The sequence below is a fragment of the Bowmanella denitrificans genome, from assembly GCF_039522935.1.
Taxonomy (GTDB): domain Bacteria; phylum Pseudomonadota; class Gammaproteobacteria; order Enterobacterales; family Alteromonadaceae; genus Bowmanella; species Bowmanella denitrificans.
In genome coordinates this window covers 227,310-284,980 of the sequence record NZ_BAAAEI010000006.1, presented here as the reverse complement: position 1 = coordinate 284,980, position 57,671 = coordinate 227,310, and the positions used below count along the sequence as shown (strand labels likewise).

General features: G+C 49.5%; 48 protein-coding genes (1 of these 48 only partly in view). 27 read left to right on the top strand and 21 right to left on the bottom strand.

Annotation, left to right across the window (positions count from 1 at the left end; genetic code table 11):
- The 4 genes from ABD028_RS04240 to ABD028_RS04225 form a co-directional block, all read left to right on the top strand.
- On the top strand, positions 1 to 78 hold the end of the coding sequence (locus ABD028_RS04240; RefSeq protein WP_102796862.1) for an RNA polymerase sigma factor. Its footprint begins 474 nt before the window's first position; the window shows 78 of its 552 coding nt (coding positions 475-552); its start codon lies off the left edge, out of view; its stop codon occupies positions 76 to 78.
- Entirely contained in the window at positions 75 to 1,004 is a 930-nt protein-coding gene (locus ABD028_RS04235; protein WP_343842154.1) for a FecR family protein, read from the top strand. The genes ABD028_RS04240 and ABD028_RS04235 overlap by 4 nt, the downstream gene beginning before the upstream one ends.
- Before the next feature lie 106 nt (positions 1,005 to 1,110).
- Positions 1,111 to 4,374: a TonB-dependent receptor gene (locus ABD028_RS04230; protein WP_343842151.1), complete on the top strand. Its 3,264-nt coding sequence runs from the start codon at positions 1,111 to 1,113 to the stop codon at positions 4,372 to 4,374.
- Positions 4,375 to 4,425: 51 nt separating this feature from the next.
- On the top strand, positions 4,426 to 5,400 hold the full coding sequence (locus ABD028_RS04225) for a glycerophosphodiester phosphodiesterase family protein (RefSeq protein ID WP_343842148.1): 975 nt from the start codon (positions 4,426 to 4,428) through the stop codon (positions 5,398 to 5,400).
- 31 nt (positions 5,401 to 5,431) lie between these two features.
- Here the strand turns inward: ABD028_RS04225 and ABD028_RS04220 are convergent, their stop codons facing one another.
- Entirely contained in the window at positions 5,432 to 5,827 is a 396-nt protein-coding gene (locus tag ABD028_RS04220) for a hypothetical protein (RefSeq protein WP_343842145.1), read from the bottom strand.
- A gap of 150 nt (positions 5,828 to 5,977) precedes the next feature.
- Here ABD028_RS04220 and ABD028_RS04215 point away from each other — a divergent pair, with 150 nt between their 5' ends.
- The 3 genes from ABD028_RS04215 (at position 5,978) to ABD028_RS04205 (ending at position 7,619) form a co-directional block, all read left to right on the top strand.
- Complete coding sequence (locus ABD028_RS04215) at positions 5,978 to 6,535, top strand: DUF2058 domain-containing protein (RefSeq protein ID WP_102796857.1); 558 nt, start codon at positions 5,978 to 5,980, stop codon at positions 6,533 to 6,535.
- A gap of 150 nt (positions 6,536 to 6,685) precedes the next feature.
- Positions 6,686 to 6,982 (top strand): hypothetical protein, encoded by a 297-nt coding sequence (locus ABD028_RS04210; RefSeq protein ID WP_343842140.1) that lies wholly within the window; start codon positions 6,686 to 6,688, stop codon positions 6,980 to 6,982.
- Positions 6,963 to 7,619: a LysE family translocator gene (locus ABD028_RS04205; RefSeq protein WP_343842137.1), complete on the top strand. Its 657-nt coding sequence runs from the start codon at positions 6,963 to 6,965 to the stop codon at positions 7,617 to 7,619. Before ABD028_RS04210 ends, ABD028_RS04205 begins: the two co-directional genes overlap by 20 nt.
- A gap of 333 nt (positions 7,620 to 7,952) precedes the next feature.
- Here the strand turns inward: ABD028_RS04205 and sppA are convergent, their stop codons facing one another.
- Positions 7,953 to 9,812 carry a signal peptide peptidase SppA gene (sppA, locus tag ABD028_RS04200; protein WP_343842134.1) on the bottom strand — a complete coding sequence of 620 codons (1,860 nt, stop codon included), beginning with the start codon at positions 9,810 to 9,812 and terminating at the stop codon, positions 7,953 to 7,955.
- A gap of 198 nt (positions 9,813 to 10,010) precedes the next feature.
- Between sppA and ABD028_RS04195 the strand changes: the two genes are divergently transcribed.
- Complete coding sequence (locus ABD028_RS04195) at positions 10,011 to 12,038, top strand: oxidoreductase (protein WP_343842131.1); 2,028 nt, start codon at positions 10,011 to 10,013, stop codon at positions 12,036 to 12,038.
- 13 nt (positions 12,039 to 12,051) lie between these two features.
- Here ABD028_RS04195 and ABD028_RS04190 read toward each other — a convergent pair whose 3' ends face one another.
- The gene (locus ABD028_RS04190; RefSeq protein ID WP_343842128.1) at positions 12,052 to 12,255 is read right to left on the bottom strand and encodes a hypothetical protein; all 204 of its coding nucleotides are present in this window, start codon (positions 12,253 to 12,255) and stop codon (positions 12,052 to 12,054) included.
- A gap of 66 nt (positions 12,256 to 12,321) precedes the next feature.
- On the opposite strand from ABD028_RS04190, the gene ABD028_RS04185 reads away from it, so the two are divergent.
- The gene (locus ABD028_RS04185; protein ID WP_343842126.1) at positions 12,322 to 12,876 is read left to right on the top strand and encodes an NAD(P)H nitroreductase; all 555 of its coding nucleotides are present in this window, start codon (positions 12,322 to 12,324) and stop codon (positions 12,874 to 12,876) included.
- A gap of 52 nt (positions 12,877 to 12,928) precedes the next feature.
- Here the strand turns inward: ABD028_RS04185 and asnS are convergent, their stop codons facing one another.
- On the bottom strand, positions 12,929 to 14,326 hold the full coding sequence (gene asnS / locus ABD028_RS04180) for an asparagine--tRNA ligase (RefSeq protein ID WP_102796850.1): 1,398 nt from the start codon (positions 14,324 to 14,326) through the stop codon (positions 12,929 to 12,931).
- Positions 14,327 to 14,503: 177 nt separating this feature from the next.
- Between asnS and ABD028_RS04175 the strand changes: the two genes are divergently transcribed.
- Positions 14,504 to 14,890 (top strand): hypothetical protein, encoded by a 387-nt coding sequence (locus ABD028_RS04175; RefSeq protein ID WP_146027174.1) that lies wholly within the window; start codon positions 14,504 to 14,506, stop codon positions 14,888 to 14,890.
- On the opposite strand, the gene bioA is transcribed toward ABD028_RS04175, so the two are convergent.
- Entirely contained in the window at positions 14,887 to 16,152 is a 1,266-nt protein-coding gene (gene bioA / locus ABD028_RS04170; protein ID WP_343842121.1) for an adenosylmethionine--8-amino-7-oxononanoate transaminase, read from the bottom strand. The two genes, ABD028_RS04175 and bioA, sit on opposite strands and share 4 nt — an antisense overlap.
- A gap of 104 nt (positions 16,153 to 16,256) precedes the next feature.
- Here bioA and bioB point away from each other — a divergent pair, with 104 nt between their 5' ends.
- The 5 genes from bioB (at position 16,257) to ABD028_RS04145 (ending at position 20,444) form a co-directional block, all read left to right on the top strand.
- On the top strand, positions 16,257 to 17,306 hold the full coding sequence (gene bioB, locus ABD028_RS04165; protein ID WP_102796847.1) for a biotin synthase BioB: 1,050 nt from the start codon (positions 16,257 to 16,259) through the stop codon (positions 17,304 to 17,306).
- 7 nt (positions 17,307 to 17,313) lie between these two features.
- A complete protein-coding gene (locus ABD028_RS04160) occupies positions 17,314 to 18,471 on the top strand; it encodes an aminotransferase class I/II-fold pyridoxal phosphate-dependent enzyme (RefSeq protein WP_343842117.1) in 1,158 nt (385 codons plus the stop codon).
- Position 18,472: 1 nt separating this feature from the next.
- Positions 18,473 to 19,231, top strand: a complete 759-nt coding sequence (locus tag ABD028_RS04155) for a methyltransferase domain-containing protein (protein WP_343842115.1) — start codon at positions 18,473 to 18,475, stop codon at positions 19,229 to 19,231.
- The gene (gene bioD / locus ABD028_RS04150; protein ID WP_343842113.1) at positions 19,228 to 19,899 is read left to right on the top strand and encodes a dethiobiotin synthase; all 672 of its coding nucleotides are present in this window, start codon (positions 19,228 to 19,230) and stop codon (positions 19,897 to 19,899) included. The genes ABD028_RS04155 and bioD overlap by 4 nt, the downstream gene beginning before the upstream one ends.
- 68 nt (positions 19,900 to 19,967) lie before the next feature.
- On the top strand, positions 19,968 to 20,444 hold the full coding sequence (locus ABD028_RS04145; protein WP_343842110.1) for a DUF4442 domain-containing protein: 477 nt from the start codon (positions 19,968 to 19,970) through the stop codon (positions 20,442 to 20,444).
- Positions 20,445 to 20,467: 23 nt separating this feature from the next.
- Here ABD028_RS04145 and upp read toward each other — a convergent pair whose 3' ends face one another.
- Both upp and pepE read right to left on the bottom strand, forming a co-directional pair.
- The gene (gene upp, locus ABD028_RS04140) at positions 20,468 to 21,094 is read right to left on the bottom strand and encodes a uracil phosphoribosyltransferase (protein WP_343842107.1); all 627 of its coding nucleotides are present in this window, start codon (positions 21,092 to 21,094) and stop codon (positions 20,468 to 20,470) included.
- Complete coding sequence (gene pepE / locus ABD028_RS04135; protein WP_343842105.1) at positions 21,091 to 21,798, bottom strand: dipeptidase PepE; 708 nt, start codon at positions 21,796 to 21,798, stop codon at positions 21,091 to 21,093. Before pepE ends, upp begins: the two co-directional genes overlap by 4 nt.
- Positions 21,799 to 21,952: 154 nt before the next feature.
- On the opposite strand from pepE, the gene htpX reads away from it, so the two are divergent.
- The 5 genes from htpX to ABD028_RS04110 all read left to right on the top strand — a co-directional run bounded on the left by htpX (position 21,953) and on the right by ABD028_RS04110 (position 26,523).
- Entirely contained in the window at positions 21,953 to 22,825 is an 873-nt protein-coding gene (gene htpX, locus ABD028_RS04130) for a protease HtpX (RefSeq protein ID WP_343842102.1), read from the top strand.
- 68 nt (positions 22,826 to 22,893) lie between these two features.
- Positions 22,894 to 23,361 carry a low molecular weight protein-tyrosine-phosphatase gene (locus ABD028_RS04125; protein WP_102796839.1) on the top strand — a complete coding sequence of 156 codons (468 nt, stop codon included), beginning with the start codon at positions 22,894 to 22,896 and terminating at the stop codon, positions 23,359 to 23,361.
- Positions 23,362 to 23,384: 23 nt separating this feature from the next.
- Complete coding sequence (locus ABD028_RS04120) at positions 23,385 to 24,323, top strand: FecCD family ABC transporter permease (protein ID WP_343842100.1); 939 nt, start codon at positions 23,385 to 23,387, stop codon at positions 24,321 to 24,323.
- Position 24,324: 1 nt separating this feature from the next.
- Positions 24,325 to 25,062: an ATP-binding cassette domain-containing protein gene (locus ABD028_RS04115; RefSeq protein WP_343842096.1), complete on the top strand. Its 738-nt coding sequence runs from the start codon at positions 24,325 to 24,327 to the stop codon at positions 25,060 to 25,062.
- 114 nt (positions 25,063 to 25,176) lie between these two features.
- Complete coding sequence (locus ABD028_RS04110; protein WP_102797082.1) at positions 25,177 to 26,523, top strand: class II 3-deoxy-7-phosphoheptulonate synthase; 1,347 nt, start codon at positions 25,177 to 25,179, stop codon at positions 26,521 to 26,523.
- A 125-nt stretch (positions 26,524 to 26,648) separates the two neighbouring features.
- On the opposite strand, the gene ppsR is transcribed toward ABD028_RS04110, so the two are convergent.
- The gene (gene ppsR / locus ABD028_RS04105) at positions 26,649 to 27,461 is read right to left on the bottom strand and encodes a posphoenolpyruvate synthetase regulatory kinase/phosphorylase PpsR (RefSeq protein WP_102796836.1); all 813 of its coding nucleotides are present in this window, start codon (positions 27,459 to 27,461) and stop codon (positions 26,649 to 26,651) included.
- A gap of 160 nt (positions 27,462 to 27,621) precedes the next feature.
- On the opposite strand from ppsR, the gene ppsA reads away from it, so the two are divergent.
- From ppsA to ABD028_RS04080, 5 genes are all read left to right on the top strand, one after another.
- Entirely contained in the window at positions 27,622 to 29,997 is a 2,376-nt protein-coding gene (gene ppsA, locus ABD028_RS04100; protein ID WP_343842089.1) for a phosphoenolpyruvate synthase, read from the top strand.
- Positions 29,998 to 30,284: 287 nt separating this feature from the next.
- Complete coding sequence (locus tag ABD028_RS04095; protein ID WP_343842087.1) at positions 30,285 to 31,232, top strand: hypothetical protein; 948 nt, start codon at positions 30,285 to 30,287, stop codon at positions 31,230 to 31,232.
- 150 nt (positions 31,233 to 31,382) lie between these two features.
- Positions 31,383 to 33,146 (top strand): C4-dicarboxylic acid transporter DauA, encoded by a 1,764-nt coding sequence (dauA, locus tag ABD028_RS04090; RefSeq protein WP_343842085.1) that lies wholly within the window; start codon positions 31,383 to 31,385, stop codon positions 33,144 to 33,146.
- 182 nt (positions 33,147 to 33,328) lie between these two features.
- A complete protein-coding gene (locus ABD028_RS04085; protein ID WP_425542080.1) occupies positions 33,329 to 35,443 on the top strand; it encodes a YgiQ family radical SAM protein in 2,115 nt (704 codons plus the stop codon).
- Positions 35,444 to 35,544: 101 nt separating this feature from the next.
- Positions 35,545 to 36,420, top strand: a complete 876-nt coding sequence (locus ABD028_RS04080; protein ID WP_343842079.1) for an ion transporter — start codon at positions 35,545 to 35,547, stop codon at positions 36,418 to 36,420.
- 1 nt (position 36,421) lies between these two features.
- Here the strand turns inward: ABD028_RS04080 and ABD028_RS04075 are convergent, their stop codons facing one another.
- From ABD028_RS04075 to ABD028_RS04030, 10 genes are all read right to left on the bottom strand, one after another.
- Positions 36,422 to 37,687, bottom strand: coding sequence for an MgtC/SapB family protein (locus ABD028_RS04075; RefSeq protein ID WP_343842076.1), 1,266 nt, complete (start codon positions 37,685 to 37,687; stop codon positions 36,422 to 36,424).
- A gap of 84 nt (positions 37,688 to 37,771) precedes the next feature.
- Complete coding sequence (locus ABD028_RS04070; protein WP_343842073.1) at positions 37,772 to 38,995, bottom strand: sensor histidine kinase; 1,224 nt, start codon at positions 38,993 to 38,995, stop codon at positions 37,772 to 37,774.
- Positions 38,982 to 39,665, bottom strand: a complete 684-nt coding sequence (locus ABD028_RS04065) for a response regulator transcription factor (RefSeq protein ID WP_343842070.1) — start codon at positions 39,663 to 39,665, stop codon at positions 38,982 to 38,984. The genes ABD028_RS04070 and ABD028_RS04065 overlap by 14 nt, the downstream gene beginning before the upstream one ends.
- A gap of 22 nt (positions 39,666 to 39,687) precedes the next feature.
- A complete protein-coding gene (locus ABD028_RS04060) occupies positions 39,688 to 40,812 on the bottom strand; it encodes a type 1 glutamine amidotransferase domain-containing protein (RefSeq protein WP_343842068.1) in 1,125 nt (374 codons plus the stop codon).
- 194 nt (positions 40,813 to 41,006) lie between these two features.
- Positions 41,007 to 42,089 carry an acyltransferase family protein gene (locus tag ABD028_RS04055; protein WP_343842066.1) on the bottom strand — a complete coding sequence of 361 codons (1,083 nt, stop codon included), beginning with the start codon at positions 42,087 to 42,089 and terminating at the stop codon, positions 41,007 to 41,009.
- 71 nt (positions 42,090 to 42,160) lie between these two features.
- A complete protein-coding gene (gene nagP, locus ABD028_RS04050) occupies positions 42,161 to 43,465 on the bottom strand; it encodes an N-acetylglucosamine MFS transporter NagP (protein ID WP_343842064.1) in 1,305 nt (434 codons plus the stop codon).
- A 70-nt stretch (positions 43,466 to 43,535) separates the two neighbouring features.
- Positions 43,536 to 44,657 (bottom strand): N-acetylglucosamine-6-phosphate deacetylase, encoded by a 1,122-nt coding sequence (nagA, locus tag ABD028_RS04045; protein WP_102795465.1) that lies wholly within the window; start codon positions 44,655 to 44,657, stop codon positions 43,536 to 43,538.
- A gap of 12 nt (positions 44,658 to 44,669) precedes the next feature.
- Positions 44,670 to 45,668 (bottom strand): glucosamine-6-phosphate deaminase NagB-II, encoded by a 999-nt coding sequence (nagB-II, locus tag ABD028_RS04040; protein WP_102795464.1) that lies wholly within the window; start codon positions 45,666 to 45,668, stop codon positions 44,670 to 44,672.
- Entirely contained in the window at positions 45,668 to 46,561 is an 894-nt protein-coding gene (gene nagK, locus ABD028_RS04035; protein ID WP_102795463.1) for an N-acetylglucosamine kinase, read from the bottom strand. Before nagK ends, nagB-II begins: the two co-directional genes overlap by 1 nt.
- Positions 46,562 to 46,692: 131 nt before the next feature.
- Positions 46,693 to 49,203 carry a family 20 glycosylhydrolase gene (locus tag ABD028_RS04030; protein WP_343842056.1) on the bottom strand — a complete coding sequence of 837 codons (2,511 nt, stop codon included), beginning with the start codon at positions 49,201 to 49,203 and terminating at the stop codon, positions 46,693 to 46,695.
- 285 nt (positions 49,204 to 49,488) lie between these two features.
- Between ABD028_RS04030 and ABD028_RS04025 the strand changes: the two genes are divergently transcribed.
- On the top strand, positions 49,489 to 49,758 hold the full coding sequence (locus ABD028_RS04025) for a hypothetical protein (RefSeq protein ID WP_343842053.1): 270 nt from the start codon (positions 49,489 to 49,491) through the stop codon (positions 49,756 to 49,758).
- Positions 49,759 to 49,886: 128 nt separating this feature from the next.
- The gene (locus tag ABD028_RS04020) at positions 49,887 to 51,365 is read left to right on the top strand and encodes a tryptophan halogenase family protein (RefSeq protein ID WP_343842050.1); all 1,479 of its coding nucleotides are present in this window, start codon (positions 49,887 to 49,889) and stop codon (positions 51,363 to 51,365) included.
- A 27-nt stretch (positions 51,366 to 51,392) separates the two neighbouring features.
- Here ABD028_RS04020 and ABD028_RS04015 read toward each other — a convergent pair whose 3' ends face one another.
- From ABD028_RS04015 to ABD028_RS04005, 3 genes are all read right to left on the bottom strand, one after another.
- Complete coding sequence (locus ABD028_RS04015; protein WP_343842047.1) at positions 51,393 to 52,922, bottom strand: tryptophan halogenase family protein; 1,530 nt, start codon at positions 52,920 to 52,922, stop codon at positions 51,393 to 51,395.
- Between the two features lie 80 nt (positions 52,923 to 53,002).
- Entirely contained in the window at positions 53,003 to 55,960 is a 2,958-nt protein-coding gene (locus tag ABD028_RS04010) for a TonB-dependent receptor (RefSeq protein WP_343842044.1), read from the bottom strand.
- 231 nt (positions 55,961 to 56,191) lie between these two features.
- Positions 56,192 to 57,671, bottom strand: a 1,480-nt coding sequence (locus ABD028_RS04005; protein ID WP_343842041.1) for a tryptophan halogenase family protein, incomplete at its 5' end; no start/stop codon positions are given.

The following is a 57,671-nucleotide window of genomic DNA, read 5'->3' as shown; positions in this document are numbered from 1 at the left end:
ACCACAATACAGACCATACTGCAGGCGTGGGAAGAGGGTCGTCAGCAATATGAACTGCAGCAAAGAGAGTATTTGTGAAAACCCAGCACCCTATCAAGCAACAAGCGCGGCACTGGTTGGTATTGCTGCATTCAGGTCAGGCCAGCGAGCAGCAGTGGCAGGAATTTAAAGCCTGGCTGCAGCAGGATAGCCGCCATCAGCAGCACTACCGGGAAGCTGAATTGCTGTGGCGCCAAACTACGTACACGGAAACTGTTGCCGATGCACTTAGTGTCAGACTTCAGGCTCGTAAGCCCAGGTATGCAAGGTATGCATGGCTGGCGGCCTGCATGGCCTTATTGGCAGTTCTGCTGGTCCCGGTTTGGCAGGTTGAGTCAGACATCCTTCAACTACACACAGAAAAAGGTCAAATCCAGACATTCAGGCTGGACGACGGATCTTCGCTGACCTTAGGCGGCGACAGTCTGGCTCAGGTGAATCTGTCCGATACCGACCGCCAGGTCTGGCTGCAAAAAGGAGATGCGGAATTTGATGTCAGTCCTGATGAGACAAGACCTTTTATAGTGACAGTAAAAAATAGCCACATTCGCGTACTTGGGACTTTGTTTGATGTGCAGCAAAGGGCTGAGCAAATCACAGTAGGTGTTGCCCATGGGCGAGTGGAAGTTAGCCAGAATCATCAGGTTCAGCTACTTACCAACAACCAGGCAGTGATGTTGGATAAGCAGGGAATGTCACCCGTGCAGTTTCTGCCTGACAGCCAGTTTGCCAATTGGCGTCAGCAAAGATTCAATTTCCAAGATAGTACGCTGGAGGATGTAATCAGTGTACTAAACCGTTATAGCAATGTGACCTTGAAACTCAGTCATCCCACCTTGGCTTCACAGCGCCTGACGGCAGCTTTTCGCCTTGACCAACTGGAGCAGATGCTCGACGCCCTGCAACTAAGTCATAACATTCATTGGCACAAAGATGCCCAGGGTGTGATTTGGCTGAGTATATGAAACTTTTGTGAAACTTAAGCTGCTGCTGGAAAACCGCCGCGGGTTATTCGTCATCCCCATGAACGCCGCAAAAAACTCGGCGAAAAACTAACTTAAAGGGGAATCCATGCGCTTTCGTATTAAACCTGCTTTGTTGGCCGTCAGTCTGGCCCTGAGCACGTCCACACAGGCTCAGCAAGCGACTACGGCTATCAGTTTTGAGGCTCAAAGCTTGGAGTCGGTTATTGCCACCTTGTCCAGACAGTTTGATCTGGTGATTATTGCCCCGGCAGATCAGACAAAGCAGATTCAGGTACAAGCTGTGCGTGAACAGACTTCTGTGCTGGCCGCGCTGAAAAAGGCCTTGGCGCACACTTCTTTGCAGGCCGTGGAAGATAACAACGGCGCCATCGTAATTATGCAAAAGCCTCAGAAAACCAGCCGTAAATCAACAAATAAGCCAGTACAAGATGACAGCCTGGAAGAAGTTGTTGCCTTGGGCTCGCATATTAAAGGCGCGCGGATGGCTGACACGTTGCCTATGACGCTACTCGGTCGTGACGAATTGGACATTGCAGGGGTACAGGATGGCATGGATTTACTTCGCATGCTGCCGCAAAACGGCGATGTCAATTTTAATGAATCTGCCACTGCTGGTGGTGTCAATACCGCCAGGGGCGATGTTGCTTCGCTGAACCTGCGCTCGGTGGGCACTGGCAACACCCTGATGCTGATCAATGGCCGTCGTATGGTAATGCATCCGGGCTTTCAGACCGAGAACCTGGTGCCAGCCGTCACACCGAATATGAACGCCATACCCACTGCCGGTGTGCGAGCCGTGGAAGTAATGCGTGACGGCGCGTCGGCTTTATACGGCGCTGATGCGGTAGCCGGGGTGGTCAATACCCTGATGGTGGATGATTTTGATGGGTTAAAAGTGACCGCCCGTTACGGTGAAGCGCCCGATTTGGAACGTCGTGACAGTACGTTTCGCATCAATGCCGGTAGCGATTTTAGCCAAGGGCGCGGGCATTTTTCTGTGTTTGCCGACTATGACCATCGCAATGCCGTGCCTGCGACTAACCTGCCACAAGGCGCCTCTTCTAACCGTGAGCCGCTGTTAGCGGGAACCGACTTTGAAGGCAACACGTCCTTCGATAACCGCTCTTCTATTGGTGGCTTTGCTTACTTTGACATGTTGAAGCCGGGCAAGATCCTGCTTGATGATGGCACGGCTATCACCAACTCGTCAGGACGTTTCCATGTGCAGCCTTTTGGCAACAAGGGCTGTTTACTGGCGCTGGGGGACGGTCTGTGTGTAGACGATGGTTTTCTGTCTTCCACCGACGATCGCAACCTTTACTACGATATCGACGCCAACCGCCAGCTGTACTCGGATCGTGAGCGGGCTAATCTGTTTTCTGTGTTCAGCTATGACCTAAGCGATAAACAGGAGCTTTTTGGCGAGCTTGGGGTGTATTACGGTAAAACTGACCGCCTCAGTGAATCGTCGCGGGTACTCAGTACGGCCCGTATGGTGATCCCGGCACACAACTACTGGAACCCATTTGGTCCCAAGTACTTCGCCGATGGCAGATTAAATCCGAATCGGGTTGAGGGAGTACAGCTACCTGATGAGGGCTTGGATCTTATCCTGCGTGATTATCGCATTCTGGATGCCGGTCAGCGTCGTGGCATAGTGAAGAACCTCACATATAGAGCCTTACTCGGCACCCGGGGTAACTGGGATAACTGGGATTACGACTCGGCGATTCTATATTCACGCGCGGTTAGCGACGATCTGACTAAAAACGGCGTGTCCAGCACCAAGTTCCAGCAAGCTTTATCACTGGATACCGAAGACGCCTACAACCCTTTTAACGGTGCAGGTAATGGGGAAGGTGTATCAGTAAGCGATTTGACCCCTAACCCTGAGCATGTGATCAGAAGTATTCAGGCCGACGTGCGTAAAAAAGGCACCACCAGCCTGGCCCTTGCTGACTTTCGTTTATCCAACAACCAGCTGTATTCGTTGCCGGCCGGACCGCTGGGGTTTGCCACCGGCGTTGAATGGCGCCGCGAGGCCTTTAAAGATGACCGTGATGACAGTTTGGATGGCACATCACCTTTTATTGATGCGATCACCGGCGAGTACTCCCAAAGTGATTCACTAGGTAACAGCCCTACCAATGACACTTCGGGTGATCGCGATGTGTGGTCGGCGTTTGTGGAAATGCATTTACCGCTGGTTTCGCCCAATATGCAGTTCCCGCTGATGCAGGACATTCAACTGCAATTAGCTGCCCGCTACGAGAACCTGTCTGATGTGGGCAGTGCCCTGACACCCAGGGTCGCGGCATCCTGGGCGCTAAATGACAGCCTGATGTTGAGAGGTGCCTGGTCTGAAGGCTTTCGCGCACCAAACCTGGTACAGGTTAACGACTCCGGGGTGGCTCGCATCAACAGCACCGTTGACTACGTAAAATGTGCCGCAGAGCTGGAAAAAGGCATTATTCAAGGCGATTTTTCCAACTGCGGCGGCAGTAACGTTGAGAACGTCCGTACCGCGTCTGATCTTAAACCTGAGGACTCCACCAGCGTCAGCTATGGTCTGGTACTCACCCCATTGGATGGGCTGGTTATCACGGCAGACTACTGGAAAATCAAGCAGGAAGGTGTGGTAGGAGTGCTAAGTGGCAGTAACCAGGTAGCGCTGGATTTGTTCTATCGCCAGCAAGGTAGCAGCAATCCCAATGTGGAGCGTGAAGCACCCAGCGAAGAATTGCTGGAGTTGTATGCTGGCACTTCTATTACCCCGGCTGGGGCGATTATTCGCGTTTATGATCCTTATCAGAATTTGGATACCCGCACTATTAGCGGCATGGACTTTGCCCTGAACTACGATTGGCAGACCTCTCTGGGTTCTTTTGGCTACAGCTTGAATGCAGCCCGTCTGATCAGTTTTGAGCAACTACCGGGCAGCGAAGCCCAGCAACTCTTTACTATGGGACTACCGGTGGACAATCTGGGTGAGCTAGCAGGCATCGATGGCAAACCGCAATGGAAGGTTAACTCCACCTTGAAATGGAAGCAGGGCAACTGGCGCGCGGGGGCGACTCTGGAGTATGTCTCAGCCTTTGATGAAACCAGCGCGTCTATCACGGTGGACGATGAGATCCGCTATTGGCGAATCGAAGACTGGTATCGCGTCAACCTGTTTTCCAGTGTGCAACTGCGCGAGTTTGGTCTGGATGGCAGTAGTTTATCTGTTGGGGTGAAAAACCTGTTTGATCGTGAAGCGCCGTTGGCGGACGAGGCCTATGGTCACTTTGGGGCCGTACACAGTCCCATTGGTCGTTACTACTACCTGCAATACAGCCATAGTTTCTAACCTGAGTGGCGGCCTTGGCCGCCCAATTCGTCTTCTTAAAGGAACAGACAAATGCGTTATTTTATTACGCTGTGCTTTTTATTTTGCACTTCGGTGCAGGCCGCCGCGCCGCTGGCTATTGCCCATCGCGGCGTACCGGGCTATCTGCCGGAGCACAGCAAAGCATCACTGGCTTATGCCCATGCGCTGGGCGCCGACATGATTGAGTTTGATGTGAATATGTCGGCCGATGGGGAGCCAGTGGTCTTACACGACCTTATTCTCGATGAGGTGTCTGATGTGGCAGCGCGATTTGCCCATAAACGCGGTGCTGAAGGGAAATTCTGGGTTAAGGATTTTACCCTGGCAGAGCTACGTAGTTTGCGATTTCATGAGCGTAGAAAACCCACTGACGGGCCGCTGGTTTACCCTTCGCGTTTTAACGCCAAATTAGCCTTTGAGCTGGTCACTCTGGACGAGGCACTGGCGATGCTGGCTGAATTGAATCGGCTACAAAAACGTCGTACGGGCTGGTTAATTGAGCTGAAAAAACCAGGTTGGTATCAAAGTCAGGGGCTGGATATGGGAAAAGCGCTACTGGATGCGCTCAGACCCTATCAGCAAAGCGCAGCGCCTATGGTGTTGCAGTCTTTTGATGTTGAGTTTATGCAACAGTTGCGCGGGCAAACCCGCTTGCCGCTGAACGTGCTATTGGGGCGCAATAAGTGGGATCCCAACGGTAGTGATTTTGACAACCTCTGGACGACACCGGCCGGACTTAAAACTATCGCCGGTTTTGCCACTGGTGTGGGGGTACAGATAGGTATGCTGTTGGACGACAATGGTGCCACTAAGCTGGCCAAGGACATCCATGACGCAGGCTTAACGCTGAATGCTTACACGGTGCGGCTGGATAAACTGCCGAAAGGCATAATAAGCGCCGATGCGCTCTATGCGTTATTAATGGATAAGGTAAAAGTGCAGGGGATTATCAGCGATCAGGTTGATGATGTTCTTCGCTATCGATGCCTGCCTGCCGGGCAATGATTCAGGTGGCCGGTTATCCGGCCGCCAGTGTCTAGTGGAAGTACTGTATAAGTACAGCAGCGATCAATAGCGGATAAGGAAAAGCAACCGTGGGTCGCAGCGCAGCGCGCAGATACTCGCTAATTAAACCAAGCGCAGAGGGGCGGTTTTGCTGCCAGTCGGAATAAAGCTGAGGCGTCGCATTGGCATCAGCTTGTTCGATTTTCAATAGCTCTTTTTCCAGTCTGCCCTGAAAGGTTTTGTAAATGGCATCCAATAACCACAGCAGCGGTAAGATTGCCATCGCCACCCAGGTTTGATGGTACAGCATAGCCAGCGTACACAGAGCAAATGCTGCTAACTTAATCATCAATGCCCAGCCTTCGTAACTTTCTACTTGTTGATGCAAAGCCAGCCATAAGGCCTGTTGGGTGGATTGCGTTTGCATGGACTTCCTTGATTATTAAATAACAGCCGGGCGATTAGCCTACCGCAGTTTCTTGCAGAAGCAATAGGTCGCAGTTGCACAGAGGACAGCAGCCGGATTGCCATGTAAACTGTCGCCCTGAATTTTTCATCGCAGGCGGGAATTACTATCATGGCGCTCTCTCTTCAAGAACAACTGCTTAAAGCGGGGCTGGCAGACAAACAAAAGGCCCAGAAAGTAAATGCGGAAAAACGCAAGCAAACTAAAGCGCAGAAGAAGCACAAACTGGATATGGTCAACGAAGATAAAGTGGCCGCAGAACAGGCGCGTCAGGCCAAAATTGCCAAAGACAAAGAGCTGAATGAACAGCTTAAGCTGGAAGCAGAAAAGAAGGCCATTGCTGCGCAAATCAAGCAACTGATTGAAGTCAATCGTCAGCCTAAGAATAATGGTGATGTGGCCTGTAATTTCACCGATGGTGCCAAAATCAAAACCTTATACGTGGATAAACTGACCCACAAACGCATTACGCAAGGCAAACTGGCCATTGTTAAACTGGGCGAAAGCTACGAGATCGTCCCCACGCCGGTAGCGGATAAGATTGCCCAGCGTAATGACGAGCTGGTGTTGCACCGCGCAGATAAAACGGCTGAGCCAGCGCAAGCTGAAAAGAGCGAAGAAGACGATTGGTACGCTGAATACGAAATTCCAGACGATCTGATGTGGTAACGCCGAATGCGGGCTAAATGGAATAGCTTAAGCACGAAGCAAAAATGCGTTGTCTTGTCGCTCAGCTTGCCACTAGGTGCAGCTGGGCTTATCAGCCTGACTGATTGGTCATCACAGTGGTGGCACGCATTCTTTCTGATACAGTTGGCCATGCTGCCATGGCAATGGGCACGCCAGCAACATCATCTGCCAATGGGGCTGGTGGTGAACAATCCTTTCGACGTGCTGCGTTTTGATGCCGACAATCTGTACCTGGGGGAAGAGGTGTTTCCCCGTGCTAAGATAAAACGCCTGGTTTTGGATAATGTTGATGGCAATGGCCTGTTGCAATTGCCTTTTAATCAACGCCAGGCCAAAGTGCCGCAAGTGATGTTCGACCAAGAACATTTGCCAAAACTGCGTCAGATGCTGACCGAGCAGTTGCCTGGTGTTGAGGTCATTACGTAAGTTTTTTCAGATGGTAGGAAGTATGGACAGTTATCTGATTTTTATTCTGGTGGCGTGTGCGGCCATTGCTACACCGGGCCCGGCCGTTTTACTGACCCTGAGCAATAGTTTGAAACACGGCGGTAGAAGGGCGGTTTGGGGCATAATGGGAGTGGCCAGTGGTATTTTACTGGTATCCGCTTTATCGGCTACAAGCATTGGGGTGATACTGGCTACCTCGGCACTGGCCTTTACTATTTTGAAATATGTCGGCGCCGCTTACCTGATTTATATGGGTATTAAAATGTGGCGAAGTCCGCCTGGCTTTCACTCTTTGGAGCAACCCCTCAAACAATCCCGTCGCCATCGTTTATATTTGCAAGGATTGTCTATCAGTCTGATGAACCCAAAAGCCATTTTTTTCTTTATGACGTTGTTTCCGCAATTTGTTGATATTCATGCCCCCTATGCCGGGCAATTTGTGCTTCTGACCCTGACATTCTGTGCCTGCTTGCTGATCATTCACTGCCTGTATGCGCTAGCGGCCAGCCGTGCGCGGATAAAGCTTAGCAGCCCTGCTGTCGGGAAAAAGGTTAATCGCCTGAGTGGTAGCTTGTTTATGCTGTTTGGATTTGGTCTGGCAGCTTCGGGCAGATAGCATGGATGTTTCTATTCTGGAAGCTGGCAACAGACCCTACCTCTTCGCCACCAGGTACTGTGGCCTGACAAACCCATGATATATTGTCGGATTGACGACGATGAACAGGGTACGCACCTCGGCGCTTTTATGCAGGCACAGTTAGTCTGCCAGAGGGCTTTACGAACGTTTTGGATTAAAGCCCGTTGGGGACATCTTCTACAAGGGGCCGATACCTTATCAACGCATGTCGTTGCAGCTTCGAGCAGATTAGGCAATCATATCCACCTTGAAAAAACAAACAGCTGAAGACAAAAAAGCCGACAAATGTCGGCTTTTTTAATAACGTTCAGCTTATATCTCGCATGGCAGGCAGAGTGCGTAAGCGCCACGGGGATCATTGAGTTTGGCAAACGTGTCAAATTCGGCCACCAGTTGTTTCACCAGCCCCATTAACTGACCATCGCTCTGGCTCTTAAGGGCGCCACCAAACCAGGTGGAGGCAACACCAAAGAACTCATTCCAGAACTGCTCTTTGGGGCTTAAGTCCCGCTCAACATATTTGGTGTCGTACTGTTCCAATCCGGCCAGTTCAGCCGCCGCACTGACGGCATCATCCAGATAACCCAGTTTATCCACCAACCCTAACTCAAGGGCGGTCTGACCAATCCAGACACGGCCTTGCGCAATACTGTCGACCTTGCCTTTGTCCATGTCACGTTCATTCGCCACCAAGGTAATAAACTGATCATAACCATGTTCAATATTACGCTGAATGACCTCACCGATTCGGGGATCCAGCGCCCGAACCGCACTCATACCAGCAAATTCTGTGGTACCCACACCATCGGCATGAATTCCCAGGTAATCCAGGCTGTTTTCATAGGTCATAAACATGCCAAAGATACCGATAGAGCCAGTAATTGTACTGGGTGCTGCCCAAATCTCATCAGCACCGGCGGAGATCCAATAGCCACCAGATGCTGCATAGGTGCTCATGGACACAACCAGAGGCTTGCCTGCGGCTTTGATATTTTCCACTTCCTGACGAATCACTTCCGAGGCAAAAGCACTGCCCCCGGGAGAGTCTACGTACAGCACAACAGCTTTGACGCTATCGTCCAGACGGGCTTTGCGTAACAGTGCTGCAGTACTGTCTCCCCCTATGGTGCCAGCCTTTTGTGTGCCGTTAAGAATGGTTCCCTTGGCCACCACCACACCAACGTTATTGGTGTCTTTGGGCATGGGCAGATAAGGGCCGTTAATCACCTGCAGATATTGTTTAAAGCCGATATGCCGATATCCACGCGCTGATTTATCTTCACCCACCACAGCAACCAGCTCATTACGTATCTCTTCGCGGTTACGCAGCCCATCCACCCACTTATTTTCAAGGGCGTATTGGGCAAAATCGCCGCCAACCTGTTCGAACTTGGCCAGGAAGTCATCCAGTTTTTCGTCAAAATTGCTCACGTCCATACCGCGGGCTTGAGCGACATCAGCTTTGTATTGGCTCCACAGTGCATCCAGCCAGGCCTGGTTAGCCTGTTTGGCAGCGTCTGACATATCATCGCGGATAAAAGGTTCGATGGCGGACTTGAAGGTACCCACCCTAAATACGTGAGTAGTGGCTTTAAGCTTTTCCAGCATGGATTTAAAGTACAGGCGGTAACGGCCATAGCCATCCAGAATCATCCAGCCCATGGGGTTCATGTACAGGTGGTTGGCATGGGCGGCCAGATAATACTGTTCCTGGCTGAAGTAATCACCTATGGCATAGATGGGTTTGCCGCTCTCTTTAAAGCTATCCAGGGCATCGCCGATCTGCTGTAATTTATCCAGTCCGCCATGTTGCAAGCCGTGCAGGTCAAGTACCATGGCTTTAATGCGCTTATCGTGTTTGGCATTGTCGATGGTAAAGAGCACATCACGCAGCAGGACTTCAGGATTCTCATCTTTTTCTTCGAACGCTTCCTGCATAAACTGGGCAAATGGATCAACGGCGGTCTTTTCTATCACCAACTCGCCATTCAGGTTCAGGATCAGGGCTGAGTCTTTGGGAACCTCGATTTTTCCTTCCTCTGATGCAATACCTATAATGATTGCCACAACAATCAGAATGAAAATAAGGTTGAAGAACAACTTACGGGAGAAGTTCAACACCGACCAGATCCCGCCAAACAGGGTTCGGGCCATACTTTTTTGTGCTGCCATAATTACTGCAAGTTTACATTGATAATGTGCATATCCTATCCAAAGTCGGCGCTAACAAGAAACAGCAAATGTAATTTTTTATGACCACAGGCAAAAAAGCCTGATTGGTTGGGGTGAACAGCTGTACGCCCAATAGCAGGTGAAATCTTTGTTAATTTTAGGGTAGACTCAAAACAGATTGGACCAGTTGAGAAGAACATGACTAAGCACGCATTATATCCGCACTTGCTAAGCCCCCTGGATTTGGGCTTCACCCAGCTTAAGAATCGCGTATTGATGGGCTCTATGCATTTAGGCCTGGAAGAAGAAAAGCAGGGTATCGAAAAATTGGCGGCCTTTTATGCCGAGCGTGCGGCAGGCGGGGTAGGTTTGATTGTCACCGGGGGGATCAGTCCGAATCGACAGGGCTGGGTGTTTCCTTTTGCCTCCAGAATGACGCGTAAGTCCCACGCGAAAAAGCACCAGCTTATAACGGATGCCGTTCACCAACATGGCGGCAAAATTTGTATGCAAATTCTGCATACCGGGCGCTACGGCTATCATCCCATTAATGTGGCGCCATCCGCTGTTCAGGCCCCGATTAATCCGTTTAAGCCCAGACAACTCTCCGTCCGGGGCATTAAAAGTACCATTAAGGATTATGCCAATTGTGCCGCCATGGCCAAATTGGCCGGTTACGACGGTGTAGAAATCATGGGTTCGGAAGGTTATCTGATAAACCAATTCCTATGCCCTCGCACCAATCTACGCGAAGACGAATGGGGGGGCAGTTTTGAAAACCGCGCCAGGTTTGCCCTGGAAGTGGTCAAAGCGGTGCGGGCCAAGGTCGGTGAGGCCTTCATTATTATTTTCCGATTGTCCATGCTGGATTTGGTGGAAGGTGGCAGCGAATGGCAGGAAGTGGTCAGCCTTGGCAAGCAGTTGCAACAGGCTGGTGTGACCATTATCAACACCGGCATCGGCTGGCATGAGGCCAGGGTACCAACGATTGGTACTATGGTGCCGCGTGCGGCTTTCACCTGGATCACGCAGCGGATGAAGCAAGAATTATCTGTTCCTCTGATCACCAGCAATCGCATTAATGCACCGGATGTGGCTGAGCGGGTATTGGCCGATGGGCATGCTGATATGGTCTCGATGGCCAGACCCTTTTTGGCTGATGCTGAGTTTGTCAATAAAGCGCAGCAGCAACGTGCAGATGAAATCAACACTTGTATTGCCTGTAACCAGGCCTGCCTTGACCATGTATTTAAGAAAAAGCGTGCCACTTGTCTGGTCAATCCCCGCGCCGGTTATGAAACAGAACTGAATTTTCCGCTGACCCATCATAAGCAGAAGCTCGCTGTCGTGGGGGCAGGACCTGCTGGGCTGGCCTTTAGCTGTTATGCGGCTGAGCGAGGGCACGAAGTGCACTTATTTGACAAGGGCAGAGAGATTGGCGGGCAGTTTAACTACGCCAAGCAGATCCCCGGTAAGGAAGAGTTTCATGAGACATTACGTTATTTCGATGTACGGCTGAAAAAAGCCGGTGTCAATGTGCACCTTGAGCAGGAACAGTCGGTACAAAGTCTCAGTCAGGGAGGTTTTGACCAGGTGGTGCTGGCAACGGGCATTGTGCCGAGAAAGTTGGCTATTCCAGGTCTGGAGCACGGCAAAGTCATGAGCTACCTGGATGTGCTCAGAGATCACAAACCTGTGGGTAAGAAAGTGGCAATCATTGGTGCTGGGGGCATTGGTTTCGATGTGGCAGAATTTTTGTTGGAACAACCATCCCTGACCACCCAGCCAGAAAACTGGCTAAAGAGCTGGGGCATAGACAAACACTATGCGGGGCGCGGGGCGCTGACCCAACCAGAGCAACACGCACCACAGCGCGAAGTGTATTTACTGCAGCGCAAAACCACTAAGGTAGGCAAGGGATTAGGGCCGACTACAGGTTGGATCCATCGTGCGTCATTACAGAATAAACAGGTGCAGATGATCCCTGGCGTCAATTACAAGCTAATCGACGATAAAGGTTTGCATATTGAGGTTAACGGCCAGACGCGCTGTCTGGAAGTTGACAATGTTATTATCTGTGCTGGCCAGGAGCCACTGCGCGCGTTACAACAGGGGTTACTGGATGCCGGCATGACCGTGCATCTGATTGGCGGCGCCGATGTGGCAGCAGAACTGGATGCAAAGCGTGCCATTCGCCAGGGGGCCGAGCTGGCATCGGTTATTTGAGCCTGAATCGTCATCAATTGTGCTTGTCAGACTCATCCAGCCATTTTTGGATCAGTCTGGCAATGCGACGATAATCCTCTTCAGCAAAAGACTTTAGCAATCTGCCGGTGGCAGGTTTTGCACCAATCTTGGGCTGCTGTCGGCTGAAAAGCTTGTGCAGCGCGCCTTTTTGCTCAGCTTTTGACGGTTCAGACTGGGCAGCAGACTTTTTTACCATAGGGACTCTTGTAAATTCGCGTATCCTTTTCTAATTTAGCGGCAGAATCCACCGAGTTAAACCGTTATGCAAGCACTAGAGTTGTTATTAAATCGTAGTTCCCAGCCCAGATTACAAGAGCCGGCCCCCGCCGGTGAAGCCCTGAGTAATATTATGCGTTCAGCCCTGCGCGCCCCGGATCACGCCAATCTTAGTCCTTGGCGATTTGTTGTCTGCCAGGGACAAGGGCTGGTAAAACTGGGAAACATCTTCGAACAGGCAGCCATTGCGGCCGATATGTCGCAAAAAGACGTTGAGCGGGCACCACAGCTTCCTATGCGTGCTCCTATGGTGGTGGTGGCGATCACCCGCTATCAGGACAACCCCAAGGTGCCCTGGGTGGAACAGGTGGCGTCCACCGCGTGTGCCGTGCATGCTATGCAAATGGCAGCTTTGGCGCAGGGCTTTAACGGCATTTGGCGGACCGGCAGCTATGCACAGAATGATGAGGTGAAAGCAGCGTTTAACCTGCAGGAGCAGGATGAAATTGTGGGCTTCTTGTATTTAGGTACACCTCTTTCTGACGCCCTGCCAAGAGCCGCAAAAGATGTGTCAGATTATTTTGAATTCTGGGGTGATTAATCGAACCGCAGGATAGAGCGGACCGGTAGATGCCGGTCCGCGTTTCATATGGTTAGTAGTTGGCATTACCTGGTGTACGCGGGAAGGGGATCACGTCACGAACGTTCTGCATGCCGGTCACATAGGCAACCAGACGCTCAAAACCTAAACCGAAGCCGGAATGGGGCACTGAACCATAACGGCGCAGATCGCGATACCAGCTGTAATCTTCCTTGTTCAGGCCCATTTCTTCCAGACGCTGATCAAACACATCCAGGCGCTCCTCACGTTGTGAACCGCCGATAATCTCACCGATGCCAGGGGCTAAAACGTCCATTGCGGCAACGGTTTTACCATCGTCGTTGGCACGCATATAGAAGGCCTTAATGTCTTTCGGGTAGTTCTGCATGATGATCGGCGCACCCACATGTTCTTCAGCCAGGTAACGCTCATGCTCAGAAGACAGGTCTACTCCCCAATCCACCGGGAACTCGAAGTTTCTGCCGGAGTTTTTCAGGATCTCAATGGCGTCGGTGTAATCCATGCGTACAAAATCCTGATGAATCACTTTTTCCAGACGGCTGATGGCATCTTTATTGATGCGATCGGCAAAAAAGGCCATATCGTCGGCACGTTCTTCCAGCACTGCTTTAAACACATACTTCAGCAGGTCTTCGGCCAACTGGGCTATATCACTTAAGTCGGCAAAGGCTACTTCCGGTTCTATCATCCAGAACTCTGCCAGGTGGCGACTGGTATTGGAGTTTTCTGCCCGGAAAGTGGGGCCGAAGGTGTAAATATTGGACAAGGCGCAGGCATAGGTTTCACCGTTTAGCTGCCCGGATACGGTCAGAAACGCCTCTTTGCCAAAGAAGTCCTGACTGAAGTCCACATCGCCTTTATCATTCTTTGGAATGTTGAGCATATCCAGAGTGGAGACACGGAACATCTCGCCTGCGCCTTCAGTATCGCTGGCGGTAATGATTGGGGTGCTGACCCAAAAGTAGCCACGCTCATGGAAAAAACGATGTATCGCTTGCGACAGACAGTTACGCACCCGGGCCACGGCACCAATCACATTGGTACGTGGGCGCAAATGTGCATGCTCACGCAGAAACTCTATGCTGTGACGTTTGGCGGCCATGGGATAAGAGTCCGGGTTTTCGACCCAGCCAAGTACTTCTACCTTGGAAGCATCAATTTCCAGGGCCTGGCCCTGACCTTCAGAGGCCTTAAGGGTGCCGGTAACGGCCAATGAACAGCCAGCTGTCAGCTTTTGCACATCATTGTAATTCTCAAGGTTATTCAGAGCGATGACCTGAATAGGATCAAAGCAACTGCCATCATGCAGGGCAATGAATGACAAGCCGGCTTTTGAATCACGGCGGGTACGAACCCAACCCTTTACAACAACTTCAGCACCAACCTGATGCTGACCTTTGAGAATTTCTACCACGGGGGTATGTGCCATCTGACCTCTCCAGACGATCCATGCACGGATCTGATTTTATGCTCTACAGTAATAAACGGGGCATGCCCGCGGCACGAGGTGCCGAAAATACGTCCTGAATTCAACGAAATGTTAGTGTCCGCAGGACGGGGTGTGTAATCTTACTTGGCTGACAGCCAGACTCAAGAAAAATCCGCTATGTCACCAAAGCAGCGTCAATGGCAAGGCCAAAACCGGCGTCAGACCGCGCCACAAAATGATCGGTTATACCGGCTGCTTATCGCCCTCAGCCTGAGCGCCTGGGCATTGTTTGTAGTTGCGATGCTGCTGTTTCACTATGCCAGGCCTGAATTGCAAACCGGTTTTATGCAAGCTTTAGGCATGCAATCTGAACAGGACTGGCACAGGGGGCTGAGCGGGTGGCTGTTACTGACACTGAGCTGCTCGGTGTTTTTCAGTATTGTGGCGCTGATTATTCGTAAACGACGTGCCAGACGACGCCAGGACGGTCTGTGGCTAAATCTGATTATCCTGGCGTTGCTGTCGTTGCTCAGCCTTGGCTGGTTGCTGTTATTTGCAGATTAATCTGCCAAAGCACTGGCAATGGCTCGAATGATCTGGCTAAGGTCATCCTGATTAATGATATAGGGCGGCATAATATACACCAGCTTACCAAAGGGACGGATCCACACGCCCTGACTAACAAACTTGCGTTGTAACCGGGCGACATCCACTGCGGTTTTACATTCCACCACGCCGATGGCACCCAGTACACGGGTATCTGCAACGGCGCTTAAATTGCTCAGAGGTAACAACTCGGCACGTAGTTGCCGTTCTATCTGGCTAACCTGGGTTTGCCAGTGCCCTTGTTGCAGTATCTCCAGGCTGGCATTGGCCACTGCACAAGCTAATGGATTCCCCATGTAGGTCGGACCATGCATAAACACACCGGGTTGGCCCTGACAAACGCCTACCGCAACGTCTTCGCTGCACAAGGTTGCTGCCAGCGTCATATAACCTCCGGTCAGGGCTTTGCCCAAACACAGAATATCCGGGCTGATACCGGCGTGCTCGCAGGCAAACAGTTTACCCGTGCGGCCAAACCCGGTGGCAATTTCGTCGGCAATCAGAAGCACATTGAATTCATCACACAACTGACGGGCTCGTTTTAAGTACTCCGGGTGGTAAACACGCATGCCACCCGCGCCTTGCACTATTGGTTCGATAATGAGGGCCGCAATCTCATGATGGTGACGCTGCATCAGCTCGTTTAATGGCTGAATGTCGTCTTCATTCCACACCTGACCAAAGCGGGTTTGTGGGGCAGGGGTGAAAATCTGTTTGGATAGCACGTCGTTGAATAAACTATGCATGCCATTGACCGGGTCACAAACAGACATGGCAGCAAAGGTATCGCCATGGTAGCCATTTCGGGGGCTGATGAATTTATGCTTTCCCGGATTGCCCTGACAGGCCCAATATTGCAGGGCCATTTTCATCGCCACTTCAACAGCGACCGAACCTGAATCAGCCAGAAAGACCCGGTTCAGACCTTGTGGCACCATATCTAACAGTGTTTGACACAGACTAATGGCGGGTTCATGGGTCAGGCCACCGAACATCACATGTGCCATTTTGTCAATCTGGCGGTGTGCTGCCTGGTTCAGGTGAGGGTGGTTGTAACCATGCACTGCTGCCCACCATGAGGACATAGCATCGATCAGAACTTCACCTGTTTGCAGGTAGATCCGCACACCATCGGCTTTTTCCACCGGATAACAAGGCAAAGGAGACACAGCTGAGGTATAAGGATGCCAGATATGTTGCTGATCAAAATCCAGGTTCATGGTTATTATTTGTCCGGTTGTAAATTTTGGCTTTGTATTTAAGTTGACAAGTTAATTGCCGCGCATAGACTACTCAAGCAAAATCCCAGTGTAAAGGAATCCCCATGCAGGCCTCTGCTGCCATCCGTCACGATTGGACGGTTCAACAAGTTCGTGATTTATTCGCTTTGCCTTTTAATGACCTGTTGTTCCAGGCACAGGTTGCCCATCGACAACATTTCAATCCGAATGAAGTGCAGGTCAGTACTCTGTTGTCGATCAAAACCGGGGCCTGCCCGGAGGACTGCAAATACTGTCCACAAAGTGCCCGCTATGACACCGGCCTTGAAAAAGAGCGGCTGATGGAAGTGGAGAAGGTCTTGCAGCGTGCCCGCGAGGCGAAAGCCGTGGGTTCCACCCGTTTCTGCATGGGAGCAGCCTGGCGTAACCCTAAAGACAAAGACATGCCCTATGTGATTGAAATGGTTAAAGGGGTAAAAAAACTGGGCATGGAAACCTGTATGACGCTGGGTATGCTGAGTCGCGAGCAAGCGATGATGCTTAAAGATGCCGGCCTGGACTACTACAACCACAATCTGGATACGTCGCCTGAATTCTATGGCGAAATAATCAGCACCAGAACCTATCAGGACCGCCTTAACACCCTGGATAACGTCAGGGCCGCTGGTATGAATGTGTGTTCGGGCGGAATTGTTGGTATGGGAGAGAGCGCCAATGACAGAGCCGGGTTGCTGGTGCAGCTTGCCAATTTGCCACAGCACCCTGAGAGCGTACCGATTAATATGTTGGTAAAAGTCAAAGGTACGCCACTGGATGAAGTGGAAGACCTGGACCAGTTTGAGTTTATCCGCACTATCGCGGTAGCCAGAATCATGATGCCTAAGAGCCATGTGCGCTTGTCGGCAGGTCGAGAAGCCATGAATGAGCAGATGCAAGCCTTGTGTTTTATGGCTGGTGCCAATTCTATCTTTTACGGCTGCAAACTCCTGACTACCTCTAATCCAGAAACCCATGCCGACGTGAAGTTGTTCCGCAAGCTGGGCATTAATACTGAGCGCGGCCGTCAGTATTCTGATGAGGCGCATGAAGCAGTGTTGATGGATGCGGTAAAAGCACAGAAAAGCGAAGAGTTGTTTTACGACGCCAGTCTCTGAAGCTGCTATGGCATTTGAATTTATTGCTGCCGAGCTGGCCAGGCGGCAGGAAGATAGTCTGCTGCGGCGCCGCCAGTTAATTGAGCATGCAGATGGTCGTTGCCTGGAGGTGGCGGGGCGCCGCTATCTGAATTTTTCCAGCAATGACTATTTGGGGCTGGCTCACAGTGACGAACTTAAAGCCATTGCGACCCGCTGCGTATCAGACTGGTCGGCTGGTAGTGGTGCTTCGCCTTTAGTGACCGGGCATTCTTTGGCTCATGCCAGGCTGGAAGATTATCTGGCCGACTTAACAGGCCGCGACAAGGTACTGTTATTTAACAGTGGCTTTGCAGCTAATCAGGCCCTGATTCAAAGCTTGATGGCAAAAGGCGGTCATATACTGGCCGATAAGCTCAGCCATGCCTCTATGCTGGACGGTGCCCTGGCGACCCAAGCGCGTTTGCAGCGCTATCGCCACAATGATATGCAGCACCTTAGCGAACTTGTACTAAAAGTCGACGGTGACACCCTGATAATGACGGAAGGGGTGTTTAGCATGGACGGCGATAAAGCGCCGATAAGCCGTTTATGTGACATCGCTGCGTCATGTCAGGCCCTGTGTTATCTGGACGATGCCCATGGCTTTGGCGTGTTGGGGCCGCAAGGGATAGGCAGCGCCGAAGGTATCTCGCAACATGCCTTGCCGCTGCTGATGGCCACCTTTGGCAAGGCTATAGGTACATCTGGGGCATTTCTGGCAATTCCGGCTACTGTGCATGACTATCTGGTTAATTTTGCCCGTCACTACATATACAGCACGGCGATGTCGCCACTGCTTGCTGCGATTACCCTGGAAAGCTTAAAGCTGGTTAAAGGGCAGGCATGGCGTAGAGAAAAGCTGAGCGAAAATATTCACTGTTTTCGTCATTTATGTCAGTCCGCTGGTGTTCCTTTGATGGCATCAGATACGGCAATTCAACCGGTTTTAATGGGGGATGCAGAGCGGACATTAACCCTCTGCCAAATAATGAAAAACAACGGATTGTGGTTGACGGCCATTCGGCCGCCTACCGTACCACCGGGTAGCGCCAGGTTACGCATAACCCTGACGACCGCTCATTCCAGGGACGATATTTGCAAATTGGTCAAGGTGTTAGCACAAGGGCTGAACGGTGATAAGTAGTATGCAGACCAAAGTACGGATTGCCCGGCAGTTCAGCCAGGCAGCCCATTGCTACGATCAGTTAGCCGAAGTGCAGTGGCAAATCGGTGTTGATGCCGTTAGCCAGGTAACGCCAACAAGTGGCATGCTATTGGATATTGGTAGTGGCACCGGGCGCATCAGTGCATTGTTGGCAGACAAGTCCGGGCAGGTGATTGGACTGGATTTGGCTGAGGGTATGGCAAGGTTTGCCAGCCGCACTCAGCCTAATAAAGTTGGCTTTCTGGTAGGGGATGCAGACAATCTCCCCTTTGCCGATAATGTCTTTGACTATGTGTTTTCCTGCATGGCGTTGCAATGGTGCCAGCCCATTTCTCAGGCTTTTTCTGAAGTGGCAAGAGTCATGAAGCCTGGCGCTAAAGGGTTGTTAGCGATGATGGTGCAAGGATCGTTACAGGAGCTGCACCGCTGCTGGCAGGCGGTCGGGCAACCAGCCCATGTTAATCATTTCCTTAGTCTGGAGACGCTGGAGCAGGCTGCAAAGCAGGTGGGGCTGTCCTGGCAGGTACAAACCAGGCTTTATCAGACCTGGCATACCAGCCTAAGAGATGCCTTACATTCGATTAAGGATATTGGTGCTGGGGTGGTGCTCAATCCAACTCGCAGTCCTTTGAGCAAAGCAGTTATTCAGGCAGTTGAACGACGATACTTTGAAAATTATCAACAACAAGGGCTTGTACCTGTAAGCTACCAAGTGGCTTTTATGGAGATACAAAAATGAGACGTTTTTTTGTCACGGGTACGGATACCGAGGTAGGCAAAACCTTTGTTTCCCAGGCGATATTACATCAGCTAAAAGATCGCAGGCTGCAAACCGTGGCGTTTAAGCCGGTGGCATCAGGTTGCGAATATACTGCCGATGGCCTGAGAAACAGCGACGCTGTTGCCCTGCAACAGGCTGCGTCTATTGCCGTCCCTTATGAACTGGTAAACCCGGTTGCGTTTGCGGAACCTGTGGCCCCGCATATTGCAGCGCATCATGCCGGAACCCCAATTGACTTCGCACAGTTGGAGCAAGCCTTGGTGGGGCTGTCGTCATTCAATCCAGACATTCTGCTGGTTGAAGGAGCCGGAGGATGGCGCTTGCCGCTGGGGCAGGGGCGCTTCTTATCTGAGTTTGTGGTTGCTCAGCAAATGCAGGTGATTCTGGTGGTGGGAATGCGGCTTGGTTGTTTAAATCATGCCCTGCTGACCGCCGAAGCCATCAGACGCGACGGCTTACAACTGGTCGGCTGGGTTGCTAATCAAGTGGAAGTGGATATGCCATATCAGGCAGAAAATCTGAGCTTGCTTGAGCAGCAGTTAAACGCGCCAATGCTAGGCCATATTCCCAGACTATCCGCAGCTAAAACGGCCCATCAATATCTGGATCTCACCCCACTGATATAGTGGCTATTGGCCTGTGGTCCAACCAGTGTTAATCTGCATAAACATCAACAACATTGTGATGATCTGCAATGAAAGCACTGACTAAGGCTAATTGGGCGCTGAAGGTATTTGCCTGGCGCTATATACCACTCATCGGATTTTGTTCGCCCCGCATTGAAGTCATGGATGAACACAGACTGCAGGTCAGCATTCCCCACACCTGGCGCACCAAAAATCATCTTGGCAGTGTGTACTTTGGTGCACTGGCTATTGGCGCTGATCTGGCCGGCGCTTTTCTGGTATTTCAAAAAGCAAAACGGCGTGGGATTAATGCCAATTTTGCGTTTAAAGACGTACAAGGTGAGTTTTTAATGCGGCCAGAGGCCAGGGTGCATTTTACCAGTCAGGATGGTGCCATTATTGACGAGATGCTGGATGACTCGATAAATAGTGGCCAACGGGTAAACCGTCCGGTGTCGGTGCTGGTGACTTGCCCGGCCCTGCATGGCGATAAGCCAATGGCAATATTTAAACTGACCCTGTCGGTAAAAGCCAGGGCCCGTTAAGGCCCTGCTGACTGGCTCTAGGCTTACTTTGTACCAAACAACTTGTCACCCGCATCGCCCAAACCTGGCAATATGTAGCCTTTTTCATTCAGGCCCTGATCAATGGCGGCGGTGTATAATTCAACATCCGGGTGGGCTTTTTCCAGGGCAGCGATCCCCTCGGGCGCAGCTACCAATACCAATGCCTTGATGTGTTTACAGCCACTTTGTTTTAAAAGGTCGATGGTGGCAATCATAGAACCGCCGGTGGCCAGCATAGGATCAACAATAATGGCCAGTCGTTGGTCCAAGTCTGCGGTCAGTTTCTGAAAATAGGGCACGGGCTGTAAGGTTTCCTCATTGCGGTAGATACCCACCACACTGATTCTGGCATTTGGAATAAGCTCCAGTACGCCATCCATCATACCCAGACCTGCCCGCAGAATTGGCACTATGGTGACTTTTTTGCCCTGGATTTGGTCAATCTCGATATCGCCGCTCCAACACTGCAAGCGGGTCTTTTCGGTGGGTAAGTCGGCGGTGGCTTCATAGGTTAATAAACTGCCTATTTCCCGCGCCAGGGTGCGGAATTCCCTGGTGCTGATACCGGCATCCCGTAGCAAACCTATTTTATGTTTCACCAGAGGATGGCGTATTTCTACGACTTTCATTGGTCTGAACTCCTTAGAAAAGCGGAAAGATCATCTGCAGGCTGAATATCCTGTTGCTTACCGCCTAAGAATACTATGCCAGGATGCGGACCTTGCAAGGTCAGCTTGTCACCCAATCGCACTAATGCACTGCCTTCACGGATGGCAATAACCGGCATCTGCGGATTGAGTGCCATAAACTCAGCCAGACGCTGGCCCCGGGTTTCACCATTGTGACCAGGGTGTTGGTAGTCTGTATAGTGCGGATTAATCTGAAAGGGCACCAGCTTTAAGGCTGAAAAGGAAGGCGGCTCAATAATGGGCATATCGTTGGTGGTGCGAATGCTGTCACCACAAATATTTGAGCCTGCGCTCCAGCCAATATAAGGCATACCAGCGGCTACTTTGTCGCGAATAACATCAAGCAGTTCTAAACGGTACAGTTGATTCAGCAGATTAAAGGTATTACCGCCACCTACGGCAATTGCTTTAGCCTGTTCCACAGCCTGCTTAGCATCGGCATATTGATGAATACCTTGCACCCTGATATCGGGCAGGGCCTGCTGAACTTTTTGTACATAGTCGTCCCAGTTCAGCGTGACGCCGGCGAAGGGTACAAACAACAGCTCCTGAATGCCGTTCAGGTGCGACATGATCGTTGCCCGGGCAGTCTGCAAATAGTCATGCTGACCTTCCCTTGAGCTACTTAACATCAATAGTTTCATAGGCTTTTTTTAATTTAGTGCGGTAGGGGCGGGTAGTATAAAAGCTCAATCCAGCCAGGTCATGGGAAGTTGACATAAATATTCACACTTTGGCAGATTGAAAAAGTCCGGGATGCCCACAGAATAAGGGCGATCAAATCTTTCTGGAGACTTTATGAAACGTGTACTGTTGTTTGTCGCAACCAACCTGGCTGTTGTGCTGGTGCTGGGCATAGTGATGAACCTGGTGTTCAGTTTCCTCAATATTGACCCGCGAGGCATGGGCGGACTGCTGGTGTTTGCCAGCGTGTTTGGCTTTGGTGGTGCGTTTATCTCATTGCTAATGTCAAAATGGATTGCCAAACGCTCAGTGGGTGCACATGTTATCGACAGCCCAGCCACCCATACAGAGCAGTGGTTGGTGAATACCATTAGTCGACTGGCAAAACAGTCCGGTATTGGTATGCCTGAAGTGGCTATTTATCATTCACCGGATATGAATGCCTTTGCCACAGGGGCTAACCACAACAACGCGCTGGTCGCTGTATCAACCGGTTTGCTGGAAAACATGCAACAGGATGAAGTGGAAGCGGTGCTGGCTCATGAAGTGGCGCACATTGCCAATGGTGATATGGTTACCATGACGTTGCTGCAAGGGGTGTTGAATACCTTTGTGATATTCCTGGCCAGGGTGATTGCCAATGTGATTGATAATGCCACCCGCAGCAATAACAGTGGCGGAGGACTGGGCGGTCTGGCCTACTTTGCCGTGGTGTTTGTGCTGGAGATTGTCTTCGGAATTTTGGCCAGCATTATTGTTATGGGCTTTAGCCGTTATCGTGAATACAGGGCTGATGCCGGCTCAGCGTCCCTGGTCGGGCGTAATAAAATGATCGCCGCGCTGCAGCGCCTGAAGCTTAGTCAGGAATCGCGCCTGGATGGTAATCTGATGGCCTTTGGTATTCGTGGTAAATCGGCCATGGCAGAGCTGTTTCTGAGTCACCCACCTCTTGAGAAGCGTATTCAGGCGCTTCAACAAGGACGTTAAGTTCTGGCGGTTGACTGAAAATACAAATCTGACAGACTAATGGCCACCGCAAGTGGCCATTATTTTTTATGCACGCACCTATCAGCTCCGTTCTTTTTGTCTGTCTTGGCAATTTGTGTCGTTCGCCTACTGCGCATGCCGTGCTGACGGGCATGGCCCGGCAACAGCAATGCAATATACGGATAGACTCTGCCGGCACCTCACCTTATCACAAAGGCAGTTTACCTGATGCTCGTACGCGCGAGGCTGGACAGGCACGCGGTTACAGTTTTAAAGGGCAGCGCTCCCGGCCCGTACTGGATGAAGATTTTGCCCGTTTTGACCTGGTGCTGGCCATGGACAAGCACAACCTGCGTGACCTGCAGGAACGTTGTCCGGCGGAATATCAGCATAAGGTAAAATTGTTTCTTGAATATACCGAACAGGAAGAACTGGAAGTACCTGATCCATACTATGGTGGCCGTCAGGGCTTTGAACTGGTGCTTGACCTGATTGAGCAAGGCTGTGAAGTTTTGTTAAGCAAAGCGAAACGTTAGCCTTGTTAACACCAGATCGCAGGATGTTAGTCGCGCTACTGTTGGTCATGATAGCGCTGTCCGTCGGTATCGCTGTGAAAGGCCTGCAGCTTGATGCACAGATTGATCAGCAGATCCTCTGGCAGTTGCGGCTCCCTTTGGTTGGCAGTGCAATCTTGGTGGGAGCCAGTCTGGCCGTCAGTTCGGCGCTTTTGCAGGTAATGCTTAGAAATCCCCTGGCGGATCCTGGTCTGATTGGTATTACCAGTGGGGCCAGTCTATTCGCGGCCATTTACTTATTGCTGGGCGGAGCGTCACTGGCCGGTTTTGCCAGTTATGGGCTGCCGCTGTTCAGCTTTCTGGGCGCTTTGCTGTCGACCTTTTTAATTCATGCCATTGCCCGGCGTTTAGGGCTGGACTCCGGTGCCGGCGTTATTCTGGCCGGTATTGCGATTTCCACGCTAGGGGGGGGAGTGATTGCCTGGTTGTATTTTCTGGCGGATGCACAGTCACTTCGAAACCTGACTTTTTGGTTGCTGGGCAGTCTGCATCAGGCAGATCTGCTTTTGATCAGCTTGACCCTGCTGCCGGTATGCGGACTGATTGGCTATGCGATGATGCAAGGACAGGCACTGAACTGGCTGTATTTTGGTGGGCAGGCCGCGCAAGTGGCCGGGTTGGATGTGAAAGCCTTTTACCCCCGCATGTTACTGATTAGCGCGTTACTGGTGGGAATCGCGGTATCACTGGCCGGTTCGATAGCTTTTATCGGTTTGTTGGTACCCCATTTATTGAGAAATCTGTTTGGTCATGACAATCGCTTTATCTTGCCGGCATCGGCCATGACCGGGGCCATACTGCTGTTGATGGTGGTGTGGGTATCCGGCGCATTTGGCGGTGTGGCGGTGCCAGTATCGATGCTGACTGCCACCTTAGGTGGTCCGGTATTTCTTTATTCTGTCATCAGACTGGCGAAAAACTGACATGCTGGAAGCCACGCAACTGCAGTTGTCGAAGCGTCTTAAGGACATTGAACTGGTAATGCCAGCGGGGCGGTTTGTTCATCTGCTGGGGCCGAATGGCGCTGGGAAGTCCACGCTGCTGATGGTTCTGGCCGGTATTCTGCAACCGCAGGTTGGTCAGGTGCGGTTAAATGGTCGATACCTTGGCGACTACTCGCCGCCAGCGCTGGCCGGTGTACGTACTCTGATGGAGCAAAATCTGCAAACCGCTTTTGCGCTGTCGGTTAAAGAGTGCCTGACTTTTTATGCACCGCAGCTTGGTATTCCTGAGCTGTTGGAACAAGCGCTTGAAATCCGGCAGTTTTTATCGAGGCCACTGAATACCCTCTCTGGCGGGGAACAGCGCCGGGTGCAGATCTGTCGTACCCTAATGCAACTCTGGCCGGCCATCACATCCGGACGGGCGCTGATACTGATGGATGAACCCGTGCAGGGCCTGGATTTTGCACATCAGCACCGGCTTTGCCAACTGCTGGTGACACTGGCTGACATGGGCAATATGCTGGTTGTTAGCCATCATCAGTTAAATCTGGCGCAGATGTACGGCCATCGCATTTGGCTGATGTCTGAAGGGCGGCTGGTTGCCGATGGTAGTCAGCAAGATGTCTTGAATGAAACCACACTGACACAGATTTTTCAGTGCGGTATACGAATCTGTACAGACTCAGAACAAAATAGACTAATACAAACCTACCTGTAATCGCTTTTATAGTCTAATTGATCATTGAAATTTTCTTTCATAACTCGTAAGTTTCAGGGTTGCGAAATGGGCGCAATTCCGCGCCACATGGTGCAAAGCAAAAAAGGAAACTCAGTGACACAATGGCAACCCGATAGTTGGCGCCAGCTGCCGATTCTGCAGCAGCCCACCTATGAAAATAAACAACAGCTAGAAGATGCAGAGAAACGCCTGGCCAAATACCCGCCGCTGGTGTTTGCAGCCGAGACGCGTGAGTTGTTTAGACAGTTGGGAGAGGTTGCCCAAGGTAAAGGTTTTTTACTGCAAGGTGGCGATTGCGCGGAATCTTTTGATGAATTCAACGCACCCAAAATACGTGATACCTTCAAAGTTATCTTGCAGATGGCCATTGTCCTGACCTTTGCGGGTCGCTGCCCGGTCACCAAAGTGGCACGCATGGCGGGTCAATATGCCAAACCGCGTTCTGATAATTTTGAGACCATTGATGGCGTATCTCTGCCGAGTTACCGTGGCGACATTATCAATAGTTTTGAGTTTACCGAAGCGTCGCGCCAGCCCAATCCAGAGCGCATGATTGAAGCGTACCATCGCTCCGCTGCGACATTAAACTTGCTGCGTGCATTTGCACAGGGTGGTTTGGCTGATCTGCATCAGATTCAGCGTTGGAATATGGCGTTTCTGGAAAACAATCCGCAAAAAGAACGTTACCAGGAGATGACCCGACGCATTCAGGATGCCTTGTCCTTTATGGAAGTCATCGGCATCAATTCGGCTAATCATCGTGAATTACACGAAACCTCATTGTTTACCTCACATGAGGCACTGCTGCTTAACTATGAGCAGGCCCTGACCCGCAATGATACTCTGACCGGCAAGTGGTATAACTGCTCCGCACACATGCTGTGGATTGGTGAGCGCACCCGCCAGTTGGATCACGCTCATGTTGAGTTCTTCCGCGGTATTCATAATCCCATCGGCGTGAAAATCGGGCCTTCCATGCAGGACGATGAGCTGATTCGCTTAATTGATGCGTTAAACCCGAAAAATGAAGCCGGGCGTTTAACCCTGATTACTCGTATGGGGGCCAATAATCTGGGTGATAAACTGCCGGCGTTGCTGCGTAGGGTCAAACAGGAAGGCCGTCATGTGGTATGGAGCTCAGATCCTATGCATGGTAACACCGTTAAGGCTTCCAGCGGTTATAAGACCCGTAACTTTGACGATATCTTCAGGGAGATTCAACACTTCTTCCAGGCGCACCGCGCCGAAGGAACGCATGCCGGTGGCATCCACCTGGAAATGACCGGCCAGCATGTTACCGAATGCGTAGGTGGTGCTTATGGCATTGGCGAGGCCGACTTAGGACAGTGTTATCAGACTCAGTGCGACCCGCGTTTGAATGCCGACCAGGTACTTGAACTGGCATTTTTAGTGGCAGATCACCTGAAGAAGGATGTGTGACGAGATAGGTGCTGCACAGTTTAACAATTGGCGACCAGCCATCTGTTGTTAGCTTGTGTTACCGCCTGTGGTGGGTCGGACTTAAGTCCGACACCTCCAGCACCAAAGTTCACTCATCACATGCTTTAGTATTTCTTACGCTGTAAGCCCGTTTCGGCCAGAATTTTGGCCGAAATTTCCTCCACCGAAAACTTGGTACTGTTCAGAAACGGAATCGACTCCCGGCGATACAGGTTTTCTACTTCCCTTAATTCCATTCTGCATTGGCGCATAGACGCATAGCGGCTATTAGCGCGGCGCTCAGAGCGAATCTGATGCAAGCGTTCTGGCGCAATGGTCAGCCCAAATAATTTACTTTTAAAATGCCTGAGCCTGGCCGGCAGTTTAAGCATGTCGCCCATATCATCTTCAGTAAATGGATAGTTAGCAGCTTTAATGCCGTATTGCAGCGCCAGATAAAGGCTGGTGGGTGTCTTGCCCGAGCGGGATACCCCGACCAGGATGATATCCGCTTCTCCATAGTTATCCAGGTTAGCGCCGTCGTCATTTGCCAGCGCGTAGTTAACTGCTTCGATGCGAATATCGTAGGTTTTTTCATGGATACTGTGAGTGCGGTGTTTTTCTGGCTTAGCCGGAATGCCCAACACTTTCTCCAAAGGAGCGACAAATTGGTCGAGAAAGTTGTAATTAATCCCGACCGAATTGGAAATGATTTCCCGCACGTCGAGATTGACGATGGTATAAAACACCAAAGGTCTTTCACCTGTTTCCTTGAAAATCTTGGCAATCTTGCTATTTACTTTCTCTGCCTGCTCAGAAGTTTCCACGAAAGGTATGGTGATATGGTTGAATTCTACAGGGAACAGCGAGAGTAAGGCGTGGCCGAACACCTCAGAGGTAATGGCAGTGCCATCGGAAATATAAAATGCGGTGCGCACAACAACTCCTTAACAATGTCGTAAATTTATTACGAAAATAAATAAAGTTTTACTTTTTTATTACCGACATTCTAAAATCCTCTGCGAAAAAAGCCAGCAGCCCAAATTACTTAAGGGATTGGGGCGATTTGAAAAACATGCTAATTCGGAGGCATTCGCGGTGCAGAAATACGTTTTGTGGTATCAGCAGTTAGGCATGCATGATGTGGAACGGGTAGGGGGCAAAAATGCCTCTTTAGGAGAAATGATTTCCAACCTGGCCAATGCCGGTGTGATGGTCCCAGGGGGCTTTGCGACAACAGCAGACGCCTTTAACGAATTTCTGGAACAAAGTGGGCTGAATCAACGCATTCATGACGTTCTGGATGCCTTGGATGTGGATGATGTTAACGCACTGGCCAGAACCGGTAGTGAAATCCGCCAGTGGATTATTGACACACCGTTCCAGGCAGAGTTGGAAGACGCCATCAAGGCCGCGTTTGAACAACTTGAGCAGGAGGCCGGTGGTGAAGCGTCGTTTGCGGTGCGCTCTTCCGCTACCGCCGAAGATATGCCCGATGCGTCGTTTGCCGGTCAGCAGGAAACCTTTCTGAATGTCAAAGGGCTGGACGCCGTGATGACGGCTATCAAACATGTATTTGCGTCATTGTTTAATGACCGTGCCATTTCCTACCGGGTGCACCAGGGCTATGACCACAAAGGCGTGGCATTGTCTGCGGGTATTCAGCGCATGGTACGCTCCGACTGTGCCTCCTCTGGCGTAATGTTCACCATTGATACTGAATCCGGCTTTGAAGATGTGGTGTTTATTACCTCCTCTTATGGCCTGGGTGAGATGGTGGTGCAGGGGGCTGTCAACCCGGACGAATTCTATGTGCACAAACCAACCCTGGATAAAGGCAAGCCTGCCGTGGTGCGTCGTAACCTGGGTAGCAAGCTTAAGAAGATGATCTATTCCACCGACATGGGCCACGGCAAGCAAGTAGAGATTGTTGATGTGGAGCACAGTGACAGCCATCGTTTCTCCTTGAACGACACCGAAGTTATGGAACTGGCTAAACAAGCTCAGATTATTGAACAGCATTACAAGCGCCCCATGGATATTGAATGGGCCAAAGATGGTGTAGACGGCAAGCTGTATATCGTTCAGGCCCGTCCTGAGACAGTACGTAGCCGTGAAGATGCACAAACCATTGAACGCTTCCACCTCAAAGGCAAGGCCAATGTGGTGTGTGAAGGCCGCGCCATTGGTCATAAGATAGGTAGCGGTGTGGCTAAAGTACTGGCATCCATTGAAGAAATGGACAAGATTCAGCCAGGGGACGTGTTGGTGACGGATATGACCGATCCGGACTGGGAGCCGATTATGAAAAAGGCTTCCGCCATTGTCACTAACCGTGGCGGTCGTACCTGTCACGCAGCCATCATTGCCCGTGAACTGGGTATTCCGGCCGTGGTCGGCTGTGGTAATGCCACCGACAGCATTCAAACCGGTGATAAGGTCACGGTGTCCTGCGCAGAAGGCGATACCGGCTACATCTATGGCGATGTGCTGGAGTTTGATGTGGTGACTTCCCGTATTGATGCCATGCCCGATTTGCCACTGAAAATCATGATGAACGTAGGCAACCCGGATCGGGCTTTCGACTTTGGCCGTTTGCCGCACGCCGGTGTCGGGCTGGCCAGGCTGGAATTTATCATTAACCGCATGATCGGTGTGCACCCTAAGGCGTTGCTTAACTATGCATCCCAGCCCGATGAGGTCAAAACCGAAATCGATGAAATGATGGCGGGTTACGAGTCACCCCGTGAATTCTATATTCAGAAGTTGGTTGAAGGTATTTCCACTATCGCTGCGGCCTTCTCGCCAGAGAAAGTGATTGTACGTATGTCAGACTTTAAGTCTAACGAGTACTTTAACCTGGTGGGCGGTTATCAGTATGAGCCGCACGAAGAGAACCCTATGCTGGGCTTCCGTGGTGCCAGCCGTTATGTATCTGAAGATTTCCGTGAATGTTTCGCACTGGAATGTGAAGCCATTAAACGGGTGCGCAATCAGATGGATCTGACCAATGTGGAAGTGATGATTCCGTTTGTCCGTACCCTGGAAGAAGGCCGCAAGGTGATTGAGCTTCTGGCTGAGCAGGGTCTGAAACAAGGGGAAAATGGCCTGCGGGTGATTATGATGTGTGAACTGCCATCCAATGCCCTGCTGGCAGACAAGTTCCTGGATATCTTTGATGGCTTCTCTATCGGCTCCAACGATCTGACTCAGTTAACCCTGGGATTGGATCGCGACTCCGGTCTGATTGCACATTTGTTCGATGAGCGTAACGAAGCGGTGAAAGCCTTGCTGGCGATGGCCATAAAAGCGGCAAAAGCCCGTGGCAAATACGTGGGTATTTGTGGCCAGGGGCCGTCGGACCATGAAGACCTGGCTGCCTGGTTGGTTGAACAAGGTATTGATAGCGTGTCATTGAACCCTGATACCGTGGTGGACACATGGCTGTATTTGGGTGAAAAGCACGGAATATAATCTCACTGTTCTGCTGATATTCTGAAAAAAGCCGCAATCTGACGATTGCGGCTTTTTTTTGACATTTAAAAATAATATGCCACAGTGACATTTCCTCAGTAATGGAAGTAGAGGAATGGAATTAAACATCAACAAGGAAGGTTTTATGCAACCTGTATTTAAGTTTGTCACCCCGCTTTCGTTCATATTCAGCTCATTAGCTGAAAGTTGCTCAAACCCACAGTTAAGTAAAGGTCGCGGAATTTTTACCTCGCTGCCGTCATTGTTTAAGTGTCAAGGATTGGCTTTTGAAAACATTATTTATTGGACTTTTGATTGTTGCTGGGGTTGCTAGTGCATCAGAACATTTTACCTGTGGTCAGACTTTAGACATCCATAAGCTTAGTGAAGCCAGGGCTGAAATTGAAAAACTAAGTTACTTGGATACTGAGTATTACTATTCCGTAAATGGCAATCATTTTATTGGCGATAAGCGCAGTGAAATCTACAAGAATTTTCTGGAAGAATGTCTGAATAAACAATTGGTTAGTTACGACCTTGAGGCATTATCCTCAGCAGACCTATATGATATTTTTGATTTAATTCGTCATGTCAATTTTTACTATCAGGATCCAAGGCTTGTTAAGGCCATGGAGTTGATTGTTCTCGCCAGGCAGCGCAGGGGCGACATTGTATCTAATTTGCTGACATCCCTTCACAAAGCTTATATAAGGGGACGTGCTATCACTGAAGCACGCCAACTGGAAAAGCGTTACCCCGAGTTACAATTCACTGAAACCTTACCTCTGATAAAAAATATCAGCGCAGAAAGAGGGTTCCTAGAGTTAGATGACAATCGTCAGTCCATTTTGTATCGAAAATTTGAATTTGGCCCGAACGGGCATGTAGTGGTTGTGAGCTCTCCTATGTGTTCACCATCAAAGCGCTTTCTTTCCTGGTTAAATGCTCCAAACAGAGAAATGTATAAAGCGATATTTTCACGTTTCGCAACCTTTGTCTCTCCGCCTGGGGACTACTTACATATTGAAAGCTATCATGCTGCAAACAAAGAAATTGCACCAATTAAACTGCATTATATTTACAACAAAGACCAGTGGCCCGAAATTCAATTGTGGAATACCCCTGTGTTTTATTTTTTTTATGATGGAAAACTGGTGTCACAATTGATCGGCTGGCCTGAGGAGGGCCGGGAAGTGGCGTTGACAAATGCGTTGAAGGCCGTCAAATTGTTGTAGTGTCATGCAGCAATATTGTGCACGAAAGGTTGGCATAATGTTTTGTGCAGTTTCACCTTTTGAAATCTGCTCATAACCTGTCAATTCCAACTATAGCGCTTTATTAGCACGCTGCACCTGTACAGCCTTTGATTGTTACCGGGAAGTCGTATGCCTTATCGGGTGCACTTGTTTTCATTACGTATCGCCCATGCCTTTCGTGAAACTTGCTTAAGTGGTGAATATAACCTTTTACAGTTACGCAAGGATCTGTTGGCCGGTCTGAGTGTTGGTATTATCGCCATACCGCTGGCCATGGCATTGGCCATTGCCAGTGGTGTGGCACCGCAGCATGGCTTATATACAGCAATAATCGGCGGTTTTGTGATTGCCCTTTGTGGCGGCTCCAGACTGAGTATTTCCGGCCCAACCGCCGCTTTCATTGTGTTACTTGTTCCTATTACCAGCCAGTATGGTTTGGTGGGACTACTGCTGACCACCTTTGTTGCCGGGGTCATACTGGTAATGATGGCAATACTGAGGTTAGGGCGATTTATCGAATATATTCCCGAGTCAGTGGTATTGGGGTTCACCTGCGGAATTGCACTGGTGATTGCCATTTTACAAGTTAAGGATGTGTTGGGCTTACCACTTGCGTCCTTACCGGACGAATTTATCCATAAGATCCCGGTGCTGGTAACAGCCTTACCGGATGTGCACTGGCCCAGCTTGTTGGTAGCCGCTGTCACCTTGTTTATTATGATAGTCTGGCCGCGTTTGCGCCTGCCGTTGCCTGGCCATCTGCCGGCATTGGTGGTTGCCAGTGTCCTTGCCTTTGCCATGCATCAGGCCGGTTTTGCCACTGATACTATCGGTAGTCGCTTTAGTTACGCACTGGCTGACGGTACGGTGGGAATGGGGATCCCTGCGGCTATTCCAACATTTCAGTGGCCCTGGCAGCATGCTGATAAGGTTTGGCAGGCATTAACATTTGATTGGCAGTTAGTAAGAAGCCTGTTGCCGGCAGCCTTTGCCATCGCCATGTTAGGCGCAATCGAATCCTTACTATGTGCCGTGGTGCTGGATGGCATGAGTGGTCAGCGTCATAGTGCCAATAGTGAGTTGTTAGGGCAGGGCATAGGCAACATGATTGTGCCCTTTTTTGGTGGCATTACGGCGACCGCGGCATTGGCACGTTCAGCGGCGAATGTACGAGCCGGTGCCGTTTCACCGCTGTCGGCGATGTTTCATTCCGCTACGGTATTCGCTGCGCTGTTGATGCTGACAGACTTACTTAACTTTGTCCCCATGGCGGCGATGGCAGCCTTATTATTGGTAGTGGCCTGGAATATGAGCGAAGCACATAAGGCAATTCACCTTGTTAAAACCGCCCCTCGTGCGGATATATGGGTATTTCTGACCTGCTTTTTATTGACCGTGGCGCTGGACATGGTGATCGCTATTACGGCCGGGATCCTGTTGGCCGCCATGTTGTTTGTCAAAGACATTGCTGAAATGACCAAAATCACCGATATCACGCAGAGTAAAAGGCTGGTCAACTCACCACTGCCGGATGGCTGGTCGGTATTTAAAATTAACGGCCCACTGTTTTTTGCTGCCGCCGATCGCATTTTTGCCGAGCTCTCCACGCTTTGTGAAGACCATAAAGGCTTTGTACTGTATCTGGACGGTGTGACGATACTGGATGCTGGCGGATTGGCTGCCCTGAATAAGCTCATCAGCCAGTGTCAGCGCAAACAAACCCAGATCTATATTGCCGACTTACAGTTTCAGCCGTTAAGGGCGTTGGCGAAAGCAGGGGTGAAACCCATTGCTGGTGTGTTGACCTTTTATTCCAGCCTGGCGGATGCGCTGGACAATCTGGCAGACATAAAACGGATGGATTCGGCGTTGCCAGAGTTAAACAAAATATAACTGGTTAAAAATTCCGCAGATGAATTTATAATTTGCGGTATAATGCCGCGCTTTTTTTCAACCGGTAGTGCCCATTGTCAGTTCAAGCCACCATCAAAGCCGAACGCTCGCTGTTCTCTTACCCTAAATACTGGGCGCATTGCTATGGCACCGCGCCGTTTTTACCGATGAGTCGGGCTGAAATGGATGAGCTTGGCTGGGATAGCTGCGATATTATTCTGGTCACCGGCGATGCCTATGTGGATCATCCCAGCTTCGGTATGGCGGTGATAGGCAGGGTGCTGGAGTCCCATGGTTTCCGGGTTGGCATCATTGCTCAGCCGGACTGGACCAGTAAGGAGCCGTTTATGGCACTGGGCAAACCTAATCTGTATTTCGGTGTGACCGCCGGCAATATGGACTCCATGATCAACCGCTATACGGCAGATAAAAAACTGCGCCACGACGATGCCTATACACCAGGCAATGTTGGCGGTAAGCGCCCGGATCGAGCCGTGACAGTCTATTCGCAGCGCTGCCGTGAAGCCTACAAAGATGTCCCTATTATTATTGGCGGCATTGAAGCCAGTTTACGCCGGATTGCCCATTATGATTATTGGTCAGAGAAGGTGCGTCGCAGCATTCTGTTTGATGCCAAAGCCGATCTGCTAATGTACGGCAATGCCGAGCGCCCATTAGTGGAAGTTACCCACCGCCTGGCGGCGGGGGAAAATATTGACGATATTCAGGATGTCAGAGGCACAGCGATTATCGTTAAGCAGGCCCTGCCCGAGTGGCAAGGGGTTGACTCTACCCACCTGGATACACCGGGGAAAATTGACCCTATTCACAGCCCTTATCAGATTGAGCCCGACTGTGACTCGCAAAAATCTAATGTCGAGGTAAGCGATGATGGCGTCAACATTCAGCCGGTTCAGGCCAAACCCATCGTCATTCAGCCGGATAACAGACGTAAGCCCTGGGAAAAAGTCTATGTCAAACTGCCGGCTTTTGAAGTAGTACGAGACAATAAAACCCTGTATGCCCATGCTTCGAGGGTGTTACATCAGGAAGTCAACCCGGGGTGTGCCAGGGCTTTGTTGCAGCGCCACGGTGATCGTCATATCTGGATCAATCCCCCGGCTATGCCACTTGAAACCGAAGAGATGGACGCAGTGTTTGATCTGCCTTATCAGCGGGTACCACATCCGGTCTATGCGGATGCGAAAATTCCTGCCTACGATATGATCCGCTTTTCTATCAATATTATGCGCGGATGCTATGGCGGTTGTTCGTTCTGCTCCATTACCGAGCATGAAGGGCGCATTATCCAAAGCCGCTCTGAAGATTCCATTATTCGTGAGATCGAAGATATTCGCGATAAAGTTCCCGGTTTTACCGGTGTGATCTCAGATCTTGGCGGCCCCACTGCCAATATGTACCGGCTGCGGTGTAAAAGCCCTAAAGCCGAAGCAACCTGTCGGCGCCCATCCTGCGTTTACCCGTCCATATGTGCACATATGGACACCAACCACGCACCGACCATTAATTTGTATCGGCGGGCCAGAAACCTCAAAGGCATTAAGAAAATCCTGATTGCCTCTGGCGTACGTTACGACTTAGCGGTGGAAGATCCGGAATACGTTAAGGAACTGGCACTGCACCATGTAGGTGGCTATTTGAAAATTGCCCCGGAGCATACCGAAGATGGACCGTTGTCAAAAATGATGAAGCCGGGTATGGGCAGCTATTACCGCTTTAAAGAGCTGTTTGACAAGTATTCGTCAGAAGCAGGCAAGAAGCAGTACCTGATCCCGTATTTTATTGCGTCGCATCCGGGTACCAGCGATGAAGATATGCTGGCGCTGGCAATCTGGCTGAAGGAGAACCGCTTCCGCTTGGATCAGGTGCAGAACTTCTATCCATCACCAATGGCCAGTGCCACCACTATGTATCACAGTGGTGTGAACTCGCTGAAAAAGGTCAGCAAGGACAGCGAACAGGTGGTGTCGGCAAAAGGTGAGATCCATCGTCGTCTGCATAAAGCCATGCTGCGTTATCACGACCCGAAGAACTTTGCGCAAATCCGTGACGCTCTGAAAAAAATGGGGCGGGAAGATCTTATCGGGCGTGGACCGCAGCATCTGGTACCACCGGAATCGGCGCAAGAACGTCAGCAAAAACCGAGCAAAGACGGCCAACGTGCGCTGACCAAACATACCGGCTTGCCGCCACAGCCAAAATGGAAAAAATCGGGTAGCAAACCAAAAAGCAAGCAAGCGAATGGACGTGAAGGACAGCGCAGCCGCCAACGCTGAGTATCAAATATGTCAAAAGGCGCCTGCGGGCGCTTTTTACTTTGTCGGGTAAGTCAGTCAAGCTTGACCAATTAAGCCGAATTTATTTTTGAGTGACAGCTATGCAGCAACAAGAACAAAAGAATCCGCCTGTCAGGCCTAAACCGGTAAAAAAATATATGCAGGGCGCGCCGCTCTCCCCCTGGCGTGAGTCACTGCATGAAATCATCTTTGAAGCGGAAACGCCGGCCGGTAAATGGTTCGACATCTTGCTGATTGTAGCAATTGCCGCCAGTATTTTGGTGGTCATGCTGGACAGTGTGGCAGCGATTAATCTTAATTATCGTACCCTGTTATTTATGGCTGAGTGGTTTTTCACTATTTTGTTCAGCATTGAATACTTGTTGCGCTTGTTGTGTGTCAGAAAACCCATACGTTATGCCACCAGCTTCTTTGGTGTTGTGGACCTTATTTCCATACTGCCCAGCTTTTTGGCGCTGTTTTTTACCGGTGCGCAAACATTGTTAGTGGTGCGTGGATTGCGGGTGTTAAGGATCTTCAGGATCTTTAAGCTGGGTGAATATCTGGGCGAAGCCCATGCCCTGATCCGGGCCATGCGTAACAGCAGAGCCAAAATAGCCGTATTTTTATATACCGTTTGTGTCTTTGTGGTGATTTTCGGGGCGGCCATGTATCTGATTGAAGGCCCTGAACACGGCTTTTCCAGTATTCCGCAGTCCATGTACTGGGCCGTCGTAACCCTGACTACCGTTGGGTACGGCGATATCTCCCCACAAACACCCTTAGGCCAGATGCTGGCTTCGATGGTGATGATCCTGGGATATGCGATTATTGCGGTTCCCACCGGCATTTACAGTGCAGAACTGGCTCGAGAGTACCGCCGCGATGTCACAAATTTTGCCTGCCGCCATTGCGGTGAAGAGGAGCATGACCAGGACGCCCGCTTCTGTAAATATTGTGGTGGCGTGGTGCCCTGAGTCAGGCTTGCCAGTAGGCGATGCCTAGTCCTAACGTCGCTGCCGATAGCAAGGGAATAAACACCCGCCATAGCATGCCCGGTCCGGCTATAGACACGCTAATTCCGGCTTTCACCAGGGTATTTGTGCTACAAGCCAGGATAATGCCGGTTACGGCCGAACTTAACGGGATTTGTTCAAGGCTCATTCGTGACAGGGTCAGGTTAACCGGATCCACATCGGCAATACCCGATACTATGGCTAATAAATAAACCCCGTGGTCGCCCAAATATTCAGTGAGCGCCCGGCCAATCAACAAGATAATGGTCAGCAGCAGTCCAAAGCCGATCGCGGACTTAAGTTCCAATGGATTGACCAAATGCTCGATGGCTGCTTGTGGGGTCAGATGACGTTTAAACCAAAATGCCAGGGCAAAACCAAGTGTTACCAGCATCATAGTAGCAATGGGAAGCAGTAAGTGAGGGAAGAGCGCCGGATTAATAACAGTGGCGACCAGCAGAACTCGGGGAAACATAGTGCAACACGCCAGTAAAATCCCCACCGCCAGCGCCCCTTGTAACAGCGGTTGTTTTTGGCTGAGTCTTGAATAGGTCAGGGTGAGTGCTGTGGATGACGCCAGTCCGGCGGTGAGAGCAGTAAGTAGGATCCCCTTATCTGCGCCAGCCAGTTTAATGCTGATATAACCGACAAAAGAAATACCGGCAATCAGTACCACCATCAACCAGATTTCATAGGGATTCAGCACCTGCCAGGGACCATAGCCCTGATTGGGTAACACCGGCAGCAGCACCAGGGAGATCAGCAGTAACTGCAACACGGCTTGCAGTTCCTTTTCTTCCAAGCGTTTAAGCCAGGCATGCAACAGTTCTTTGTAACGCAGCAACAGCGCCATCACAATTGTCGCGGACACGGCCATGTCGGCCTTGCCTGAGGTGGCTAATGCGCCAAGCGCCAAAGTCAGTAGCATTGAAACCAGACTGGTGGCACTGACATCCTGACTTTCCTGGCGTTTAGTCCAAAAAGCAATGCTGATCGCCAGGGAAAAGCCAATAAAAATAACCGCAAAGGCGCTTGCGCCAAACGAATCGCTGAGTAAACCAGCGCAGCCACCAAGCAGGCCGGTCAGGCCAAATGTGCGTAGCCCTGCCACCCGACTTCCTTCTGCCAACTGGCGTGAGCGCCAGCCTCTTTCCACACCGATGAGTAAACCAATGGTTAGGGATATGCCGAGGGAAATCAATGAGTTTGGGTTATCAGATAGCAGCACTTATGCTCCAAATAGCGCCTTCACTAATTGTTTACGGTAAAGATAAACAGTGCTGAATGTCCATAGCTAGATGTGTGAATTCACTCAGAACACCAATACGGCACTATTATTCTGTTTATCAGAGCGAAATTCAAAGTGAACCTGGTAGCTATCGCACAAGCGCTTAACAATGGAAAGCCCCATGCCCAGACCTTGGCTGTCTGGTCCTTTAGTGCCGCTGTCGAACAATGTATCGCGTAGCTCGGCTGATAGCATGGGGCCTTGATTAACGATTAACAGTTGCCTATCACGCAGCTCAATCCTCAGCTCACCATGGCCGTGACTCACGGCATTACCAATCAGATTGGACAAGACGGCATCCAGTACCGCAGATGGCAGGGTGACAGTGAATTGTCCATCCACCTCGACGCTGACCAACCGGTCCTGCTCAGTCAGATGTTGCAAATGTGGCAGTAACGCTTGTTCAATGGCGAAACGAAGGTTTAATTGAACAGGCACAAGGTTCTCCTCCCGGGCCAGTGCCAGCAGCCCCTGCAGACAACACTGCATTTTCTCGCTGCTGTTGTTAAGACGTGTTACCAGTTCCACCTGGCGATGGTCCAGCTGGGTTTGGTTAAGCAGTGTCAGAGCTCCACAAAACACCGTGAGTGGGGTACGCAATTCATGGCTGACATCGCGGGTGAATTGTTGCTCGCGTTGGATAAAAGCATCGATACGCTGCATTTGCGTGTCCAGTGCTTGCGCCAGAATACCAATTTCGTTATTGGGGTACGCGTTGGCAAAGCCCTTGGGTAAGCCAGACTCTGTTGCAGTTTCAATTACCTGGGTAAGACGAAATAAGGGCTTGAGTAATCGGTTGGCAATGGACAAGGCCAGCAACAAGGCCAATAGCAGCACCAGCGACAGGCAAATCAGCAGAAACTTCAGCATGCCACCTTTTATCTTACGCACAATCAGATAATCACTGACTTCAGCGACTAACAGGCGTCCATCGTCTAACCGTTTAAGATGAAAATGGCGGCCGTCATCCACACCGATTTCCTTGCGCTGGGGCTCTGCTGCCAGCACTGATTGCAGTGCATCGGGTAGTTGGTGGATATCAGTATACAAAGTGACAAAGGGCAGGTGAGGGGCAGAGTTGCTCGTTTGGCTGACCCGTATTGCTTCGTCTTCAAGGATCCTCTCAAAAAAGCTGTCCTCGATATTATAAGCAAAAAGAAAACTGACCATGCCAAACAGCAATGCCGTCAGGCAGGTTGTCAGAGTCAGGCTCAGCAGCAACCGATATTTAAGACTATGACGGGTCATGAGGCAATGTCAGGGTAAAGCCCAAATGATGCAATGTATGCAGCAATGGGGTCGTGAAAGGTTTGTCGAGCTTCTGGCGTAGCTGATAAATATGCGAACGCAGGGCATCTGAGTCGGTTGGTTCGTCCTGCCAGATACGCTCGATCAGCTCAGAGCGAGTGACAACTCTTGGATGTGCCAGGGCAAGTACCAGTAGTATTTTGAACGGAATGGGATTTAAGTTCAGAGCCACGCCATCACGCCAGGCCTGGTTGGCACTTTTGTCTATAACCAATGGGCCGAGTGTTAGATTATGTGGCTGGTTTACTTCATGACGGCGGCTCAGGGCCATACAGCGCATCTTAAGTTCAGGCAAAGCAAAAGGCTTGGTCAGGTAATCGTCAGCGCCCAACTCAAATCCCTTTACCTTGTCATGCAGACTGTCCCGCGCGGTAAGCATAAGAATTGGGATATGCCGGTCAGCCTGACGGCGCAGCTCTGTACAGAGTTGCCAGCCGTCCAGACCGGGTAACATCAGATCCAGAATCAACAAATCATAATAATGTTCAAGGGCAAGTTGCAGTCCCAATTGTCCATTGTGGGCAAAATCCAGTTGCCAGTTTTCCGTTGCCAGGAATTCGGCAATATTGGCGGCAATATCCCGGTTGTCTTCAATTATCAGTATTTTCAATGCTGGACCTCACTCGTAACGCTTACCTGACGACTTGCTTCGATTCCAATTCGTTAAGCAATGCCTGCACGTTTTCGGATTCTGGGTGCGCTTGCAAGTACGTGGTTAAGGTTTGCCTTGCCGCCAGGTCATTACCCAGCGCCTGATGCATCTGGGCAATCTGTGTCACCAGGGCAGGGTGCTGCATAATGGGGTTGACCAGTTCCATAATACGAATTGCATTGTGTTTGTCATTTTTATCTTGGCCAAACTGAGCAAGATAGTAACCGTACATGCCAATCAGCTCCACTTGTACGGCGCTGTTTTCTTTTAACTGCGCGGTACTGTAGGGCATCCCCTCTAATAAATCCCTTACCAGTTTGATACTGTTGTCGTCTTTGTATGACGGACGATGCTTGGCCTCAACACCCATGGCCTTAAGCACTGCCAAGGCGGTATCTACGGTAGAGAACGGGTTCTGACCGGTAACCAGACGGGTGTCTGTGGCCACATGGCTAAGCATCAGTGCTGAGCTTTCAAATTGTGCACCACGCTCGCGGAGTTTGTCTTCCAGCAAAAAAGAGAAGTCTTTTTTCCACTTTTTGCCAAATGCTGCTTCTTCCTGATTAGTAAAACCATTCACTTTTTTGCCTGAAACCAGGTAGCTGCCATCCGAGAGCTTTACATTAACCAATGCAGCAGGTCCATGGCATACGGCAGAAACGATACCGTTGTTTTCCCAGATAGTGCCGATAATATGTTGCAGGGCCTTATCCTGATAAAGGTCAAACATCGGGCCCTTACCACCCACGACAAACACCGCCTGATAATCGGCTGGCTTAATCTGGGACAACACCAGGCTGTTGTTAAGCTTGCTGATGGCTACTGGATCCTGGGAAAACGCCTGATTATAGGGCTTTTCCGGGTCATATTTATCAGCCACCGGGTAACCGCCCAAGGGACTGGCGATATCCACTTCCAGGCCGTTGTTGCTAAATACCAAATAGGCTTTGGTCAATTCATCAAATTCAAAGCCAGGCTTGATAATCTCATCAGCCGTGTTTGTTTCGCCGTAACTGCTGACAACCATCAGCATACGGGGTTTAGCATACAAGGTGCTGCTAAGCAGCAGGCCCACAATTATCGTGAGGTAATTTAGCAGTTTCATAAGGTTGCTCCGTTTGTTTGTGCCGCTAGCATCCATGACTTAATGTGAAATGACTGTGAAGTGCTGACAAATACGCTGATGTTGTTAAGGGCAAGCCCTATTGGGTGCGCTCAGGATTATTTTCAGGCAGAACGCTGACCAGCGTAAATTGTGTGTGAAATGAAAAACGCCCCTGAGGGCGTTTTAACCAGGCGTTAAATCTTGATAAAGATTTTACGTTTATACAGCCAGGCAGAAAGCAGGTAATGCAGGCCCACAGCAATTAATGCGAACAGCAGCGAGGCGTTCTTCTGTGACATCATGTCGCTCAGAAGCTGGAACAGCCACTGATAAGCGCTGATGGTTTTGCCATCTACATCAAAGCGAATCACCTGGCCAAGTGTGGCGGCATACAACCATGACAGCACATAGATAAACAATGGGTTACTGCCGTACACCTGGGCCCAGTGAAAGCCTTTTTGCCACTGCTTAATATCATGACAATAAATGATGAGTGCCAGAATCAGCCAGGCAAATGCGCTGCATACCAATACATAAGAGCCTGTCCACAGCGCCTTGTTAATCGGCTGAAGCGGGTGCCACAGCAAACCTGCTAATAGCGCAATTGCAGCCCAGGTTAGTAAGGTCTTAATTTTAAGCTGATGAGTGGCGCAGGCTACCAGCATGCGGGAGGTTAAGTAGCCTGCCAATAATGTCACCACGGCAGGTAAACAACTTAACAACCCTTCCGGGTCAAAAGGCATACCGAAGCCCTGATACAGATGGTCAGCTCCCAGCACTGCCATATCCACCTGGCGCACCAGGTTATGTTCAAGGGACCATGGCAGCGGGCTGACTTGCATCAGTAACCAATAGCCAAGCAGAATTGCAGCGCTGGCCAACCATACCCCACGCCCACTGAGGGTTAAAATAAGCAATGCGCCGACAAAATAACACAAGGCGATACGCTGCAGTACGCCCATAATGCGCCAGTTTTCCGGGTCGCCGGTAAAAGGGTAAATATTTAGTGCAAAACCGATCAAGAACATCAGCAAGGTACGTTTAACTATCTTAATCCAGGGAATTTGCCCCTTGGGAATACGCCCCATGGAATGGAACATGGCAGCGCCGACAATAAACAAAAAGAACGGAAAAATAAGGTCTGTTGGGGTCAAACCATGCCAGCTTGCATGCAGAAGCGGTGCATATACATGCGACCAACTGCCGGGTGTGTTAACCAAAATCATTGCCGCCAGAGTCAGGCCGCGAAAAATATCCAGACTCAATTCACGTTTCATTGAATCACCTCTAATCCATCGATACAAAAAAGCGCGCCTACACAGAGCGCGCTTTGCAAAAAATATTGCTACTACCAGCTACGTTTTTTATGGCCAGCTACAGCAAAGTACAGAATAAACAGGTAACAAGGCAGTAGCACAATATAGCCAAATTGTTGTCCGGCAGCATCACCGGCACCGCTTAACAATCCCCAGAACATCGGGCCAAATGCGCCGCCTGCGATGCCCATTACCAGTAAACCCGAGGCAACGCTGGTCAGTTTGCCCAAACCGGAAAGGGCCATTGGCCACACGGCTGGCCAGACTATGGCATTCGCCAAGCCCAATACCGCAATCAACAATAGTGAGTTAGGCAGCTGTGCTCCGCCAAATGGCACCAATACCGCATCGGCGATGGCAGTAGATTCTGCATTACCAAAGACAATGGCCAGTGCCAGCAAAATACCCAGCACGGCCGAGAAGGTCAGTGCTTTTTGTTGGGAGATTACCCGAGGGATCAAAATAATGCCCAGTACATAGCCAACCACCATACAAACCATGGTGTAGGACGTCATGACACTGTAGTTTTCTACCCCTAAAGACAGGGCATAAGCCCCAATAGTGTCGGCGGCAATTACCTCTGCTGCCACATAGAAAAATAACGACAATACACCTAACACCAGATGAGGATGACGCAGCGCCTCTTTAACCGTGCCTTGTTCACCGCCTTCCTCTTCATTGTCCTGCAACTCGGGAATCGGCGAAAACTTTACTGCCAGAGCAATCACACCAAAAAAGGCTGCCATGCCCAGATAAGGCAGAATCAAGCTGTCTGCCATCATGGTGACTTCTTCCGCGGTCAGTTCTTTACCCACCAGCCCGGTAAATTGTGCTGCAATCAGAGCACTGAATACCAGTGGGGCTACCACACCGGCACTTTTATTCAGTATACCCATAATGCTTACCCGCACCGCAGCCGATTCTTCTGGCCCCAAACGCACGACATAAGGGTTAACTGCCGTTTGCAACAAGGTCTGAGCAACACCCATGCAAAGCTGTGCAAACAGGAACAAACCAAAGGTTTGTGTTTCTGCAGCGGGAATATACAGTAACGCAGCGAACAGCATGCCGCCAATTGCCAATGCCATGCCGTTTTTGTAGCCCACTTTACGGATGATCCAAGCTGAGGGGATTGCGGTAAAGGTGACGGCAATATAAAAATTGCCAAGGATCAGTGCGGCCTGAAATGGCGTCAGGTCAAAAATCTGTTTTAGGTAAGGCATTAACGAACCATTCAGCCAGGTCGCAAAGCCAAGTATAAAAAACAGCCCTGCAACGATGGCCATTGGCACGGCGTTGCTTCTTGGTAGGTCGCGGGTACTCATTGTGGTATCCATCTTATTCTCACTTTGATTAACGCCGGGCCGAAGCGCCGACACACTTGTTGTAATCACCTGGCTTGATAAATCAGAGTTGTGCCTGACCACCTATCCAGTTTTGTTTAACTTGTTGATTGTCATCCAGCAGCACCATGTCGGCGTTGAAACCTGGCTGCAATTTACCCAATTTGTTATCCAGTCCCAGATAACACGCAGGGGTCAGAGAAGCCATCTGCAAGCTTTGCGCTAGCGTAAAACCCAGATCACGATGGCAATTACGTACTGCACTGGCCATGTCCAGAGCCGAGCCCGCCAGGGTTCCGCCAGGAATAGTCAGCATATCGCCATTACGGCGAATTTGTGTATCAAAAAACGGCAATTCATCCATGTCCGCACCCACATGGGCCATAGCATCGGTCACCAGCATAATACGTTCGATGCCCTTGGCTTTAATTGCCGCTTTGGCGCTAATGGCGTGGACATGATAATGATCCAGTATCAAACCACAGTAACTGTCGCTGGCCAATGCCGCACCTACCATGCCCGGTTCACGACTGGTCATGGCAGACATAGCATTGAACAAGTGGGTAAAACCGTCGGCACCAGCTTCTATGGCCGCCAGTGTGGTGTCGACATCGGCATTGGAATGGCCCAGACAGACTTTAACGCCTTGTTTGACCAAATCGCGAATCACATCGGCTGGCACATTTTCAGGAGCCAGGGTAACCAGCACTTTGCCCAGATCTTGGCGGCAAAACTGAGCCAGCTCAGCATCACTGATAGGGCGAATAAATTGCTCGCGATGGATGCCTTTTTTGGGCTTGCTCAGGTGAGGCCCTTCAAAGTGAATACCGTGAATGCCAGGAGTCTTGGCTGCAATAGCCTCGGCCATTCCGTTGGCAGCTTTTTGAATGACATCCAAATCGTCGGTAATCAGGGTTGGTAACATGGCGGTAGTGCCGAAGCGGGCATGGGCCTTGAGTATTTCTGCAATTCCCTGAACGGACTGATCGGTGTTAAACAGCACACCGCCGCCGCCATTGACTTGAACATCCACAAAGCCTGGTACTAGCAGCCCATCAAGTTCTATAACCTGCGCACCGGTTTGCGCTTCAAGGGACAGCACTTTGCCATTTTCCACTGTCACACTGGCATTCTGATGAAGCTGTTCACCATCAAAAAATGCTTTACTCAGGTAAGTTACCGCCATGAATACCTCTGATTACAATGTTTGCGTGACTTTGTTCAGACCAACAGGTGAATCCGGGTTGTAACCCAGTGCCTGCGCCACCTGTTCCACATCAAGATAGAAGCGTTGTAATAAGGTTAGAGGCGCCAGGCGAGGGTGGATGTCTTTGCTTGTCTGTGCCATGTGGCAAAGTACTGCACCGCGACGTCCCACTTCTTCAATCTGCTGACGGTGAGCATCTACCGATTCGTCTTCGATGGTGAGATCAACCACTGCCAGTTTCTTCTGAACCAAAGTCACCGGGCCGTGCAGGAACTCAGCGCTGGAGAATGCCTCTGCATGCACGCTGCAGACTTCTTTCAGTTTCAGTGCCAGTTCACGCGCAATGGCATAACCAAAACCACGCCCCAGTACCACGCAGTGTTTCAGGTCGCGGACAAAATCTACCGTCAATTGAACCGGTGCATCGATGGCTTGCTGCAGTGCTTCGGGTAACTGCTCTAGTGCGGCGATCAGCTCCTTATCCTGTTTCCAGTAGGCCACCATTTGCAGCAGTGCACTTAAGGTACACAAATAACTTTTGGTCGCTGCTACGGCTTTTTCGGCTCCGGCATTTAAAGGCAATACAAAATCTACCAACTCGGCCAGCGGCGACGTCGTGTCATTAACCAGGGCAACCACTAAACCACCGGCATTTTTGGCCGCCTTGGCCTGGGCCAGAATATCGGGGCTGCGACCGGACTGGGATATTACAATCACCAGCGCTTGCTTAAGTTTCAACTCTTTACCATAAACACTGGCGACAGAGGGGGCAGAGGCGGTGACCGGTGTGCCTGTTTCAATTTCAATCAGATATTTGGCAAACACGCCGGCGTGATCGGATGAGCCCCGTCCCACCATCAGAACAAAGGCAGGATCAAACAGGCGAATACGTTGACCAAGCTGGTGACAAGCGTCTTTGTTGTCTACCAACTGACTTTTAACTCTGTTTGGGGTTTCGGCGGCTTCTTGGGCCATGATACTGGTTGACATTAAGCTTTCTCACTTACTAAGGCTTGTTGTTGAGCGAATAATATGGCCCCGATTTCTGGGGGCTGCTTGGCTGGTTCAACGCGCACTCGCACATCTTCATCCAGCCAGGATTGGATCCTGGGCGCCAGACCACCGATCATAGATAATCTGGGCGGATTGTAGGTTAACAATTTTCTGGCCAGGCGACTGATGTAGTCTGCCCCGTTTAATACAATATCCAACGCCAGCGTATCCTTGGCTGCGGCACGTTCAATGACCAACGGTGCCAGTTTGGCATAGGCCGAAGGTTTCAGATTGGCCATCTGTTGGGCCAGTTCCTGGGCAGTTCTGCACTGAGTAAACTCCAGCACCTGATCCACCAATTCAGTTCGCGGTAACAGGCCATCCATCGCCTGCAGAGTTTGTTTGATGGCGGTAACGCCCATCCAGGCTCCGCTACCCTGATCGCCAACACTGAATCCATAGCCACCCAGTTCGTGGCTGTTTCCGTCTACGTGAGCCATACCAATAGAACCTGTTCCGGCAATGATCACCGCTCCGTCTTCACCGTCGTGGGCTCCCAGACAGGCAATCTGCAGGTCAGTGGTAATATGAAACTGAGCAAAGGGGTGATCCCACTGGTCTAACATGGCGCGATACTTAGGCAGGTTGACTCCGGCCAAACCAGCACCGACCACCAGTTGGTCAACCATGCTGGATGCAAAGCCAGCCTGATGCAAAGCCTGTTCTGTGGCATCCATAATAGAATTAATCGCCAGATCCAAACCCTGATTTGGATTTGCCGGGCCTGACATCCCAGTTGCCAACGCCTGTCCCTGCTCATTGGCCAGCAGCACCTTACACTTACTGCCGCCGCCGTCGATACCGAGGTAGAGTTTTTCCTGCCTCTTCATTTATACGTTACCTTCTAACAAACCGGAACAGGTCAAGCTATGCGCAGGTTGACCAGCGAAACTGTAGCCTAACAGACTAATGACAGCGTTGTCATTTTGTTTTGTAATCATTTGGTAAAGTTTTTTCATCATTAGTTCACTTGTATGATGCGGCTGCTTCGTTGCATTCCTGGCAGACGGCTTCTGACCTCAAGCTGACCCTTTACTGCTACGGGGTTCTGGTAAGGTTGCCAGTCGCTACCTTTTTCACGATATTCAATAACAAGACCTTGCCACAAGCTGTTGGCATGCAGTTTACCGTTAATGATTTTTGCGCCCGGAGGCGGTAAGCGAAACAGTACTTCGCCAGCCATATCCGGCAAGAAACGGTTGACCAGGGCATGACTAAAACCGGCCCAGTCTTTACGTAGCTGTGTTTCATTGTCGGCATTAAAATAATCTGTAGCCGGACCATATTCACGACCAGCCTGATAAGGCACTTCCCAGTCAGCTTTATGCCAGGCTCGCTCAGCCAGGGCGTGTAATCTTGGATAGATCATATATTCGGCACGTTTGTCGTCTCTGACTGTTTCACTCCACAGCTGACCCTGCATGCCGATAAAGGCCGAATCTGCCTTAAGTGGTGTGTCGTCTTTGGCGGTAAATGGCGTGCCCATTCGGTTAGGCCAGAACTCTGCGTGGGCTGGCAGGTTGTCAGGCATAAAGCGGAATACTTTAAAACTGTCGGTATTACGTGATGCCCAATAATAACCGGGTTCCAGCGGGTCCAGAGCATAGGGGAAGTCAAAATAAAGCGCGTCTGGAATGGACAGCACCACATCCCAGCCTCGGTTGGCAAAATCCTGTGCTCTGTTATGGCCTTGCCAGAACAGGGCATCCCAGATATTTGCCTGAATACGCGGCGCGAGTTTTTCCTGTTCAACGTGGCTCAAGCCATCACTCCAGGCACCCGCGGTCACACCCATGGCGTTAACAATTTTGGTAACCTTTTCAACAAAATAAGCTGTGAGCTGCTCCGGGTCATCCATATTGTGTTTGGCTATGATGTCGGCACAGGCTGGAGATTCCTTCCATGCACCAGCGGTTTCATCGGCACCAATGTGGTAGCGATTCAGCGGCATGCCTGCATCGCTGTGCATCTTGTAGATCTCATTCAGCACTTTAGTGACAAAGCGATAAGAAGAGGGCAGGCAGGGATTAATGGTGTTGTCGTGGTAAAATTGTACCGACGAGTAGACCGTAGTGTCCTGTAAGTCGGTTAACAGGTACTCATTAGCCAAATCTGGCTTTTCCTGCTGCATATATTTGTTGTAACGGGCCAGCATGGCGCGTGTGGCAGCGCGGGAATGGCCGGGCATGTCTAATGATGGAATCACCTCAATATGCCGGGCTTTGGCATAGGCGAGAATTTCCTGATAATCCGCCACGGTATAGAAACCGTTGCCTGAGGTGTCCCGCTCCGGACCATTACCCAGTTGCGGCAGCAGGCAGCGGGTTTCGGATGGGTCATAGCAACGGTAAGCACCGATTTCGGTTAGTTCAGGCAAATCAGGAATTTCAAGCCGCCAGCCTTCATCATCGGCCAGATGGAAATGCAATTTGTTGAGTTTAACGCTGGCCATTTGGTCGAGCAGCCTGAGTATCATTTCCTTGCTATGGAAGTTACGCGACACATCCACATGCATGCCCCGGAACGGGTATCTTGGGCTGTCCTGATAGCGCCCGGTTGCTACCTGGCCTTCATCTGCCAAGGCCGCCAGACTGATCAATGCGTAGTATCGACCGCTGCCGCTGCCAGCTTTGATACTTATATTGCTTTGGCTAACTTGTAGCTCGTAAGCATCAGCCACCAGGTTACTATCATCAATAAAGGTAACTGGTACCCCTTGCTTATTCTGGGGTATGCCTTTTTTGCCCAAATACGCTAAGGCCTGGGCAATCACTTCTGTTGATGTCACAGCAATACCAGCTTTGAGATTAAGCTGACCACCATCCAACTCTACATGGCTGATAGCCGGAATAATGCGATTGGACTCCAGTGCGGTGGCCTGTGAGTTGACATCCTGATAATAGTTATACAACCACTGGGCATCAGCTAAAGGCAGGCTATCTTCCTTGCTGCGGAGATATTGCTGAGGCTGGTTTAGCGGGGCCACATGCTGGTTGTAAGTTAATTGGCTGTTTAGGTCTCTGACTTCGCGGGTACTGTCAATGATGACGGGCTTTAAGCCGTCTGCTACAACAAAGTAGTTTGGCATCTGGTCGGATGCAGAGGCGTGCCAGAAGGTGCCTTTCAGCGGAATCGAATAGGTCTGACCGGCTTTAAAACCACTGAATTGAGCAGTCGGTGTGATGGTGTGCAAATCACCGTTAATGTGCTGTATATCAAACAGCTCACTGCTGTCTGATTGAATAGGGGTAGTATGACTGAAGTAAAGTTGCCAGCCTGATACAGGAAGGTCCTGGTCTATTGCCAAGGTGATATTAGCGTCAAAACACTTGCCACCACCCAGGCTTTCGCTGCAGCCACTGGCATTCACGTTATCTACCACCCGATAGGTTACATCGAGATTGGCACCTAAGGTATCTAGTTGGGTTTGACTAATGGGGGCTGCCTGAACCAGTGCAGAGCTGCTAAACATGGCTAGACCTAGCGCAATCCGGGATAGTTTAAGTCCTGACAAGATAGTTTCCTTCATATTGTTGTTATTCAATCGTTAACCATGTTGGTTAATCTTTGACAATGACAGCGTTGTCATTTATGTTAACAAAGATGGATTGTGTTGCAAATGTTTTGTTCTACAGGGATGTGGTAGGTCTTGAGTTGTTAACTTTTCTCTTTAGAGCGACTAAGTGGGCTGATGTGACGCCTGCGGTTTATAGCGTAGTGATATACGTAGATTTAGTTAGATTAAGGAGAAAATTACATGAAAATGATTAAACTTAGCCGCCGTACTCTGTTCGGACTGATTGCAGCTTGTGCTGTTTCAATGTCAGCTTTTGCAACACAGTATGTTAGCGCTTCAATGGGATCCCGAGGCTCTGACAGCAGTGCTTGTATGAATGCATCAGGCGCAGCTGTTAGTGCTTTGCATAGAAATTACCCTGAAGCAAGATTATTAAGTGTCTCGTGCAGAGTAGAAAATGGGTATCCTATTCCAATTACTGTTGCGACTGCATATGGAGTCATTGATTAATCGTAGCTACATTTAACATCGAAAGGGGGAGCTTTACGGCTGACCCTTTCGTTGTTGTAGTGGTTAGTTTTGTCCTTATTCAAATGAAGCGCTATATGATTTTTTTAAAATAATTTAGGTGAATGTGGATGCAATCAATAACAAGTATTGTCATTGCTGGCGGAGGGACTGCTGGTTGGATGACGGCTGCCAGTTTCGCTAAGCACTTTCCCCATCTCTCTATTTGTGTGGTTGAATCATCAGAAATTGGGTCTATTGGTGTGGGTGAGGCAACTATACCAACGATTAGGCATTTCAATCGTGCATTAGGTTTGACTGATGAGCAGGTGATGAAGTACACAGGTGCAACCTGTAAATTGGGAATTCAGTTCAATGGGTGGTATGACGAGCAGAGTTCTTTTATTCATCCCTTCGGTACCTATGGCGAGCCTTTGAATGGTATTGCTTTTCACCACTACTGGTTAAAAAATCGTTCACTAGGTGAGCCACACAGTCTTGAAAGTTATTCTGTAGCAGTACAACTAGCTAAGCATGGTAAGTTTGCGCTACCGCCAACCAACCCAAATTCTTCCCTGGCTGTTTTTGATTGGGCATTGCACCTGGATGCAAGCTTGTATGCCAAGCTATTGAAAGACGTGGCAATTAAAGCGGGAGTGAAAATAATAGATGCAAAAATAGAGAGCGTCAGACTATCTGAAGAATCAGGGGATATTGCAGAGTTGGTATTGTGTGATGGTAACAAAGTTGAAGGAGATTTTTTTATTGATTGTACTGGTTTTTCTTCATTGCTGCTGGGGAAAGCTCTCAAAGTTGAATATAGAGATTGGAGTAAATGGCTGCTATGTGACAGAGCCATTGCGGTGCAAAGCCAAACGAACGTAACGCCCAATCCATATACCGAGGCTAATGCAAAAAATGCCGGATGGCAGTGGCGTATTCCTCTGCAACATCGACAAGGCAATGGCCAAGTGTATAGTAGTCATCATGTGTCTGATGAAGAGGCGCTTTCGACTTTGCTTAGCGATATAAACGGTGAGCCTACCAGCGAGCCTAAAAATATTAAATTCCGCCCTGGCTGCAGAACACACTTTTGGGTTAAGAACTGTGTGGCAATGGGGCTTGCTGCTGGTTTTTTTGAACCTATAGAAAGTACCAATATAGCCTTAATAGAAACGGCAATTGAACGACTAAAGCTTTTTTTTCCGCATAAAGGCATTAGTTCTTCACTCGTGGATGAATTTAACGCCAGGACTGTGAAAGAGTACGAGAGTGTTAGAGATTTTGTGTTACTTCACTACGTGTTGAATAATAAAAAGGAACCTTTCTGGCGGGATTATCGCCACATCGAGTTACCAGACTCGCTAATGCATCGGATGTCCCTATATCAAACAAATGGTATTTTGGTGCGGCAACGACATGAAATTTTCCAACCTAACAGCTGGTTGGCAATTTACGATGGATTTAACTGTTATCCAAACACCTACGATCCTTGCATAGATAAAATAGATAACCAATACCTTTGTCAGGGATTGGCCCAGATGCGTGAAGGAATAGCAAAAGCTGTGTCTGCCACTCCATTACATCAACACTTCCTAAATCGTCTATAAGTATTCTAACTGGTTGGTATTTGAGTATTAGCACACCTTTGATGCGAGTTTTTTTAACTGCTCAATATGAGGATCAAAGTTTAAACTACAGCGATGCAGAAAGTCACCAACGATAGACATATTTACTTGTCTTTCATTTGGGTGTGGGGCTCGCAATGTATCTTGTTCAGGAAATATTCCCATTCCTGCTAGAAGGCAATGCCAGGATACCGATGTATAGTATTTTGTTACACCCATTCGTCTTAATTCTGCAGTAAGATCCTCACCTTTTTTCCAAACGGACAGTATATGTTTTAGTGTATCAGACTGGCCATCGTGATTATTATGACAGTCAATCCAGTATTGAGTGTCTGTGCGAGAGTTTGTGTAGTAATGAGCCGCTATGTAATCCCTTATCCCTTCGAAATAGCCGTTAATGGTATCGTTGTAATTTGCTTGATTTTCTTCTGTAAATTTCCCATGTGTAAACGCATCAGCAAACAACGCTGCAGATTGTTGGACGAGAAACAATGCAGTTGCTTCCAGGGGTTCAATAAACCCCTGTGATAAACCTATCGCCAGACAATTTTTATGCCAGTGCTTTTCAATACGACCGACTTTCATCTTTAAGTGCCGGGCAACAACTTGGGAGTCCAACAACCCCAAAGCTTCTCTAAGTTCTTTCTCAGCTTGGTCAGGTGTGCAGTATTGCGTACTATATACGTAACCATTGCCAAATCTATTTGTTAACGGAATCTGCCAACGCCACCCATTTTTCATTGCTGTAGACCGAGTTTCTGATGGAATTTGCTGCCCAATATCACTGGGCATTGCAATTGCTGAATCGTTAAATAAGTTTGACGCAAAACTTTTAAAGTCAACTTTAAGAGCTTTTTGCATTAATACAGATGAAAAACCTGAGCAGTCCACAAAAAGATCTGCTGAATAGTGGGCTCCTTGCTCAACGACTAATTTACTTATATAACCTTCATTATCAAGTAATACTTCCTCAACTTTACCTTCAATGTGCTGAATACCGAGTTGAGCTGATTTCTTTTTAAGAAACAGGCCAAGTAAGCCTGAATCGAAGTGGTATCCATAACTAGGTTCAAATGGGAAGTTATAGTGGGGAATGGGAGAGAGTTGTTTCTCTACTAATAAAGGGCTTAAAAAAAATGGGCTAGGATGCGCAGGGATATCGATGCCTTTTCGGCGCATTTGTATTGAATGGAAAAAAGCTTGTGAAAATTGTTCATCAAGCCTGAACTTGAAAGGGTGAAAGTATTGTGTGAAACCAGGTTTGGTTGACCATCCGTCAAAAGTAATCCCTGCTTTATAAGTAGCATTGCAGGCTGGCATCCACTCCTCTTCCATTATTCCCATGCTTTTAAAAAATGCACTTAATGCAGGAGTCGAACCTTCACCGACACCAATTGTGCCAATATCAGGAGATTCAAGCAGTGAAACTTCAAATCCATGTTTATTAAGCTTTTTGGCCAGTATCATGGCTGTCATCCAACCAGCTGTGCCTCCTCCCAAAATTAATATTTTTTTGGTTTGTGTGCCGCTACTAAACATCTGCATGTCCCCATAAATAAAGTATAAATATACAAAAAAAAAGTCCTCGAATCCGAGGACTTTTTATATTTAATTGGCTTCTACCAACGTCCACGCACTCCCATGGTCAGACGACGCTCGTAGATATCCTGAGCGACAGTGTAATCTTCCCATTGGAAATATTGGTCCTCAAACTCTTTGGTCAAGTTGCTACCGGAAAAATACACACTAATGTTGTCATTAAAGTCGTAGCTTGCTGACATGTCTACGTAAGTAGTTGGCTTAGCAAATAAAGCTAAACCACCGCCACCAAAGTTACGGCCATTTTGACCGATAAAGCGCTCACTGCGATAGTTAGCGGCAATACGGAATTGCCAACCGTCTTTCTCATACCACAGTACCGCGTTACCCGAGTTTTCAGAGTTCTCGGCCAGAGGAAGTTCGTTACCTTCAAAGTCAAGAGTGTCAGAAGTACTAGGTGCATAGGTATAGTTCAAGCCCGCACCGAAGCCACTCCAGAAACCTGGTAAGAAGTCAAAGCCTTGCTGATAGGCAAACTCCCAACCCTTAATACTGCCACCGTCACCGTTAACTGGACCGCGAACATCGACTTGGCGACGAACTACGCCATCGGATGGGTCTGGTACATATTCTCTAGTGACATCAGTAGCAATGTAGGAGTCCACATCCATCTTAAACCAAGCGACACTGAGCAAGCCGGAATCTGTAAAGTACCATTCCAACGTCAGGTCATGATTGGTTGCACGAGTAGGCGCCAAGTTAGGGTTACCGCCACGATTCGCTTCAACGGCGTAACGCTCACCAACGGGAACATCACTAACTTCACCTTGGTTAATCGTGCTATTTACTGTCATACCAGCACCCAAGTTACGGGTGTTTAAGCGAGTCATCGTTTTACCATAGCTGGCACGCGCAATCAGTTCATCAGTCAGATTCAGTTTGAAGTTAACAGACGGTAGCGTATCGCTGAATGAACGATCGGTCACTACGTCACCCACATCAGCTACGATACCTGGACATGCGCGACAGATAACATCGGAACCCAATAGATTCTGTACGACATTCAGGTCAGTTTTAATGTACTGTAAGCCGACATTAGCTTTATATGGCATTTCGCCTAACTGGCCATCCAACTTGACATTGAAATAAGCAGACTTGGTGTTTTCCTGTACTTTATAACTATCACCTGGCTGAGATGCTTTGAAGTTACCTGGGTACAGTTCATTTTGGAAACCGATATGGTCATCCAGTATTTCTGGGTTTATAAAGTAGAAGTTACCTACATTAACTGGACCAAAGTCACCAGACTGAATAACCCAAGATGAAGGTAAGTTGGCAAAATTCAAGTAATTGTCATAACCAATAGTTTTGTCACCACCGGCGCGACTGAACTCACCATCACCGTTTGTATCGTTAGCGACTTCACCTTGGTCTTTCCACATTACATCGTTTGACAGACCATCTTGATTGATCGGGGCGAGTAATACGTAAGTGTCTCGGGTAACATCACGTTTACCTTTGCGCACACCAAATTCTACGGCACGTAGGTGACTGGTATCGAATTCGTAAGTACCGTCGGCACGCAACACATCAAGAGTAGCTTCTTCGTAATAGTTTTCTTCAGAGTAGGTAGAAACTATTGCGTAATCACTCATTCCACCCCCCAATGAGGGCAGCTTTAATTGCGGATGCTTACCAGAAAAGTCCCTTTCAATAGGCACTAGGTCTGAATAACCTTCAGGATGCACTGGTATTTCACCAGTACCATCGTTACGGAACAGATTCTGCCTAGAACCGTCAGTCAAGAACGCTTGAACGATATTATGTGTAGTTTCACGCTGCCCCTCACCGTGTAAATAACGCACTGAACCGCTCAATGGGCCACCATTGTCAAAGGTGAACTCAAGATTCATGTTCAGAGAGTCACGGTCATTAGTGCGGCTTTCTGATGTGGATGCTACGCGAGGTGCGTTCAACACACCTGTATTCGAAGTATAAAGATCTGCACCGGCAAGACCACCGTCACTAATCACACCGCGTTTGACAAGATCACTGCCGTGTTCTTCCCAACCAAAATAACCCCATGCGTTATCTGCTACCATGCCAATGGAGCGATCGGCGTCGTCCATTTCGGTGTAAAAAACGTCAGCAACCATTTGGATGGAATCGCTTAACTGAGCTTGCAATGTAGTTACAACACCTAAACGTTCACGTTCAGATTGACGGCCCATGTTCCCGTAACCGATAAAGGTAACTAATGCATCATTTTTGTCACCGTCACCAGTTCTATCTTCACCAATACCGTCCCATGCATCACCTTCAGTCTGAGCACCAGACCATCCAATATTTGGAGTACCTAGGCGATAGTTTGCAAGAGTGTTGGTATCCCAGGAAATAGAAGCCGTTACGCCAAATTTTTCATCGTTGTAACCAAAAAATGAGGTAATTTTCTTATCATTTTCTTTAGTGTAGTTACCACGGGTAAGTTCGGCTGAACCAACGTAGGTAAAACCTTCTTTAAGATCGAACGGACGTATAGTCTTCAGATCCAAAGTACCGGAGATACCACCGGCCAAAATTTTAGAAGTAGGGGACTTGTGAACATCAATTCCACTTACTAACGAAGAAGAAATGTCAGAGAAGTTAGGCTGAACAGTAGTAATAGAGCCTGCACTCAGGAACTGCTCACCATTCAACAATGTGCCAACTTCACCCACACCACGAATATTTACGGCAGAACCTTCACCTGCAGAACGTGTGATCTGTACACCAGCAACACGCTGTAATGTATCTGCTAAGGTTAAGTCTGGCAGCTTACCAATGTCTTCAGCAGTAATACTGTCGAGAATGCCATCAGCAAAGCGTTTGTTGTTCAAGTCCGCTTGAGTTGATGCACGTAAACCACGAATCTCGATGGTTTCTACACCCTCTGCTTGCTGCGTTTCTTGCGCGGTCACCTGCTGAGAACTGATAGTCGCGCCCACGACCAGAGCCAGCTTAAGCCCCTGCGTGATCTTATTGAGTTTGGTTGATGTCATGATGCCCTCTCATGAAGCTAAATTGTGTAAATGACAACGTTGTCATTTGTTTTTATTTAAAATGACAAGCGCTGCAACAACCAGATGACAGCGTTGTCATGAAGTAAAGCTACATGAGAATTTTCTGCATAGCAACCAGTTTTTTACAATGTGGTAACATGTGTTGGATTTTCTTTGTTAATACAAAGTACTTAAAACCTTGCTGTTACACCACAATCTGGCCAATATAAGTCAGCCTGCTCGGGTAAATTCGTGCAGTAACTTATCTTGAGAAATGAAGTTTTCCTCACAAAGGCGTTGGCTATAGTGTATGGCTTGATTCAGCAGATTCATTGGTAAAACATCGCCCGGAGTAGCAGTGTTTTCGGCGTGATAGTCCATGCCGTTTAAAATGGCGTACCAGGAAGGGCGAAAGTAAGCCAACTCTTTGTCTTTTGTATAAAGTACTTCATCAACATCCTGTCCATTTCTCCAAGTATGCATAATGTCTATTAGTACGGGGCCCTTATCGACGTGGGAAGCCTGTTGCCAGAATTTGGTATCTGTTCGTTGACTGGCTGCGTAATGGCAGACAATGTAATCTTTGATTCCTGCCAGAAGACCGTTGATCTGCTGGTTTAATTGTTGTTGTTTATCCTGCAATGTTCCATCTTGGCTATTCATATGATGGATGAAAAATTCTACACATAGTTGAGTCACCATTAGAGATGTGGCTTCCAGCGGTTCAACAAAGCTCTGTGCTAAACCGATACCCAGTACATTACCCACCCAGGTTTTTTGGCGCATACCGGCGGTAAAGCTCAGATGACGAATACTGCCATCAACCACGTTTTCACCCAATTCACCAATCAGCTCTTGTTCGGCCTGTTCAGGGGAAATAAAGGCATCTGCATAAACATAGCCGTTGCCAATGCGATCTTGCAGGGGAATACGCCAGCGCCATCCTGCATTCATGGCAATAGAATCTGTGAAGGTGAAAGGCGGCGTCTGTTTTGTTGCCAGGGTAACGGCGCGGTTAGTTAATAGTTGGTCAGAGAAGGGGATAAATGGCACTTTCAGTGCCTTACCCAGCAATATTGACTGAAATCCACTGGCATCAATAAACAAGTCCGCTTCAAGGCGCTGGCCGTCCTGCAATATTAGTGATGCAACCTCATCACCTTCGGGTACCAATGTGACTCTGTCAACCATACCAAGCTTGTGCGTCACACCCAAACCAATAGCAATACTCTTCAGAAAAGTGGCCAGTCGATCAGCGGAAAAGTGATAGCCATACTCGGTGTTTATCGCTTTTTGTTGTGATACCGGCGCTTTGTGTTGCCGGGCCAGATGGCCGGTAATAAAGTAATCACAAATATCCACATCAATCGGCATTCCTCTGCGGCGTTGATTTGCCAAATAGAAGAACACCTCTGCAGTTTTAACGTCTTCCTTGCAATAAAATGGATGGAAATATTGGTCCTGTTTGCCATTCCAATTGCGAAAGAAGATTCCATTCTTATATGTTGCGCCGCAGGCAGGCATCCAGACTGACTCGTCAATCCCCAGAAGAGTCATAAAGCGTTTAAAGTGCGGGGTAGAACCTTCCCCTACACCCACTGGAGGAATTGCCGGCGACTCCAACAACGTCACATCCAGGTAGGGAAGCTGTTTAGCGACGGCACAGGCTGCCATCCAACCGGCAGTGCCTCCACCAACCACGATTAATTTT

Excerpts from the sequence above, each read along its gene's own strand:
- ABD028_RS04230 (WP_343842151.1), top strand. The coding sequence starts at position 1,111 with ATGCGCTTTCGTATTAAACCTGCTTTGTTGGCCGTCAGTCTGGCCCTG.
- ABD028_RS04225 (WP_343842148.1), top strand. The coding sequence starts at position 4,426 with ATGCGTTATTTTATTACGCTGTGCTTTTTATTTTGCACTTCGGTGCAG.
- ABD028_RS04220 (WP_343842145.1), bottom strand. The coding sequence starts at position 5,827 with ATGCAAACGCAATCCACCCAACAGGCCTTATGGCTGGCTTTGCATCAA.
- ABD028_RS04215 (WP_102796857.1), top strand. The coding sequence starts at position 5,978 with ATGGCGCTCTCTCTTCAAGAACAACTGCTTAAAGCGGGGCTGGCAGAC.
- ABD028_RS04210 (WP_343842140.1), top strand. The coding sequence starts at position 6,686 with ATGCTGCCATGGCAATGGGCACGCCAGCAACATCATCTGCCAATGGGG.
- sppA (WP_343842134.1), bottom strand. The coding sequence starts at position 9,812 with ATGGCAGCACAAAAAAGTATGGCCCGAACCCTGTTTGGCGGGATCTGG.
- ABD028_RS04195 (WP_343842131.1), top strand. The coding sequence starts at position 10,011 with ATGACTAAGCACGCATTATATCCGCACTTGCTAAGCCCCCTGGATTTG.
- ABD028_RS04190 (WP_343842128.1), bottom strand. The coding sequence starts at position 12,255 with ATGGTAAAAAAGTCTGCTGCCCAGTCTGAACCGTCAAAAGCTGAGCAA.
- ABD028_RS04185 (WP_343842126.1), top strand. The coding sequence starts at position 12,322 with ATGCAAGCACTAGAGTTGTTATTAAATCGTAGTTCCCAGCCCAGATTA.
- asnS (WP_102796850.1), bottom strand. The coding sequence starts at position 14,326 with ATGGCACATACCCCCGTGGTAGAAATTCTCAAAGGTCAGCATCAGGTT.
- ABD028_RS04175 (WP_146027174.1), top strand. The coding sequence starts at position 14,504 with ATGTCACCAAAGCAGCGTCAATGGCAAGGCCAAAACCGGCGTCAGACC.
- bioA (WP_343842121.1), bottom strand. The coding sequence starts at position 16,152 with ATGAACCTGGATTTTGATCAGCAACATATCTGGCATCCTTATACCTCA.
- bioB (WP_102796847.1), top strand. The coding sequence starts at position 16,257 with ATGCAGGCCTCTGCTGCCATCCGTCACGATTGGACGGTTCAACAAGTT.
- ABD028_RS04160 (WP_343842117.1), top strand. The coding sequence starts at position 17,314 with ATGGCATTTGAATTTATTGCTGCCGAGCTGGCCAGGCGGCAGGAAGAT.
- ABD028_RS04155 (WP_343842115.1), top strand. The coding sequence starts at position 18,473 with ATGCAGACCAAAGTACGGATTGCCCGGCAGTTCAGCCAGGCAGCCCAT.
- bioD (WP_343842113.1), top strand. The coding sequence starts at position 19,228 with ATGAGACGTTTTTTTGTCACGGGTACGGATACCGAGGTAGGCAAAACC.
- ABD028_RS04145 (WP_343842110.1), top strand. The coding sequence starts at position 19,968 with ATGAAAGCACTGACTAAGGCTAATTGGGCGCTGAAGGTATTTGCCTGG.
- upp (WP_343842107.1), bottom strand. The coding sequence starts at position 21,094 with ATGAAAGTCGTAGAAATACGCCATCCTCTGGTGAAACATAAAATAGGT.
- pepE (WP_343842105.1), bottom strand. The coding sequence starts at position 21,798 with ATGAAACTATTGATGTTAAGTAGCTCAAGGGAAGGTCAGCATGACTAT.
- htpX (WP_343842102.1), top strand. The coding sequence starts at position 21,953 with ATGAAACGTGTACTGTTGTTTGTCGCAACCAACCTGGCTGTTGTGCTG.
- ABD028_RS04125 (WP_102796839.1), top strand. The coding sequence starts at position 22,894 with ATGCACGCACCTATCAGCTCCGTTCTTTTTGTCTGTCTTGGCAATTTG.
- ABD028_RS04120 (WP_343842100.1), top strand. The coding sequence starts at position 23,385 with ATGTTAGTCGCGCTACTGTTGGTCATGATAGCGCTGTCCGTCGGTATC.
- ABD028_RS04115 (WP_343842096.1), top strand. The coding sequence starts at position 24,325 with ATGCTGGAAGCCACGCAACTGCAGTTGTCGAAGCGTCTTAAGGACATT.
- dauA (WP_343842085.1), top strand. The coding sequence starts at position 31,383 with ATGCCTTATCGGGTGCACTTGTTTTCATTACGTATCGCCCATGCCTTT.
- ABD028_RS04085 (WP_425542080.1), top strand. The coding sequence starts at position 33,329 with ATGGATGAGCTTGGCTGGGATAGCTGCGATATTATTCTGGTCACCGGC.
- ABD028_RS04080 (WP_343842079.1), top strand. The coding sequence starts at position 35,545 with ATGCAGCAACAAGAACAAAAGAATCCGCCTGTCAGGCCTAAACCGGTA.
- ABD028_RS04070 (WP_343842073.1), bottom strand. The coding sequence starts at position 38,995 with ATGACCCGTCATAGTCTTAAATATCGGTTGCTGCTGAGCCTGACTCTG.
- ABD028_RS04060 (WP_343842068.1), bottom strand. The coding sequence starts at position 40,812 with ATGAAACTGCTAAATTACCTCACGATAATTGTGGGCCTGCTGCTTAGC.
- ABD028_RS04055 (WP_343842066.1), bottom strand. The coding sequence starts at position 42,089 with ATGAAACGTGAATTGAGTCTGGATATTTTTCGCGGCCTGACTCTGGCG.
- nagP (WP_343842064.1), bottom strand. The coding sequence starts at position 43,465 with ATGGATACCACAATGAGTACCCGCGACCTACCAAGAAGCAACGCCGTG.
- nagA (WP_102795465.1), bottom strand. The coding sequence starts at position 44,657 with ATGGCGGTAACTTACCTGAGTAAAGCATTTTTTGATGGTGAACAGCTT.
- nagB-II (WP_102795464.1), bottom strand. The coding sequence starts at position 45,668 with ATGTCAACCAGTATCATGGCCCAAGAAGCCGCCGAAACCCCAAACAGA.
- nagK (WP_102795463.1), bottom strand. The coding sequence starts at position 46,561 with ATGAAGAGGCAGGAAAAACTCTACCTCGGTATCGACGGCGGCGGCAGT.
- ABD028_RS04030 (WP_343842056.1), bottom strand. The coding sequence starts at position 49,203 with ATGTTTAGCAGCTCTGCACTGGTTCAGGCAGCCCCCATTAGTCAAACC.
- ABD028_RS04025 (WP_343842053.1), top strand. The coding sequence starts at position 49,489 with ATGAAAATGATTAAACTTAGCCGCCGTACTCTGTTCGGACTGATTGCA.
- ABD028_RS04020 (WP_343842050.1), top strand. The coding sequence starts at position 49,887 with ATGCAATCAATAACAAGTATTGTCATTGCTGGCGGAGGGACTGCTGGT.
- ABD028_RS04015 (WP_343842047.1), bottom strand. The coding sequence starts at position 52,922 with ATGTTTAGTAGCGGCACACAAACCAAAAAAATATTAATTTTGGGAGGA.
- ABD028_RS04010 (WP_343842044.1), bottom strand. The coding sequence starts at position 55,960 with ATGACATCAACCAAACTCAATAAGATCACGCAGGGGCTTAAGCTGGCT.